The organism is Actinosynnema sp. NPDC037264, from assembly GCF_055603705.1.
Window position 1 is genome coordinate 1 of sequence record NZ_JBVJVK010000029.1, and the last position, 56,110, is coordinate 56,110.

Genomic DNA, 56,110 nt, shown 5'->3' on the forward strand with positions numbered 1-56,110 from the left:
GCGGCCGGGTCGGCGAGCGCAGAGTGCGTGGCGCCCCCCCCCCCCCCCCACGCCCCCCCCCCCCCCCCCCCCCCCCCCCCCCCCCACCCCGAGTGGTCAGTTGTTCCGGACGACGTCATGCCCTGGCTCGGGAACCGGTCACCATGCGGTAGACGCCAAGCACGATCAGCGAGCCGAGGATGGCGAGCAGCCAGGTGCTCAGGTCGAAGAACGTGTTGATGTTGGTCCCGAAAATCGCCTGGCCGACGAAACCGCCGATGATGGCGCCGACGATGCCGAGCAGCATCGTGATGATGATGCCGCCGGGGTCCCGACCTGGCATGATGGCCTTGGCGATGGCACCCGCGATGAGGCCGAGGACGATCCAACCCAAGATGCCCACGGGGGCTCTCCTTCCTGATGGCCGCGACGGGGGATCCGTCGGGGCGCTTGATCGAGGAATGCCCACGTTCGAGTGATACCACGCCCTCGTTACCGTTCCGTTATCCAAGTACCGCTGTGCGGGCTATCAGGTCGGCTCGGGAACAATGGGCGGTGATGAGCACACCACGCACGGTCCTGGTACTCGGGTCGACCGGGTCGGTCGGCACCCAGGCCCTCGACGTCATCGCCGCCAACCGCGACCGGTTCACCGTGGTCGGACTGGCCGCCGGCGGCGCGGACCCGGCCGCCCTCGCCGCGCAGGCCGTCGAGTTCGGGGTCCAGGCCGTGGCCGTGGCCCGGGCCACCGCGGTCGAGGACGTCACGCTCGCCCTCTACGCCGAGGCGCAGAAGCGCGGCTACGCGCGGGGCGCGTTCAAGCTGCCGCGCATCCTCGCCGGCCCGACCGCGATGACCGACCTGGTCGACTCCACCCCGGCCGACGTGGTGCTCAACGGCATCACCGGCTCGATCGGCCTGGCGCCCACGCTGCACGCCCTCAAGGCGGGCGCGACGCTCGCCCTGGCCAACAAGGAATCGCTGATCGCGGGCGGTCCGCTCGTGCTCAAGGCGGCCAAGCCGGGCCAGATCGTGCCGGTCGACTCCGAGCACTCCGCGCTGGCCCAGTGCCTGCGCGGCGGCCGGCCCGACGAGGTGGCCAAGCTCGTCCTCACCGCCTCCGGCGGCCCGTTCCGCGGTCGCACCCGCGCGGACCTCGCCGACGTCACCGCGCGTGAGGCCATGGCGCACCCCACGTGGTCGATGGGGCCGGTCATCACCGTCAACTCGTCCACCCTCGTCAACAAGGGGCTGGAGCTGATCGAGGCGCAGCTGCTGTTCGGCGTGCCCTACGACCGCATCGACGTGGTCGTGCACCCGCAGTCGATCGTGCACTCGATGGTCACCTTCACCGACGGCTCCACGCTCGCCCAGGCCAGCCCGCCGGACATGAAGCTGCCGATCGCGCTGGCGCTGGGCTGGCCAGACCGGATCCCCGGCGCCGCCGCCGCGTGTACCTTCGACCTGGCGACGGCGTGGACGTTCGAGCCGCTGGACGACGAGACGTTCCCGGCGGTGAGGCTCGCCAGGCAGGCCGGCTCCGGCGGTGGCTGCCTGCCTGCGGTCTACAACGCGGCGAACGAGGAAGCGGTCGCGGTCTTCCTCGGCGGCGGCACGTCGTTCACCTCCATCGTGGACACTGTGGCAGGAGTGCTCGCGGAGGCGGACGGCTGGGCGCACGAGCCGGTCGACGTCGACGAAGTCCTCGCGGCGGAGCAATGGGCCCGGGCGCGGGCGCGGGAACTCGTGGCCACTTCGGTGGGGTCTGGAAGGGACTGACGTGCTCGTTTTCCTGGGCATTCTGCTGTTCGCCCTGCTCATCGGCATCTCGATCGCGCTGCACGAGCTCGGCCACCTGGCCACCGCGAAGATGTTCGGGATGAAGGTGACCCGGTACTTCATCGGGTTCGGGCCGAAGATCTGGTCCTTCCGCCGCGGCGAGACCGAGTACGGCCTCAAGGCCATCCCGGCGGGTGGCTTCTGCGAGATCACGGGCATGACCGCGCTGGAGGAGGTCGCGCCGGAGGACCGGCACCGCGCGTTCAACCGGCAGAAGACCTGGAAGCGCGTGGTGGTCCTGTCCGCGGGCTCCATCACCCACTTCATCGTGGGCTTCATCATCTTGTACTTCATGGCCTTCACCATGGGCATCCCGAACCTGCGCGACAGCGCGATGATCGCCGAGGTCGCGCCGTGCGTGCAGAACAGCACCGACGCCGAGTGCGCGCCCGGTGCGCCGTCGCCGGCCAAGGACGCGGGCTTCCAGGCGGGCGACGAGATCGTGGCGGTGGCCGGCGCGGCCACGCCCACGTGGGCCGACGTGCTGACGAAGACCCGCGAGCGGACCGGCACCACGGAGTTCAAGGTGCTGCGCGACGGCCGTGAGCTGACCCTCACCGCCGACGTCGCCCGCGTCGAGCGCGAGATGGAGCGCAAGGACGGCACGCGCTACAAGGAAGAGGTCGGCGCGATCGGCGTCATCCAGCAGCGCAACTTCGAGTACAACGCGTTCACCGCGATCGGCGGCGCGACGCAGTTCACCGGCACGATGTTCGAGAACACCTGGCGCGGCCTGATCAACTTCCCGAAGAAGATCCCGGCCGTGATCGAGGCCATCGGCGGCGCCGAGCGCGACATCGACAGCCCGGTCAGCGTGGTCGGCGCGAGCAGGCTCGGCGGCGAGGCGGTCGACCGGGGCCTGTGGCAGCTGTTCTGGCTGATGCTGGCGGGCCTGAACTTCTTCGTGGGTGTGTTCAACCTCCTGCCGCTGCTGCCGCTTGACGGTGGTCACATCGCCGTCAACCTGTACGAACGGGTGCGAAACTGGATCCGGAAGCTCCGCGGTCTTCCGGACGGCGCACCGGTCAACTACCTGCGACTGCTGCCGCTGACCTACTTCGTGATCTTCGTCGGCGGATCGGTCACGCTGTTGACGATCACCGCGGACATCGTCAACCCGATCAAGCTCTTCCAGTGATCACAGTGAGAGGTGCGTAGTCCATGAGTGACGGCGTCATGCTCGGCCTGCCGGCGATGCCTCCTCCGGTGTTGTCGGAACGGCGCAAGACCCGCCAGCTCATGGTGGGCTCGGTGGGCGTCGGCAGTGAGTTCCCCGTGTCCGTGCAGTCCATGACGACGACGGTGACGGCGGACGTGAACGCCACGCTCCAGCAGATCGCCGAGCTGACGGCGGCGGGCTGCGACATCGTGCGCGTGGCGTGCCCGTCCCAGGACGACGCGGACGCGCTGGCGGCGATCGCGAAGAAGTCGCAGATCCCGGTGATCGCGGACATCCACTTCCAGCCGAAGTACGTGTTCGCGGCGATCGAGGCCGGGTGCGCGGCGGTCCGCGTGAACCCGGGCAACATCAAGAAGTTCGACGACAAGGTCAAGGAGATCGCGGCGGCGGCCCGCGACCACGGCACGCCGATCCGGATCGGCGTGAACGCGGGGTCGTTGGACCCGCGGCTGATGGCCAAGTACGGCAAGGCGACGCCGGAGGCGCTGGCCGAATCGGCGCTGTGGGAGGCGTCGCTGTTCGCCGAGCACGACTTCCACGACCTGAAGATCTCGGTCAAGCACAACGACCCGGTGGTGATGATCCGGGCCTACGAGCTGCTGGCCGAGCAGTGCGACTACCCGCTGCACCTGGGTGTGACGGAGGCGGGCCCGGCGTTCCAGGGCACGATCAAGTCGGCGGTGGCGTTCGGCGCGCTGCTGCGGCAGGGCATCGGGGACACGATCCGCGTCTCGCTGTCGGCTCCCCCGGTCGAGGAGGTGAAGGTCGGGCACCAGATCCTCCAGTCGCTCAACCTGCGCCCGCGCAAGCTGGAGATCGTGTCGTGCCCGTCCTGTGGCCGCGCCCAAGTCGACGTCTACACGTTGGCGGAGCAGGTCACGGCCGGTCTGGAGGGCATGGAGGTGCCGCTGCGGGTCGCCGTGATGGGCTGCGTGGTGAACGGGCCCGGTGAGGCGCGCGAGGCCGACCTCGGGGTCGCCTCCGGCAACGGCAAGGGTCAGATCTTCGTGAAGGGCAAGGTCGTCAAGACCGTGCCGGAGCACCAGATCGTGGAGACCCTGATCGAAGAGGCGATGCGGATCGCCGAGGAGATGGGCGAGACCGCCGAGGGCGGCGAACCGGTCGTCACGGTCGGCTGAGGGCAGTCGGGAGTGGGCCGGCAGTCGGCTGAGCGGGTGGCGGACGCGCGGGTAACGCGGTGGATCTGGCAGGCTTGACGGCGTGCTGAGGTTGGCTGGCGCGCGCTTGCTCGACGAGCGGGACCTGACCGAGGTCCTCGCCGTGCTCGCGGCCGACCCGGTGGCGTCCTGCATGGTCGCCGCACGGGTCGAGGTCGCGGGTCTGGACCCGTGGCGGCTCGGCGGCGAGGTGTGGGCGTACGACCACCGGTCGCTGCGCGGCGGCCGGGTCGACGCGCTGTGCTTCGCCGGCCCGAACCTCATCCCGCTGCGCGGCAACGCGCAGGCGCTGCGCGGCTTCGCCGACCGGGCCCGCCGCCGCGGCCGCATGTGCTCGTCGCTGGTCGGGCCCGCCGAGCAGGTGCTCGGCCTGTGGGAGGAGCTGTCCCCGGACTGGGGACCGGCCCGCGAGGTGCGTGCCGACCAGCCGTTGATGGCGCTGGGCGGCAGCCCGGCGATCCCGCTGGACCCGCTCGTGCGGCCGGTCCGGCCCGACGAGCTCGACCGGTACCTGCCCGCCGCGATCGCCATGTTCATCGAGGAGGTCGGCGTCGACCCGTGCGCCGAGGACGGCGGCGTGTCCTACCGGGCGCGGGTGGCCGAGCTGATCGCGAGCGGGCGGGCGTTCGCCCGGTTCGAGGGCGGCGACGTGGTGTTCAAGGCCGAGATCGGGGCCATGTCGGCGCAGGTCGGCCAGATCCAGGGCGTGTGGGTGCGGCCGGACCGCCGCGGGCACGGCATCGGCGCGGCGGGCACCGCGGCGGTGGCCGAACGCCTGGTCAGGACTCTGGGCCGGACCGCGTCGCTGTACGTGAACTCCTACAACGACGTGGCCAAGGCGGCGTACCGCAAGATCGGGTTCTCCCAGGTCGGCCAGTACGCGACCGTGCTGTTCTGAGACCGTCGCGGCGTGCGGCCGGTCACACCGGGCATACTCGGCGCCGTGATCGCGCGCAAGCCGTCCCTGTCCCGCTTGGTCCTTCCCGGGGTGGTCCTGCTGCTCGTCAGCGGCTGCGGCCTGTTCTCGTCCCGTCCCGGCCCGGACCAGGTGGCGGGCGACTTCCTGGCCAAGCTCGCCGCGGGCGACGTCGACGGCGCGGCCGGCCTGACCGACGACCCGGGCGGCGCGAAGGACGTGCTGGGCAAGGTCCACGAGGTGCTCAAGCCCAAGGGGCTGACCACCAAGGTCGAGCAGGTGCGCTCGGCGGGCGAGTCGACCACCGCCGACGCGACCGCGCAGCTGGACTGGGACCTCGGGCACGACCACGCGTGGAGCTACCAGACGAAGTTCGACCTGCGGCGCGAGGAGGACGACTGGAAGGTGCACTGGGCGCCTTCGGTCGTGCACCCGAAGCTCGCCGTGCAGCAGTCGCTCGGGGTGGCCGAGGTGAAGCCCGCGCTGGCGCCCGTGCTGGACCGCGACGGCACGCCGCTGCTCGCGCCGGAGCAGGTCGTGTCGATCCTGCTCAACGCCCAGGAGGCCGGTGACGTGGGCGCGGTGGCCGGCGCGCTGGCCGCGGCGCTGACGCCGATCGACCCGGCGATCACCCAGTTGGCGATCATGGACGGGGTGTCGAAGGTCCCCGCCGGGCAGGTCTACCAGGTGGCCGCGCTGCGTGACGCGGACTACCGGACCGTGAAGCCCGCGATCTACGAGCTGCCGGGGGTTCGGTTCACCACGCAGACGAGCCTGCTGGCGCCGTCGCGCACGTTCGGCTCGCAGGTGCTGCCCGCCGTGCGCAAGGCGGTGGAGGAGGAGATCGCGGGCAAGGCCGGGCTGCGCGTCTACACGGTGAACGCGGCCGGTGACGAGGTGGAGACGCTGCACGAGCAGGCGCCGGAGCCCGCGCAGGCGATCTCGACCGCGTTGAGCCGGGGCGTGCAGGTGGCGGCGGAGGACGCGCTGGAGCCCGTACCGCAGGCCGCGATGCTGGTGGCGTTGCAGGCGTCGACCGGCGACATCCTGGCGGTGGCGCAGAACGAGGCGGCCGACGCCGAGGGCCCGATGGCGCTGAGCGGCCGTTACCCGCCGGGGTCGACGTTCAAGATCGTGACGGCGGCGGCGGCCCTGTCGTCCGGGCAGGCGACGGCGGACAGCCCGCTGCCGTGCCCGGGCAAGGCGGTGATCGACGGTCGCCGGGTCGTGCCGAACGACCACGAGTTCGACAAGGGCACGATCCCGCTGCACTCGGCGTTCGCGTTCTCGTGCAACACGACGTTCGCGCAGCTCGCGGCGGGGATGGCGCCGGACGCGCTGACCAAGGCGGCGGACTCGTTCGGCCTCGGGGTCGACTTCGAGATCCCGGCGATCACCACGATCACCGGCTCCGTGCCGCCCGCCACCGACGTGGTGGAGCGGGCGGAGGACGGCTTCGGCCAGGGCAAGCTGCTGGCGAGCCCGTTCGGCATGGCCCTGGTGGCGGCGACGACGGCGACGGGCAAGATGCCGGTGCCCACGCTGCTGAAGGGCCGGGAGACAAAGGTGGACCACACCCCGACCCCACCGGCGCCCGCCGTGCTGGAGCCGTTGCGGGCGATGATGCGGGAAGTGGTCGAAACCGGCACCGCGCCGCAGCTCAAGCCGTACGGGGACGTGCGGGGCAAGACGGGCACGGCGCAGTTCGGCGACGGCACGAACTCGCACGGCTGGTTCGTCGGCTACCGCGGCGACATCGCGTTCGCGACCCTGCTCCTGGGCACGAACAGCTCCGCGCCGGCGGTCGACGCCTCGGCCCGCTTCCTGGCCGCGTTGGGCTGAACGGTCCAACATCAATGTGATACCGTGTTTCACATGGATCAGGTCGGACTTCGTGAACTCCGCCACCACGCGAGTGAGTACGTGCGGCGGGCCGAGGCCGGAGAACGGATCGCGGTGACCGATCACGGTCGGGTGGTCGCCGAGATCGTTCCTCCTCAGCACGGGGCATCGAGTCTGCGGGACCAGCTCGTCGCCAACGGTGAGCTGCTCCGCGGCCGAGGTGGGCGGTTGCCCGAACCGTTGCCCGCCACGTCCGGCACGCCGATCTCGGAAGTGCTGCGCCAGATGCGGGACGAGGAGCGTTGGTGATCTACCTCGACACCTCGGCACTGGCCAAACTGGTGCGAACCGAGGCCGAGACCTCCGCGCTGCGCACCTGGCTGGACGACCGAGCCGGTGCCCGGCTGGTCAGCAGCTCGCTCGCCAGGGTCGAGCTGATCCGCGCCGTGCGCGCCGAGGGCGACGAGGCGATCAGGCAAGCCACGTTGATCCTGGTCGAGCTCGACCAGATGACCATGACCATGGACCTGTTGGACGCGGCCGGCGCGTTGCCGCTGCCGCTCAAGTCGCTCGACGCGATCCACCTCGCGTCGGCCTTGCGCCTGCGCGTGGACCTGGACGCGTTCGTGGCCTACGACAAGCGACTCCTGACCGCCGCCGACGAGATGGGGCTGCCGATCGCCTCGCCCGGAACGGTTGAACCGACCGCGTAACGGACACGTGGCGCATGCCCCGTCACGCTGAGCCGTAATCTGGAGGGCATGTCCGTGCGTGCCGTCCTCCAGCCAGGTGTGCTGTCCCCGCGCCGTCCGGTGCCCGCCCAGATCGAGCGGCCCGAGTACGTCGACCGACCCGAACCCAAGCGCAACACCGATCCCTGGGTGCAGCCGCCCGAGGTGATCGAGGCGATGCGCGTCGCGGGCAGACTGGCGGCGCAGGCGTTGCAGGAGGCGGGCAAGGTGATCGTGCCCGGCGTGACCACCGACGAGATCGACGCGGTCGCGCACGAGTTCCTGTGCGACAACGGGGCGTACCCGTCCACGCTCGGCTACCGCGGCTTCCCCAAGTCCTGCTGCACCTCGCTGAACGAGGTCATCTGCCACGGCATCCCCGACACGACCGTGGTCGAGGACGGTGACATCGTCAACGTCGACGTCACCGCCTACATCGGCGGCGTGCACGGCGACACGAACGCCACCTTCCTGGCCGGCGACGTGAGCGAGGAAGCCCGCCTCCTGGTCGAGCGCACGCACGAGGCCACCATGCGCGCCATCAAGGCGGTCAAGCCGGGACGGCAGCTCAACGTGGTCGGCCGCGTCATCGAGTCCTACGCCAACCGCTTCGGCTACGGCGTGGTGCGCGACTTCACCGGCCACGGCATCGGCCGCACCTTCCACAGCGGCCTCGTCGTGCTGCACTACGACGCGCCGCACGTGCCCACGGTGATCGAAGAGGGCATGACGTTCACCATCGAGCCGATGATCACCCTCGGCGGCATCGAGCACGACCTGTGGGACGACGGCTGGACGGTCACCACCCGCGACAAGAGCTGGACCGCCCAGTTCGAGCACACGATCGTGGTCACCGCGGACGGCGCGGAGATCCTCACCGTCTGCTGAGCAGCGGCACCAGGGTTTGCGCCACCTCGTCGGGCGAGGTCACCGCGCCCAGGTGGTGGCTGTCCAGCTCCACCACGGGCCAGCCGAGCCCGCGTGCCGCCGAGGCGGCGGCGTCGTAGGCGGGGCTGAGCTTCACGTACGAGCACGGCCCGGTCCACGCCACGGTGGGCCGGGGCTCCTTCAGGAACGCCAGCGGCACCTCGGGCGCCTCGGCCACGATCTCCTCCAGCAGCCGCACGTCCGGCACCATCGCCGACAGCGCCTCGGGCGCGAACCACAGGTCCCAGCGCGGCATCAGCCCGTCCCGCGAGATGGCCTTCAGGTGCGCCATCCGCTCGGCGGGCGCGTCGTCGCGCCAGCTCCGGCCCGGCGTGGGCAGGTCGGAGTCGAGGAACACCAGCCCGCGCACGGGCGTCTCCAGGGCGTCGGCGAACGCGGGCAGCAGCGGACCGGCGCCGCTGTGCCCCACGAGCACCAGGTCGCCCTCGACCAGGGAGTCCTCCACCGCGTCGGCGAACACGCCGAGCAGCCGCTGGTGGACGGGCGCGGCGTTGACCGTCACCCGCAGGTCGAGCAGCACCACGGGGTGACCGAGTCGGGCCAGCGCGTCGGCGAGCGGGCGCATGCTCGCGGGCCCGAGGTAGGGGCTGTGCACCAGGACCGCGGTGGGGGGGACGTCGACCATGCCGTGGATGATGTCAGTCGGGACCGACACGAGGGGACATTGTGCGCAGTGCGTTGCTGGTGGCCGGCACCACGTCGGACGCGGGGAAGAGCGTGCTGGTGGCCGGTCTGTGCAGGTGGCTCGCGCGGCAAGGGGTGAAGACGGCCCCGTTCAAGGCCCAGAACATGTCCAATAACTCGGTCGTGACGGCCGACGGCGGCGAGATCGGCCGCGCGCAGGCGGTGCAGGCCGCCGCGTGCGGGCTGGCGCCGAGCGTGCGGTTCAACCCGGTGCTGCTCAAGCCGGGCGGCGACCGCAGCTCGCAGGTCGTGGTGCTGGGTCGGGCGGTCGGCGAGGTGTCCGCGCTGTCCTACCGCGAGCGCAAGGCCGAGCTGTTCGCCACGGTTCTGACCACGCTGGACGGCCTGCGCGACGATTTCGACGTGGTCGTCTGCGAGGGCGCGGGCTCGCCCGCCGAGATCAACCTCAGGGCGAACGACATCGCGAACATGGGCTTGGCGCGGGCGGCGGACCTGCCGGTGCTCGTGGTCGGCGACATCGACCGGGGCGGGGTGTTCGCGCACCTGTTCGGCACGCTGGCCCTGCTCGACCCGGCCGACCAGGCGCTGGTCGCCGGGTTCGTGGTGAACAAGTTCCGCGGCGACCCGGCGTTGCTCGAACCGGGACTGCGGCAGCTGAACGCCCTCACCGGGCGTCCGGTGCTCGGCGTGCTGCCGTGGCGGGAGGAGCTGTGGCTGGACGCGGAGGACTCCCTGTCCTACGCGGCGGACGGCGTGATCGGCCGGCCGGAGCCGCCGTGCGGCGACCAGTGGCTGCGGGTGGCCGTGGTGCGGTTGCCGCGGATCTCAAACGCCACGGACGTGGAGGCGCTGGCGTGCGAGCCGGGTGTGTCCGTGCGGTTCGTCACCGAGCCGTCCCGGCTGGCCGACGCGGACCTCGTGGTGGTGCCCGGCTCGAAGGCGACGGTGGACGATCTGCGGTGGTTGCGCACCACCGGCCTGGCCGACGCGATCGCCGCGCACGACGGTCCGGTGCTCGGCATCTGCGGCGGTTTCCAGATGCTCGGCCGGACCATCGAGGACGCGGTGGAGTCGCGCGCGGGCGCGGTGGCGGGGTTGGGCCTGCTCGACGTGGACGTGCGGTTCGAGCCGGACAAGACGCTGGGCACGCCGCGGGGCGACGCGTTCGGCGAGCCCGTCATGGGCTACGAGATCCACCACGGCGTGGTCACCCGCAACGCCGAGGAAGGGCTGGTCACCCTGCCGGACGGCACGCCGGAGGGCGCCCTGCGCGGCCGGGTCGCCGGCACGCACTGGCACGGGTTGCTGGAGAACGACGGCTTCCGCCGCGCGCTCCTGCGCTGGGCCGCCCGCCACGCGGGCCGGCAAGGATTCACCCCCGCGCCGGACGTGGACTTCGCCGGACGGCGGTCCGCGCAGCTCGACCTGCTCGGCGACCTGGTCGCCGACCACCTCGACACCGACGCGGTGTGGGCGTTGCTGGAGCAGGGCACGCCACCGGGACTTCCGGTGATCCCTCCCGCGGGTGCGCCACCCGTCGCCTGACGGCGTCCGACCGCGGTGCGCGCGACCGACAAGTCGCGCGGTTGTGCCACCGGTGGGCGGAGTCGCGTGGACGACCGGCTCGGCGACGGCGGCGGGCGGCTGCCCGACCGGCAAGCCGGGCGGACCTACCCGCGTGGACCCGTCGTGGGCCGTGCGGTCACATCGCTGCGTGAGGAATCACGTGGTCCGAGTGGACGCTCGCTTAGATGCCCGCGGTCAGGCGGGGGGACATGCGGAAGACGGCGCACACGTCACACCTCCGCTCACGGGTAGTCACACAGTGAAGGTACCGGTGGTTCGCCGGAGGATACGTCGCCCGTTCGGGTCAAGCGGGTTTGTCGACGGGCACGAGCTCGGCCCAGCCGGGCTCGGCGGCCCGCTCCACCCACCCCGCCGGCCACTTCCGCCGCACGTCACCGGTCCGCGTCCGGGCGTCGGTCAGCTTGGCCGTCGTGTGCACGCCGAAGTCCGTGCGGCCCTCGAACACCGCGCCCCGGAACACCGAGTCGCCGAACGCGACCCGCCGGAAGTCGGCCAGGTCGCGGAAGCACGTGTCGCGGAAGTCGGCCGTGCCGGAGAACTCCGTGCCGCGGAACGCCGCCGGGCCGACGAACGTGGTGCCGGCGAACGACGCGGACCTGACCCTGGCGCGGGTCAGGGTGGGCTTGACCAGCGTGGCGTTGGACAGGTCGAGCGCGATGCCCGCCCAGAACGCCTCGGGCTCGTCCGGGCGCAGGTGGGCGGCCAGCAGCGCGGTCGCGGTCTGCCGGACCTCCAGCTCCTGGAACCGGTGCGCGTCGCGCGGCCCGATCCGCGTCCTGGCCCGCACCTCCGGCGGCGGCGTGAACGGCATCCGCAGGTAGGCGCAGATCAGGTTCACGATCGTCTGCCGGTGCGCGGGGTTGCCCTGCGCCAACCGCTCCAGCGCGTACAGCCCGGCCAACCGGACCGGTGCCTTGTCGCTGCCGAGCTGGTCGGCGGCCTTGCCGTACAGCTCGGTGACGCGGCGCTCGGTCGCGTCGTGGTCCTTCTGCACGAGGTCCAGCTCCGCGTAGCGCTGGCGGCGCGCCGTGAGCAGCAACGCCGCCGCACCGCCCGTGCCGAGCACGATGCTGGACGCCGTGCGGACGACGTCCAGCCGCACACCGTCCTGCGGCTCGCCGGACCCCAACGTGACCAGCAGGAGCACCACGGACCCCACCGCCACCACCCCGAGCCCGACCGCCCAGAGCACGATCGTCCTGGCCGACAGCACGCGGTGCTCCACACCTCCAGCCCAGCGGAACGCCGGCGGGCCGTCAATCACCGATGCGGGCGGTAGAAAGGCCAGCTTCCTGCTGTACCGCCCGCATCGGGACGACCGCCGGGTGCTGTACGAGCTCGCGCCGGGTGTGGCGAACCGGATCGGCGATCGGGCGCGGAGGCGCACTACGACGAGGCGTTGGCGCCGTACCGGAAGCTCGGCGACTGGCACAACCGAGCACGACGGACCCGCACCGCACCCACCGAAGTCCACTCACCCCACCCGCCCACAACGGACCCGCAACTCACCCACCTAGGCCCGATTTGACATGGGTTCGGGTGCCATAGGCTGGTCGAAGCCGGGCAGGCTTGGCGGACGCTTTTCCCGCCAGGCCTGCCCGGCTTTGGCCTGCCTGGGGTGCCCGTAAGGGCCCCATGTCAAATCGAGCCGGACGCAACCTGCCCGGAGCCAACCCGAGCCGCACCCGAGCCGAACCTGCGTCGACCCCGAGCCTGCCCCAACCACCACCTTCACCGAGCACCCACTCCAACGAGCACCGGTTCCGACACACGCGACCCACGTCGCTTCACCGTCGTCGCCGCCATGCCGATGATCACCAGCGCCGCCGCCCCGAGCCGCACCGCCGTGATCGCCTCATCGAGCAGCAGCCACCCCGACAACATCCCCGCCACCGGCACCAGCAGCGCGAACGGCACGACGGCGCTCGCCTCGTAAGTCCGCAGCAGCAGGTTCCACAACCCGAACCCGAGCAACGTCGACACCCACGCGATGAACAGGATCGCGCCGACGCCGCTCCAATCCATCCCCCGCAACGCGGCCAGGTCCGCGGCCGGGCCCTCGAAGACGAGCGACAACCCGAGCAGGGGCAGCACCGCCAACGCGCTGACCCACACGATGAAGTTGATCGGGTCCGGCGGCCGGGCGTACCGGGTGGCGACGTTGGCCAGGCCCCACGCCACCGCGCCGAGGACCACCAGCAGGAACGCCGAGATCGGGCTGCCGACCCCGTAGTCGAACGCGATCACCACGATCCCCGCCGCCGCCACGCCCATCCCGAGCAGCTGCACGGGCCGCGGCCGTTCCCGCAGCAGCACGGCCGCGAACAGCACGGTGAAGAACACCTGGCTCTGCAGCACCAACGACGACAGCCCGGCGGGCATCCCGGCCGCCATGCCGACGAACACCAACCCGAACTTGGCCACGCCGAGCGCCAGCGCGACCGCGGCGACCCACTTCCACGCCACCTTGGGCCGGCCGACGAACCACAGCGCGGGCACGGCGGCGGCCAGGAACCGCAGCGCGGAGAAGAACAACGGCGGGAAGTCGCGCAGACCCACCTTGATGACGACGAAGTTGATCCCCCAGATGGTGGCGACGAGCACCGCGATCGCGACGTGGCGTGGTTTCACACCACCGAGTCTCAGCCGTGCCATCGTTTAGGACCAGCGACGAGTGCTGAAGGTTTCGGTTTAGCATTGCTACATGCTTGATCTCGGACGGCTCCGCGCCCTGCACGCCGTGGCGCAGCACGGCTCGGTCGGCGCGGCGGCCACGGCGTTGGGCTACACCCCGTCGGCGGTGTCGCAGCAGATCGCCAAGCTGGAACGGGAGACCCGCACCACGCTGCTGGAACGCCGTGGCCGCGGTGTCGCGCTGACCGACGCCGCGCACCTGCTGTCGGCCACCGCCGGGCAGGTGCTCGCGCTGGTCGAGCACGCCGAGGTGGCGCTGGAGGAGCAGCGCGGCGCGGCCGTCGGCGAGTTGCGGGTCGGCGCGTTCGCCACCGCCGCGCGCGGCCTGCTGCCCGCGGCGGTGGTGCGGCTGGCCGAGCGGCACCCGCAGCTGGACGTGCGCCTGGTCGAGCTCGACCCGCCGGACTGCCTGGAGGCGGTGGCGCGCGGCGAGCTGGACCTGGCCGTCACGCACGACTGGGTCAACGCGCCGCTGGCCGTGCCCGAGCCCGTGTCGCGGGTGCGGCTCGGCGAGGACGTCGCCGACGTGCTGCTGCCCGTCGCGCACCCGTTGGCGCAGCGGGAGAGCGTGGTGCCGGAGGACCTGGCGGGCGAGCGGTGGATCTGCCAGCCGGAGGGCACGATCTGCCACGACTGGCTGGTGAACACCTTCCGCGGCGCGGGCATGGAACCCGACCTGGCCTACCGGATCGCCGAGTACGAGACGCAGTTGGCGTTGCTGGCCAAGGGGATCGGCGTGGCGCTGCTGCCCCGGCTGGGCCGTGGCGCGCTGCCGGACTCGGTGCGCGCGGTGCCGTTCCGGCCGACGCCGACGCGTCGGGTGTTCGCGGTGTGGCGCACGCAGGCCGGCCGCCGTCCCGCCGTGACCGCGACCCTGGCGGCGTTGCGGGACTGCTGGGAGCAGCGGGAGACCGCTTGAGGCCGGTTCCGGGGCCGCAGATAACGATCGGGCAACCGACGGTTGCGGCGGGCGCAATTGCGACGACTATCGAAGTGGGTCGTCGGGGGTCGTGGGTCTGGACCCGGTCAAGCCATTCACCAGGAGGCCTCCTGCGGAACTCCGCCGCCGTGGGAGGTCTCCGCCCCGTCGTGAAAGCCCTTACCGCCTTGGCACGCCCGGAAGGGCGCACGCCGGTGAGACCTGCCCGCAGGTCGTGGTAGGCCTGCGGGACCTCGCCCCGCAACGGCGTGGTGCCGCGGCTGCCGCGGTCGCGGACCGCGGTTCAGTCCTTGTGCCGCTCCAGCAACTCCTCCAGGAAGCCTCCCGCCTCGGCCGCCGCACGGGCCGCGTCACGGTCGCGGACCGCGTCGAGCAGACCGGTGTGCGACACGTGGTCGTCCTCGTGGTCGGTCTCCACGGTGGCCGTGATGCTGGCCCGGACCGCCTCGGTCAGGCCCTGGTACAGCTCGGCCAGCAGGGTGTTGTGCGAGCACTGCACGAGCATCACGTGGAACGCGGTGTCCCGCTCCACCAGCCGGGCCCACTCCTTCGCGGCCAGCGCGGCGTCCCGCTCGGCCAGCAGCTCCTCGAGCTTGCGGAGCTCCTCGTCGGTGCGGTGGGTCGCGGCCAGGCGGGCGCCCTCCACCTCCAGCGTCCGGCGCACCTGGAGCACCTCGCGCAGCTCGCTGCCGCACAACCGGCGGACCGCGCCGGACAGCTCGCTGGTCGCGCGGACGAACGTGCCGTCGCCCTGGCGCACCTCCAGCAGCCCTGCGTGCGACAGGGCGCGCACGGCCTCCCGCACGGTGTTGCGACCCACGCCCAGGGCGGTGACCAGCTCCGGCTCCGGTGGGATGCGGCGGCCGACCGGCCATTCACCGGCGGCGATCGCTCCCCTCATCTGGTCGATCACCTGGTCGACGAGCCCGGCCCGCCGAGTAGTGGCCAACGGCACAGCGTCATCCTTTCATCCGAACATCCCATGTCTGCGATAGTAGCCAGGTGCCAATCCAGCAGACCCGGCCAGACTGGTCACCGTCGACTGCCCACATTGCCACCGATGGCGATGCCAATGCGACGATCGCCGACCATCCTGGCCGCACTGCCGTGGGTGAGGGGCGTCGGAGCCGTCAAGTTGCCCTGGTCGGCAGCACCCTGTTGGCGATCGGCGTAGCGCTGGCCGCCGCGAACCTCCGCCCGGCCGTGACGAGCCTGGCCTCGGTGCTCGGTGACGTGCGCACGTCGCTCGGCGTGTCGACCGCGTGGACGAGCCTGCTGACCGCCGTGCCGACGCTGTGCTTCGGGTTCGCCGCGTTCCTCGCGCCCTGGCTGGGGCGGCGGTTCGGGATGGCCCGGGCGGTCGCGCTGTCGTTGCTGGTGCTGACGGTCGGCCTGGTGCTGCGGGTGGTGGACGGGCCGGCGGCGGTGCTCGGCGGCACGTTCATCGCGTGCGCGGGCATCGCGGTGTGCAACGTGCTGATCCCCGTGGTGGTGAAGGAGTCGTTCCCGGGCCGGGTGGGCCTGGTGACCGGCGTCTATACCGCCGCGCTGGCGGCCGGGGCAGCGGTCGGCGCGGCGTTCACGCCGGGGCTGGAGTCGGCGTTCGGGTCGTGGCGGCTGGCGGTCGGCGCCTGGGCGTTCCTGTCGGCGGCGGCTCTGCTGGTGTGGCTGGCGGGTGCCCGGCACGGGTTGGCCGCACGGCCGGTGACGCGGTCGGTGAAGGCCGGCCGGTCGTTGTTCCGCAGCCCGTTGGCCTGGGTGATCACGGTGTTCTTCGGGCTCCAGTCGCTGCTCGCCTACACGGTGATGGGCTGGTTGCCGCAGATCCTGGTCGACTCCGGGGTGGACCGGACGACGGCCGGGCTGCTGCTGGCCATCACGATGGTGCTGGGCGTGCCGGTGAGCCTGGTCGTGCCCCCGCTGGCGGCGCGGTGGTCCGGGCAGTCGTGGCTGGTGCTGGTGTTGGGCGTGCTGTCGGTGCTGGGCGTGCTGGGCCTCGCCCTGGCTCCTGGCGCGGCGCCCGGGTTGTGGGTCGTGCTGATCGGCGTGGGGATGGGCATGTTCCCGCTCGCGCTGGTGATGATCTCGTTGCGCACGTCGACCGGTGCGGACACGGCGCGGCTCTCGGCGATGGCGCAGAGCATCGGCTACCTGATCTCGGCCGCCGGACCGTTCGCGTTCGGGGTGCTGCGCGGTGCCACCGGCACCTGGACGATGTCGATGCTGGTCCTGGTGGGGCTGCTGGTCGTGCTGACCGGGCTCGGGTGGGTCGCCGGTCGGCCGCGCACGGTGTAGCTGATAACGCCTCGTCTTCCCGGCACGATGTGTCGGTTACGGACAGAACGGAGACCCGGTCGCACGAGGGGTACGACCGGGTCTCCATCTTGTGGTGCTGGTGCTGGTGCTGGTGCTCGTGGCCGCGGGGCGCGGGGCGCTCAGTCCGTCAGGGGCAGGTTGAGCAGCGCGTTCTCGATGACCTCGGGCATCGCCGGGTGGATCCAGTACTGCCCGCGCGCCATCGTCCGGGCGTCCAGGCCGAAGCTCATCGCCTGGATCACCGGCTGGATCACGCTCGACGCCTGCGGCCCGATCACGTGCGCGCCCAGGATCAGGCCCGTGTCGGGGTCGGCCAGCACCTTCGCGAACCCGGTCGTGTCCTCCATCGCCCAGCCGTACGCGATCGACGCGTAGGCCTGCGCCGCCGTCACGTAGCGCACGCCGCGCTCGACGGCCTGCTCCTCGGTCAACCCGACCGACGCGATCTGCGGCGAGGAGAAGACGGCCGCCGGCACGAACCGGTGGTCGGAGGAGATCGGCTCGTCCGGGTGCAGCAGGTTGTGCTGCACGACCCGCGCCTCGTGGTTGGCCACGTGCTTGAGCTGGTACTTGGAGCTGATGTCGCCGAGCGCGTAGACGCCCTCGACGGACGTGCGCTGGTGCTCGTCGACGACCACGCGACCGTCGGGGTGCACGTCGACGCCGGTGGCGGCCAGGTCGAGCAGGTCCGAGTTCGGCGTGCGGCCGACCGCGACCAGCAGCTCCTCGGACTCCACGACCTCCGCGCCGTCCGGGCCCTCCAGGTGCAGCCGCACCACGCCGTCGACCCGTTCGGCCCGCACCGCCTTGCGCTTGAGCCGCACGTCCCACTTCTGCGCGGCGGTCTCGGTGAACCGGGTGGCGATCTCGCGGTCCTCGTGGCGCAGGAGCAGGTCGGACCGCCCGACCACGGTCACCTGCACGCCGAAGGACGAGAACACGTGCGCGAACTCGGCCGCCACGAAACCGCTGCCCAGGATGGTGAGGCGAGGGGGCAGGGCGTCGAGCCGCATGACCGTGTCGCTGGTGTGGTAGCCGACGGAGTCGAGGTCGGCGACGTCCGGGACCACCGGCCGGCTGCCCGCGGCGAGCACGAACCGGTCCGCGGTGATCACCTCGCCGGTGCCCGTGTCGAGGGTCTTGGGGCCGGTGAACCGGGCCGTGCCCTCGTAGACGGTGACGTTGGCGTTCTCCTCGGCCCGCCAGCGGCGGCCACCCTCGGAGATGGGGTCGATCCGGCCGAAGATCCGGTCGCGCACTTCCGTCCACCGCACGCCGTCCAGGTGGGCGTCGACGCCGAGCCGCGCGCCCGAGGAGGGTGCGGCGGCGACGTCCGCGGTGTGCACGAACATCTTCGTGGGGATGCACCCGACGTTCAGGCACGTGCCGCCGAACACACCCTTCTCGACGATCGCGATGTTCCAGCCGGCGAACCGCTCGTCCACGATGGAGTTGCCGGAACCGGTGCCGATGATGACCAGGTCGAAGTGCCTCACGTCGTGCTGCAACCCGCGACGTGAGGCACTTGTTCCCGGGGTCGGCGTCGATCGTTCAGTGGGCGTAGGTCGGCACGAGGATCGCCCGCGCCAGGGTGTGGAACGCCAGGTTGAAGCTGACCACGGCGGGGGAGGCGTCGCCGTCCACGTCCAGTCGGTCGACGTCGACGGCGTGCACCACGAAGTAGTACCGGTGCACCTGGTCGCCGGGCGGCGGGGCGGCCCCGCCGAACGCGCGGGTGCCGAAGTCGCTGCGCACGTGGAACGCGCCGGCGGGCAGCGTGTCGTCCGAGGCGCCGGCGCCGGTGTCGAGGGAGGTGACGGACGCCGGGAGGTTCACCGCGACCCAGTGCCAGAAGCCCGAGGGCGTCGGCGCGTCCGGGTCGAAGCAGGTGACCACGAAGCTCTTGGTCTCCTCCGGGAACCCGGTCCAGCTCAGCTGCGGCGAGGTGTTGCCGCCCTCGAAAACCTGCGCGTCCGCCAGGGGTTGGCCGTCGGACACGTCGGTCGAGCTGAGGGTGAACGACGCCACCTGCGGCAGCAGCGCGTAGGGATCGGGCGCGACGGGGCGTTCGAGGCTCATCAGGTCCTCCACACGTGATCTTGCGGGACCCGCCCGACCCTATCTCCGGGGTGGAAGTGCCGCAGCGAGGGTGCGCCGGAGGTCGCCAGGGGTGACGCTCGAATCCGTGAGCAACCTGAGTGATCCTCGTGGCGTCTCCAATCGAGTGAGCGTCACCTGGATGGGTGACGCCCGTTCGAGGGGGAAGCCCGGATGAGACCCAGGGGAGTGGCGGTCCTGGCCGCCGTCGTCGCGGTGCTGTGCGCGTGTTCGTCGCAGCCGGAACCACGGCAGGTCCCGTCGGCGGCGGCCGTCGCCGCGACGACGACCGCCACGACGACCACGACGACCACGCCGCCGACGGCCGTGCCCGGCCCCGGCGGGACCACCATTCCCGTGTTCCAGCGGCCGTACGTCTTCGGCACGCCCCAGCAGCACGTGCCGCCGATCGTGGACGGCATGGTGCCCGTGGTCCGGCGGATCGAGACCGACCGGCCGTACGTGTTCGTCACGATCGACGACGGCGCGGTCCGCCACCCGGCCGCGGCCGAGCTGATGCGCAAGAGCGGTGTCGAGCCGACCCTGTTCCTGAACTCGAAGCACGTGGACGGGCACGCCGACTACTTCAAGGGGTTCGAGGGTCTCGCGACGGTCCACGCGCACACGGCGACGCACCCCGACCTGACGGGCACGTCCTACGACTTCCAGCGCGGTGAGATCTGCGGCAACGCCGAGCTGCTCCGGGTGCAGCTCGGGGCGCGGCCGAAGCTGTTCCGCCCGCCGTTCGGCAACTTCGACCACACCACGCGCCGGGCGGCCGCCGACTGCGGGTTCACCGCGTTGGTCATGTGGACGGCGGCGGTCAACGACGGCGTCGTGCAGTTCCAGGCGGGTGGTCGGCTGAACGCGGGCGACATCGTGCTGATGCACTTCCGGCACACGTTCGTGCAGGACTTCCTGGCGTTCCTGGAGCGCTGCAAGCTGGACGGGCTGACGCCGGTCGTGCTGGGTGACTTCCTGGCCGATCCGCAGGCAACCGTGTGACGTGCGACACGTCTCTAGGGGTGTACCGGCAGTCAGCCGGGAGAGCCCTTGGAGGACGTCATGAACAGCCGTTTCAGGAAACTCGCAGTGCTCGTGTTCGCCATGGCCGCGGTCGGGGTCGCGGTTCCGGCCGCGGCGTCGGGCGTGTCCGGCGGGTCTGGTGCGTCGGTTGGGTCGGCGGTGTCCGGTGGGTCGGGTGCGTTGGGGGCGTCGGGCGTGTCGGGCGTGTCGGGTGTGTCGTCGATGACGCAAACGCCGGTGTTGATCGGGGTGCGCACGGGCAGACACGTCGGGTTCGACCGGGTCGTGCTCGACCTCGACGGTCACCGGCCGGAGTTCTTCATCCGGAGCGTCGACCAGCTCTACGAGGACGGTTCCGGCAACCCGGTCTCGTTGCCGGGCGCCTACTTCCTGGAGGTGCGGGTCGCGCCGGCCGCAGCGCACGACGACAACGGGAACCCGACCTACACCGGTCCCCGGCGGTTCGAGACGCCCGCGCTGACCAACGTCCAGGCGTTCGCGATCACGGGTGACTTCGAGGCCAACCTCACCGTCGGGCTCGGCATGCGGCGCGACTCGTGGCACCGCGTGTTCCTGCTCGACTCGCCGACCCGCGTGGTCATCGACGTCGGGCACTGATAGGTGGTTCGAAGTCGGCACTGAGTAGGTGGTTCGAACGGCCGGACTCCCTTGACGTCCAGTGAAGTCACGGTGAACTCCCGACGATGACCCGGTTCTCGGTCGGTCCGCCGACCGAGAATTCGGTGTGCAGGTGCTGCGTTCCGCGTTGGACTTCCTCGGTGGTCCCGGTCCGGTGCTGCTCGCGATCGGGCTGCTGTTCGCGACGCCGGTCATCGACCGGCTCTTCGTGCGCCGCAAGCGGCTCGGGTTCCGGGTGCTCTACAACTCCAAGATCGGTCTCGGGCCCGAGCAGTTGCACGACGGGACCGACCCGAACTCGCCCCAGCTGAGGGAACTGGTGCGGGTGCTGGACCGGATGAGCATCGTGGTGATCCGGGTGCGCAACACCGGTAGCTACGACATCGACGGCGAGGACTTCGACAAGCCGCTGACGTTCACCTTCGGCGACCGGATCGTGTGGAACGCCAGGGTGTCCGAGGCGGGCTCGGAGGAGCTGAAGGCCGAGATCCGGCGCAGCCTGCAGTTCTTCGGCTCGGAGGCGAGTCCGGCGAAGGCGTCGCTGCCGACGGTGCGCGAGCGGATGGCGCAGCGGGTGGCCAAGTGGGGTGGGCTGGCGGTGCCGGCGGACCCGCCGGGCGAGCCGGTCTGGCACGGCGTGCGGCTGGAGAAGCTCGTGCTGCGGCGCAAGCAGAAGTTCAAGCTGCTGGTGGTGCTGCGTGAGCCGGACGGCAAGCCGAAGGGCGAGCTCGGCAAGGACGTGAAGGTCGTCGGCAGCCTCGGGGGCGCGGGGATCGTGCACGACGAGCGCCCGGAGCGGCTGCTCACCCTGCCCCGGTTGACCGGTGGCCTGGCCGCGTTGCTGGCGGCGGTGCTGGTGCTCGTGCTGGCGTGGCCGCCGGGTTCGAACGACGCGACGGTGGCGTGCGCGTCGGGCAAGGTGCGTGTCGAGGGGTCGAGCGTGTTCATGCCGACCATGGCCACCATCGCCGACCAGTACGAGCGGGCCTGCCCCGGTGCGGAGATCACCACGTCCGCCACGGGGAGCATCCAAGGCGTGCGCGAGGTGGCCGGGGGTGAGGAGGGCGTGGTGGCGCTCTCGGACGGCAAGCAGGAGGTGGACGGCGTTTTCGCGCAGCAGTTGGCGATCGTGGTCTACCACGTGGTGGTGCACAGCTCGGTCGGGCTCGACAGCATCACGGTGGAGCAGCTGCGCGGGATCTACGCGGGGGTCTACACGGATTGGAGCCAGCTGCGGGGCGGTTCGCCGCTGCCGATCCGGATCGTGGGCAGGGGCGGCGAGTCGGGGACGCGGGAGCTGTTCGAGCGGCGGGTGCTGGGTACGAGTGAGAGCGCGTTGTCGTCCAACGACTGCCGGGTGAAGGACCGCGCGCCGGAGGCCCCGGTGATCCGGTGCGAGCGGGACAAGAACGCGGACGTGGTGCGGGAGATCGGCGCGGTGGAGGGTGCGATCGGGTACGCGGACGCGCCTTCGGTGGCGGAGGCCCGCAAGACGAACGCGTTGACCGCGTTGTCGTTGGGCGGGAAGGTGTTCGACGCGGCGGCGGGGGTGGAGGCGGGCTACCCGTTCTGGACGGTGGAGTACTTGTACACGCGGTCGGAGCCGGCGTCGGGGTCGTTGGTCGCGCGGTTCGTGGCGTACGTGCGGGAGCACGACGGGGCTCGGGTGCGGATGAAGGATGCCGGGTACCTGCCGTGTGTGACGGCGGATGGGGTGCCGTTGGATTTGTGCAATCTGAGGTGAATGCGGGCGGGCGGGCGGTGCGGGCGGGTGGTGCGGTGGTTGAGGGCGGCTCGGGGGTGAGTCCGGTTCGAGTTGGCGGGGCGGTGTGGGCGGTGTGGGTCCGGTCCGGCTCGATTTGACATGGGGCCCTTACGGGCACTCCAGGCAGGCCAAAGCCGGCAGGCCCGGCGGGGAAAAGCGTCCCGCCAGGCCTGCCGGCTTCGACCAGCCTAAAGCACCCGAACCCATGTCAAATCGGGCCTCTGAGGGTGCGCTGCGGGTCCGTTGTGGTGGTGGTGAGGGTTGGGGTTGGGGTTAGGCGGCTGCGGTGGTGGTGGTTGTGGTGGTTGTGGTGGTTGGTTGGAGGGCTAGGTCGAGGGCTTCGCGGACGTCGGTGACGAGGTGGACGGTCAGTTCGGCCAGGACCGAGTCCGGGACGTCGTCGAGGTCCGGTTCGTTGCGCTTGGGCAGGAGGACGGTGGTGATGCCGGCGCGGTGGGCGGCCAGCAGCTTTTGCTTGACGCCGCCGATGGGGAGGACGCGGCCCGTCAGGGAGACCTCGCCGGTCATGGCGACGTCGGAGCGGACCGGGCGGCCGGAGAGCAGGGAGGCGAGCGCCGTGGTCATGGTGACGCCTGCTGAAGGGCCGTCCTTGGGCACGGCACCGGCTGGGACGTGGATGTGGACGCCGCGGTCTGCCAGGACTTCGGCTCGTTCGTCGTTGGAGCGCAGGTAGGAGAGGGCGATCTGGGCCGACTCCTTCATCACGTCGCCCAGTTGGCCGGTCAGGGTGACGCCGGACGCGCCGGTCCCCGGGGATGCCAGTGAGGCCTCCACGAAGAGCACGTCGCCGCCGGCTCCGGTCACGGCCAGGCCCGTGGCGACGCCCGGGACGGCAGTGCGCTCGGCGGACTCCGGGGTGTGCTTGGGCGAGCCCAGGTAGGTCCGGAGGTTCGGGATGTCGACGGTGACCGGCAGGGTGGATTCGTCCAGGGCGACGCGTGCGGTCACCTTGCGGAGGATGCGTGCGAGCGCGCGTTCCAGCTGCCGGACACCTGCTTCACGGGTGTACTCGCCGGCCAGTTTGCGCAGGGTCGGCTCGGTGATCGTGACGTCCTCGGGGGTGAGGCCGGCGCGTTCGACCTGGCGCGGCAGGAGGTGGTCGCGGGCGATGGTGACCTTCTCGTCCTCCGTGTAGCCGTCGAGCTGGACCAGTTCCATGCGGTCCAGCAGGGGACCCGGGATGGATTCCAGGACGTTGGCGGTGGCCAGGAAGACGACGTCGGAGAGGTCCAGTTCGACTTCGAGGTAGTGGTCGCGGAACGTGTGGTTCTGGGCCGGGTCGAGGACTTCGAGGAGGGCGGCGGTCGGGTCGCCGCGGTAGTCGGCGCCCACCTTGTCGATCTCGTCCAGGAGGACGACCGGGTTCATCGAGCCCGCTTCGGAGATGGCCCGGACGATCCGGCCCGGCAGCGCGCCCACGTAGGTGCGGCGGTGGCCGCGGATCTCGGCTTCGTCGCGGACGCCGCCCAGGGCCACCCGGACGAACTTGCGGCCCATCGCGCGGGCGACGGATTCACCGAGGGAGGTCTTGCCGACGCCGGGAGGTCCGACCAGGGCCAGGACCGCGCCGGAACGGCGGCCGCCCACGACGCCGAGACCGCGGTCGGCGCGGCGGCGGCGGACGGCCAGGTACTCGGTGATGCGTTCCTTGACGTCGTCCAGGCCCGCGTGGTCGGCGTCCAGGACGGCGCGGGCGCCCGCGATGTCGTAGGCGTCCTCGGTGCGTTCGTTCCACGGCAGGTCGAGGACGGTGTCGAGCCAGGTGCGGATCCAGCCGACCTCGGGTGACTGCTCGGAGGTCCGTTCGAGCTTGTCGACCTCGGCCAGGGCGGCCTCGCGGACTTTCTCCGGCAGGTCGGCGCCTTCGACGCGGGCTCGGTAGTCCTGCTCCTCGGTGGCGGGCTTGCCGTCGAGCTCGGCCAGTTCCTTGCGGATCGCGGCCAGCTGTTGGCGCAGCAGGAACTCGCGCTGCTGCTTCTCGACGCCTTCCTTGACGTCCTTGCGGATGGTCTCGGCGACGTCGAGTTCGGTCAGGTACTCGCGGCCCCACTCCAGCAGCTTCTCGAGCCGCTCGGTGACGTCGCTGGTCTCCAGCAGCCAGACCTTCTGCTCGTCGCTGAGGTACGAGGCGTAGCCGGCGAGGTCGGCGAGGGCGGACGGGTCGTCCACCTGCTGCACCGAGTCGACCACCTGCCACGCGCCGCGCTGCTGGAGGATCGTGGTGACCAGCCCCCGGTACTCGCGGGCCAGTTCGTGGGTGTGGTCGTCGACCGGTGATTCGTCCGCGATGGTCGCCTCGACCCACAGCGCCGCGCCGGGGCCGGTGGTGCCGGTGCCGATGCGGACCCGCTCGGTGCCGCGCACGACGGCCGCGCGCTCGCCACCGGAGAGCCTGCCGACCTGCTCGATCAGGGCCAGCGTGCCCACCTTGGCGTACTTGCCGTCCAGCCGGGGCACCAGCAGGACCTTCGACTGACCGCCCGTCGCCGTCGCGGCCTCGATCGCGGCGCGGGCCTCGGCGGTGGCGTCCGAGCCGCTGAGGCGGATCGGCACGACCATGCCCGGCAGCACGACCACGTCGTCCAGCGGCAGCACCGGCAGCGCCAACGTCTCGCCCATGATCCCTCCAAAGTTGAGTCTGACTGGCTCAACCAAGATGAGCGTGGGTTTGTTTCCGGTAGGTGTTCGCCCAGAGCGAGCGTCCATTCGGGGGTTGTGCCCCGTGGATGGCGCCGCGACGATCACGCGGTCGGCTGACGAGGAGATGTGCGCATGGAGCAGGCGAGCTGGGTTCCGTCTTCGGTGGACCTGGACCGGCCGAGCGCGGCCCGGATGTACGACTACTTCCTGGGTGGGTCGCACAACTTCGCGGTGGACCGCGAGGCGGCGAAGTCGGTCGAGCAGATCTTCCCCGGCATGTCCGGCGCGGCCCGGGCCAACCGGTCGTTCCTGCGGCGGGCGGTGCGGTACCTGCTGTCGCAGGGCATCGACCAGTTCCTCGACCTGGGGTCGGGCATCCCGACGGTCGGCAACGTGCACGAGATCGCCCAGCAGACCAACCCGGCGGCACGGGTGGTGTACGCGGACGTCGAGCCGGTGGCCGTGGCGCACAGCACGGCGTTGCTGGCGGACAACCCGCTGGCCAGCGCGATCCAGGCGGACCTGCGCGACCCGGACTCCGTGCTGGAGAACGAGGAGGTGCGGTCGGTGCTCGACTTCGACCGGCCGATCGGGCTGCTGATGGTCGCCGTGCTGCACTTCGTGCCGGACGAGGCCGAGCCGGCCGCGGCCATCGCCCGGTACCGGGACGTGCTGGCGCCGGGCAGCTTCGTGGCAATCTCGCACGCGAGCTGGGACGGCGTGTCGCAGGAGGGGCGGGAGAGCGGCGAGCAGGTCAACGCCATCTACCGCCGCACGGACAGCCCGCTGGTGCTGCGGACCGGTGCGGAGGTCGCCACCTTCTTCGACGGGCTGGAGGTCGTGGAGCCCGGCGTGGTGCCGTTGAGCGAGTGGTGGCCGGATTCGGACGACGCCTACATCAACGCGTACGCGGGGGTCGGGAAGAAGGTCTGACGGCGTCCGTCACTCGGGCGGGGTGAGGCGGAGGTCCGGGTCGATCGGCGGCTCGCCGTCGAACGGGCCCGCGGGCACCGCGCCCAGCGCGTCGAGGGTGAGTCCGATCTCGCGCGCGTTCGGGTCGGTGTCGGGTGGCGTGGTGAACCAGGCGTGCAGGTCCTCGGGGATCCGGTAGCGGGCGGTGAGGTCGCGGTAGAGGGCGGCGCGGTCGCCGGACTGGTCGGCCAGCTGCTGGTACTCGCGCATGGCCAGGCGCATGCGGATCCAGCGGTAGCGGTCGGTCTTGGTCGAGTCGTCCTCGGTGAACCGGGTGCGCAGCAGCCGCCCGGCCTCGGCGCCGCGTTCGGCCAGGGCGCGGATCGTCTCCGGGCGCATGAAGAGGTTCGTGCCGCCTTCCAGGGCTCCGACGCGGACGTGCGCGATCCGTCCCCGGTAGCCCGGCAGGGCGGACTGCATCGTGTCGCGCCAGTCGAGCATGGTGTTGAGGATCGCCGACGCGAAGTGCTGCACCAGCCCGATGCCGCGCCACGGCGTGCCGCCGGTGGACGCGTCCTGCTCGGGCAGCCAGACGTCCCGGTCGTCGCCGGGCGGGTAGGACTGCAGGCTCAGGCCGAACGTCGGCCAGCGCGGCAGCAGGTTGTCGAAGAAGTGGATCGGGAAGTTGCTGGTGATGCCGCCGTCGGAGAACCAGTGGACGCGGGGTTCCGGCTCGGCGCGCACCAGCGGCACCGCGGCGATCAGGCCGGGCAGCGGCATGCTCATCCGGACGGCCAGCGCGACCGGCAGGTTCTTCGGCAGCACGTGCAGGGTCTCGGCGGGGTGCAGCGGGCAGTGGTGCGGCGAGGCGTCGTGGCCGAGCTTGTCGACGGTCCGCGGCGGCAGCACGGTGGCCAGGCACGTCGGGCAGAACAGCCACGCGGCCGACGGTTCGGTGAACGGCAGGCGGTAGGGGCGGCCCTCGGACAGGTCCGTGGTCATCAGGACCAGGTTGGTGGTCAGGTCGTCGAACGTCAGGTCCGTCGTCCCGGACAGGTCGTCCAGCACGTCGGCGATCCAGTCGCTCAGCGGCGGCACGCCGGTCGACGCGGGCACACCGCACCGGCGGTCCCAGAAGTTCGGTCGGAACGCGCCGGTGCCGGGGATGAGTCCGAAGTGGATGGTGGTCGCCATCCGGTCGAGGAACCGCTTGGCGCCCAGGCCGTAGGTGAGGGCGACCGCGCTGACGAACGCGAACCCGAGCACCAGCCACCACACGGCGGCGGTGGCGGCGCTCGCCAGGCTCGGGGCCGTCCAGCGCGTGCTCAGGGCGACCGGGATCAGCGGGACGACCAGGAGCACTGCGGTGCCGATGCGGCGCAACCACGCGTCCCGGCCGTTCGGCAGGACTCTCAGCACGATGCCGGGCACGGCGACGAGGGCCGCGACGGTGAGGCCGATCAGCGCCCACGTCGGCGTGGCGCCCCAGTCGATCGAGTGGAACCACAGGGTCGGACCGATGAGCCACAACCCCAGCGCCAAGGCGAGGAAGGCCCGTGCCCGCCAGCCGATCGCGCTGATCAGGGCCAGCAGGAGGCACGTGAGCGGGTTGCGCCCGGTGGAGTCGCGGCGCTGCATGGAGGCCGCCACGATCCGGTACAGCTTGCGGGTGTGCTCGCTGGGCTGGAAGAGCTGGGCCAGCCGCCAGCCGGGCGCGGCGAACCAGTCGACGACCTCCCCGAGCTTGCGGAACCCGTCCCGGTCCCGGCCCTTCTCCGCGGCCGCGGTGAAGGCGGCCCCGATCGCACCGGCCGACGCACCGCCCAACGACCGGAACCGGTAGTGCCCGGCCAACTCCACGACGGCCAACGGGTAGACGACGCCACTGGCCGCCCCACCCCGCATGGTCAGGTCGCAGTACCGGTTGAAGTCCTCGGCCATGGCGAACCTCCCGGCCTCCATGGTCTCGTGACGCCGGCCGGTGTGGCGCTAGACCAATCGGTTGTTCACTCGCGCGTTCACAGCTGGGATCGCGCGATCTGCTCGATCTCGGCCGGCGTGCCGGACATGATCGTGCGGACGTGCTCGGTCACCAGCTCGATCGGCCAGTCCCACCACTTGGCGCGCAGCAGCCGGGCCACGTCCTCCTCGGCGTAGCGCCGCTTCACCGGCTTGGCCGGGTTGCCGCCCACCACCGTGTACGGCGGCACGTCCGACGTCACCACGGCGCCGGTCGCGATGATCGCGCCGTCCCCGATCGTCACTCCCGGCATCACGAGCGCGTTGTAGCCGAACCAGACGTCGTTGCCGACCACCGTGTCGCCCCGCGTCTGCATGCCGGTCATCAGGTCCATCGTCTGCTCGGCCCACGTGCCACCGAAGATCGTGAACGGGAACGTCGAGACGCCGATGTTGAGGTGGTTCGCGCCGGCCATGATGAACCTGGTGCCGGTGGCCAGCGCGCAGAACCTGCCGATGACCAGCTTCTCGGCGCCGTACCCGTAGAGCACGTTGCGGGTCTCGAACTCCAGCGCGTGCTCCGGGTCGTCGTAGTACGTGTACTCGCCGACCTCGATCGTCGGCGACGTCACCAACGGCTTGAGCTGGACGACGCGGTCCGCGTGCGGCAGCGGGTGCAGGACGGTGGGGTCTGGGATCAAAGTGGAGGGCTCCTAACGCGACTCGTGTTGCGTTAGAGTGGCACAACTCGCCCACTAACGCAACTGGAGTTGCAGTTGACCTCACGACCGGGTGGACGCTCGGCACGCGTCCGCGAAGCCGTCCTGGAAGCCGTGTACGCCGAGCTGACCCGGCACGGCTACGCCGGCATGACGGTGGAAAACGTCGCCGAACGCGCGGGCGTGCACAAGACCACCGTCTACCGCCGGTGGGGGACGGTCGACGTGCTCATCGCCGACGCCCTCGACCACACCCGCGAGTCCGAGTGGCCGGTGCCCGACACCGGCACGCTGGAGGGCGACCTGATCGCCGTCGCCACCGAGATCGCGGACACCTTCGCCGACCCGGAACGCCGGCTCGTCCCGATCGCGATCGTCATCGCCGCACAGCAGTCCACCCGCGCCCAGGACGCGAAGCGCCGCTTCTACGCCGCCCGCCAAGCCGAAGCGGCCAAGGTCGTCACCCGCGCCGTCGAACGCGGCGAACTCCCACCGCAGGCCGACCCGGTCGAACTCGTCCGCCTCACCTGCGCCCCGCTGTACCACCGGATCTTCGTCACCGGCGAGCCGGTCGACCGCCCCACCGCCGAGCGCTCCGCCCGAGCCGCCCTGGCCGCCGCCCGAGCCGGCCTGCTCTAATCCGTCAAGTCGTGTTCGATCGCGTATCGGACCAACTGGATCTGGTTGGTGAGACCCAGTTTCCCGAGGATGTTGATGACGGTGTGCCGGACCGTGGTGACGCTGACACCCAGAGCCGACGCGATCGACTTGTGGCTCGTGCCCGCCGTCAGCAACCGGATCAGTTCCGTCTCCCGAGAGGTGAGACCCAGGTCGGCGCGCCCGGCCCGGTGCAGACCCGCCATGGCCGCGGTCGCGGCGCGGGGTGCCAGCACGGCCTCGCCGAGCAGGACCCTGCGCACGGCGTCGACCACGACCTCCGGCTCCGCGTTCTTCAGCAGGTAACCGCGGACACCGGCGCTGAGCGCCCGGACGATGGTCTTGGTGTCGTCCAAGGCCGTGAGCACGAGCACGCCGAGTCGCGGGTTCTCCGCCGACAGCCGAGCGATCACGTCCAGGCCGATCGGCATGGCGATGTCCGACACCACCAGGTCGGGCCGGTTCGCCGAGCACGCGCGCACCGCGGCCTCGCCGTCCCCAGCTTCGGCGACCACGGTGACCCCGGCGTTCCTCAGCACGGTCACCAAACCGAACCGGAACACGGGGTGGCCGTCGACGACCACGATCCGCACCTGTGCCCCGTCCGGTGCGGGGATGGGATCGTCGACGCTCACCGCGGGCGGGTCGTGCTCTGCGATGGCCGGCCCGGCAGCCGGTCGGGCGGGCTCTTCGGCCGCACGGGCGGCCAGCCACCGTGCGCGGTAGGCCTCGACGTCCCCGTCGAGCGCGTGCACCACCAGTTCGACGTTCGTCCAGCGCGGCAGCGCCGGGCCGGTGAGCGTGCGGTGGACCGTGTCGTGGCTGATCCCGGCTTGGCGGGCGATGTGCCGGCTGCTCGGCTCACCGGCTTCGATGTGCAGGCGTCGCAATTGGTCGAAGAGGGTCGCCAGTGGTCCGCCGGGAAGTTCCGGTCGGCGCAACCGTCCCATGCGCACCCGCCCAGTGTCAGAAGGTGTCAGAAACTCTAGCGGATCTACCTAGCTTCCGGCACCATCGAGTTCACTGCTTCCGAGCCGGGGAGGCGCGGGTGAACGGCGGCGAGTTGTTGCACCTGGCCGTGGCCGGGGTGCCAGGTGTCGTCGTGATCACCTACGCCGCCTTCCGCCTGGTCGACCACCTGGTGTTCCTGCTCGGCCTGTGGCTGGTGCTGCGGTCGACGCGGGACGTGGACCGGGTCAAGGCGATCACCGCCTACAAGCAGACCGCCCGCCGTCGATAGCTACAGCTCGTACCAGCGCAGGATTTCCGGGTCCAGCACCCGGGCCGCGAGGCCGATCCGCCGCGCCGTCTCCGCCAACTCCGCCGCCGCCGCGGGGTTGCCGCGCGGCGGCAGGGCGGGGTCGTCCAACTGGGTCACCATGTCGTCGTGGTGGCTCGGGACGAGCAACTTGGGCCGGGTCGCCCGCAGCGCCCGCGCGGTGTAGTCGTGCACGTTCGCGTGGCCGCTCATGCCCAGCACGAGGACGTCCGGCCGCAGCCCCGCGATCTCCCGCTCGACGTAGTTCGCCGTGCCCGACAGGAACAGCACCGAGAACCCGCCCACGGTGATCAGGTACGCCAGCGAGCCGCCTTCCACGAGGTCGCTGATCGTCGTGGGCGCCTCCGGCGGCGCGGTCAGGCTGCCCGGCGCGAAGTACCCGTACGAGCCGAACTGGCTGTGCAGGCTCCGGAACACCTGGACGGTGAAGCCGTGGAAGTCCAGGTACTCCCCACCGGACGCCACGACCACGTCGTCACCCGGCACGCCCTGCGCCGTCAGCAGGTGCCGGTGCGTCTCGGTGCCGATCACCCGCGAACCGTGCTTCTCCACCACGTACGGGATCTCCAACAAGTGGTCGTAGTGCCCGTGCGTGGCCAGCACCAGCTCCGGCCGCTCACCGAGGTGCCGGTCGACCAACTCCTTCCGCACCGCCAACGGGTGGTCGGGGATGAACTCGCCGTCCCGGTCGAACACCGGCAACCGGCTCAGGTACGGGTCGATCAGCACCCGCCGGCCGTCGAACAGCAACTCCCACCCGGCGACGCCCAACCAGCGCAAGCCCACCCCGCTGCGCCCCGCCGCGAACGCCACCCCCGGCAACCCCGCACCCGCCACCGCGACCGCCGCCGAACCGATCAACACCTGCCGCCTGTTCACGCACATGCCACAACAACACCAGCGCCCAGCCGCACGTGTCCAAGTCCGATATCACCACGCCTGCGATATCCGAACAGCTATCATCCCTGCTCGTGGACCTCCTCCGGCACCTGCGGCACTTCCTCGCCGTGGCCGAGGAACTGCACTTCGGCCGAGCCGCGGCCCGCCTGCACATGTCCCAGCCGCCGCTGTCGCAGAGCATCCAACGCCTGGAACGCGAACTCGGCGTCCGCCTCCTCGACCGCGACGCCCGGCACGTCGCCCTCACCGATGCGGGCCGCCAGATCCTCACCGAGGCCCGAGGCCTCCTCGCAGGCGAAGACCGACTCCGCGCGCTCGCCGAACGTTTCCGCCATGGCGAGGCCGGCTCACTGCGCGCGGGCGTCCCACCGGACCTGGGCGGACGAGCCGTGGCCGCACTCCTCCCGGCCTTCCGCCACCGCAGCCCCGTCGACCTGAAACTCCGCGAGATCGGCACCGCCGAACAACTCCGCGCCCTGGCCGACCGGAGCCTGGACGTCGGCGTCCTGCGCTTCCCGTTCGACGTCTCCTGGCTGAGCCTCGGCCCGGTCCTGACCAGCCCGCTGGGCGTCCTGCTGCCCCGCGACCACCCCCTGGCCACCGCCCCGGACGTCCGCTTGGCCGACCTGAACGGCCTGGCCCTCGTCCTCTTCCCCCGCACCACCGCACCCGCCCTGCACGACGAGGTGCTGACCACGTGCGCCCGACACGGCTACACACCCACCGACGTCCACCAAGCCGGCAACCCGGAGTTCGCGTTGGGGCTCGTCCTGGCCGGCGGCGCGGTCGCCCTGCACGACGGCATCACCCCACCACCGGACGCCGCCTGGCGACCACTGCGCGGCAACCCGATCCTGTGGCGCACCTCGGCCGCCTGGCCACGCGGCCGGCGAACCCCCGCCGTCACCGCGTTCGCCGACGCCGTCACCGAAGTCCTCACCGCACAAGGGATGCGCCACGCGGAGGGCACCCTGCCCCGCTACCCCCGCCCGGCCGCGGAGTACCTGTCATGACCGCCGCCAGGGTGCGCGCCGCGTTCGCCGACGCCGGCGTCACCGGCAAGCTCCACGCCGTCGACCTCGACCACCCCGACCGCGAACTGTCGGTCGGCGCGGACGACCCGGTCGTCCTCGCCAGCGTCTTCAAAGTCCCACTGCTCGTCGCCCTGCACCACAGCACCCACGACCTGACCGCCCGGATCACCCTCGACCACGACCGCAGCACCGGCCCCACCGGCGTGGGCGGCATGCTCGACCCGGTCACGATGTCCCTGCGCGACTTGGCCTACCTGGCCATCACCGTCTCCGACAACGCCGCCGCCGACGCCCTCGTCGACCTCATCGGCCTGGACGACATCAACCACACCCTGGACGAACTGCACCTCAGCCACACCCGGATCGTCCACCGGGCACGGGACTTCATGCGCACCATGGCCGAAGACGCCGCTCCCGCCGAACCACCGGCCGCCCTCACCGACCCCGTCGTCCTGTCCCGACTGCGCGCCCTGGACCCCACCCGAACCAACCGCGGCACCGCACGCGACCTGACCACCCTGCTGCGGCACGTCTGGCAGCACGAAGCCTGCGCCCCGATCCGCCGCAACATGGCCCTTCAAGTCTGGCCACACCGCCTGGCCTCCGGCTTCCCCTTCGACGACGTCCGCGTAGCCGGCAAAACCGGCACCCTCCCGACCATCCGCAACGAGATCGGCGTCGTCGAGTACCCGGACGGCGGCCGCTACGCCGTCGCCGTCTTCACCCGCAGCGCGAGCACCGCCTTCACCCTGCCACCAGCAGACGCCGTCATCGGCACAGCCGCCAGACTCGCCATCGAACACCTCCGCTGAAGCCGTGCAACAGAAGGGCTTCGTGTCATCCCGCCGACCTGGCTCCGCCCTACCGCGCGTGTCAAGGGGGCTGTGCGTCCCTTGCCCGCCCCTCCACCTATACCTGCCCCCTTGATACGTGTGGTAGCCCGTAGGGAGGTCGGTGGGATGACACGAAACCCGACCAACAACGGACCCGGCGCGTACCCACCCACCCCGCCGTCATCCTGCTGATCTGCCCGTCCGGCGAGGACTCTTTCAATCTTTTGATCTTTCAGCCCTTGCCGCAGACACCCCACACCGCACCCACATCAAATCTCGTCCAAGAACTCGTCCACCTCGGCCAACGCCCTCAACCGCACGGGCTCCGCGGACAGGAACAGGTCGTGCATACCGCCCTCCACCTGCACCACCCTGACCTGCCTGCCGATCTTCGGCCCCCACACCCGCATGTGCTCCACGTCCAGCACGGTGTCCGCCGTCATCGCCTCGGGCGTCCACCGCTTCGCGTGGAGGTGGCTGCGCCCCGACCGCAGCAGCAGCACCGGCGCCCCCACCTCCAACCCCCGGTGCAGCCGGGCCTGACCGCGACGGATCGCGCGCAACCACCCCGCGTGCACCGGGAAAGCCTCGATCGGCTTCCACGTCGTGTCGAAGTCCCACTCCCCGTGGTGGTCGCGGTGGATGCTCTCGCCGTACACCGGCCCCAGCCCGGGCTTGAGCACCAGCTTCGGCGCCACCCGACCCACACCCCGGATCAACGCCGTCCCCACCGTCCGCACCAGCCACGGCTCGGCCAGGTCCAACCAAGGGCTGTTGAGCACCAACGCGTCCAGCACGTCGTCCGAACGCCGCTCGTGCGCCCACAAACTCGTGATGAGCCCTCCGGTCGAATGGCCCATCACCACCAGGTGCCGGTGCCCGTCCTCTTCACGGATCACCCGTGCCGCGGCGTCGATCTCCTCGAAGTGCTCGGCCAGGTCGGTCACGTAGTTCGCCACCTGCCCCGGCCGCAACGACCGCCCGTACGCGCGCAGGTCGATGGCGTAGAAGTCGAAGCCGCGCGCGGTGAAGTGCTCGGCGACGTGCCGCTGGAAGAAGTAGTCCGCGAAACCGTGCACGTACAGCACCGCGCCGCGGACGGCCGGCTGCGCGCGACGGCGGACCAGGGTCGCGGTCGTGTCACCGCCGCCCAAGGGCAGCGCGCGGGTCTCGTAGTCGGTGCCGAGCACGTCTGCGTTCACCAGGCCAGTGTGCACGTCGATTCGTCCGATCGGGGAGATGTGGGGCACGGGTCGTGGCACTGTGGGAACCATGAGCAGCGAGGAGATCGAACGGTCGAGCGCGCGTGTCCGGTTCCCGGGCATCAGCCCGCGTGCGTACGAGCACCCGGTCGACCGGGGGGCGTTGGCGGTCTTGCGCGCGGTGCCGGGCATCGGCCCGGTGCTGCAGGCGGTGGCGGGCGCGTTCACGGAACGCGGTGAGAGGTTGGGCTACCTGGCGTCGAGCATCCGGGTGGGCCCCAGGCAGTACCCGGAGCTGGACCGGCTCCGGCTCGAGGCGGCGGCGACGCTGGACGTCGACCCGGTGCCGGAGCTGTTCGTCAAGCGCGACCCGGTGCCCAACGCCATGACGCTGGGCATCGACAAGCCGTTCATCGTGCTCACCACGGGCCTGATCGAGCTGCTGGACGCGGAGGGCCTGCGGTTCGCCATCGGGCACGAGATGGGGCACGTGCTGTCCGGGCACGCGCTGTACCAGACGATCCTGCAGCGGCTGATGCAGCTGCAGCACGGTCTGGGCTGGATGCCGGGCGGCTACTGGGCGATCACCGCGATCATCGCCGCGCTGCGCGAGTGGTACCGCAAGACCGAGCTGTCCTGCGACCGCGCCGGCCTGCTCTGCGGGCAGGACCCGGCCGCCGCGCTGCGCGTGCACGTGGCCATGGCGGGCGGCATGGACCTCAGCCAGGTCGACACGGCCGAGTTCCTCAAGCAGGCCAAGGAGTACGAGCAGGTCGAGGACGTGCGCGACAGCGTGCTCAAGCTGATCCGCACGTGGCCGCTGACCCACCCGATGGCCGTGGTCCGCGCCGCCGAGCTGCAGAAGTGGGCGGCGGGCGAGGAGTACCGCGCCATCCTGACCGGCTCGTACCAGCGGCGCGAGGACGACCGGCCGACGAGCTCGTTCACCGAGGACATCAAGTCCGCGGCCAGGTCGTACAAGGAGTCGGCGGCCGAGTCCGAGGACCCGCTGATGAAGGTCTTCAACGAGGTCGGCGACGTGCTCGCGGGCGCGGCGGGCCGGGTGCGCAGCAAGTTCACCGGAGCGGACTAGTCCGCTTGGCCCAGCGGAACCGGCCATTCTGGCTAACCTCCTCCTGACGCCTTTGATCAGGAGGAGGGGCCGATGCGGCTTGCCGCGTTGTTGATGACGTTGTCGATGGCTCTCGCGGGCACTGCCACGGCGGACGTGGACGAGCGCGTAGTGGGCGGTGAACGGGTGTCGATCGCGGACCACCCGTGGGTGGTGTACGTGGCCGACGCCACCGGGAACCAGTTCTGCGGCGGCACGCTGGTGGCGCCGACCAAGGTGGTCACCGCCGCCCACTGCGCCACCACCCGGACGCCCCGCAACACGCGGGTCGTGCTGGGCCGCGAGGATCGCAAGGGTGACGAGGGCGTGGTCGCCCGGCTGTCCGAGATCTGGGTCCACCCGGAGTACGTGTCCGCGGACCAGGGTGCGGACGTCGCCGTGCTGACCTTGCGCTCGCCGGTGGACTACACGCCCCTGCCGCTGGCGCAGCCGTCCGACGGCGCGCTGTACGAGCCGGGCACGAGCGGTCGGGTGTTCGGCTGGGGCCGGACCAGCGAGCAGGGCTCGGGCTCGCGCTACCTGCTCGGCGCGACCGTGCCGGTGACGGACCACGAGTACTGCCGCACCGCTTACCCCCAGTTCGACCCGGACGAGATGACGTGCGCCGGTTACCCGGAGGGTGGCGTCGACACGTGCCAGGGCGACTCGGGCGGCCCGTTCGTGGCCGGCGGGAAGCTGATCGGCGTCACCTCTTGGGGTGAAGGTTGCGCGCGGGAGGGCAAGCCGGGCGTCTACAGCAACATCGCCGCCTACTCCCAGGCGATCGAGGAACAACTGGCGGCGTGACCAACCGGCGTGCGGACCTTTCAGACGGGTCCGCACGCCGGTCGGGCCTCGCCCTGCACCGGACCTGCACCCGGAACCGACCTGCACCCGGAACTGGCCTACACCCGGAACTCGACCTGCGCCGGGGCTGTCGACCTACAGCACGAGCCCGATCGACATCGTCACGAACACCGCCGCGCAGACCGCGTCCAACGCCGTCGTCACACCGGGTCGCCGCAACGAGCCGGCCACCCGCGCCGCCGCCACCACGATCGTCAGCTCCCACAACGCCGCGAGCCCGAGGAACACGGCCGCGAGCAGGCCGAGCTGCCACGTCGGGTCGCCCGTTCCGATGAACTGCGGCAGGAACGCCAGCGAGAACAGCAGCATCTTCGGGTTGGTGATGTTGGTCAGGAACCCCTGCCGGAACGGCCGGGGCGGCGCGACCCCCACCACCTCGCCGCCCGAACGCCGCAGCAGCCCGCGGGTGATCGTCACGGCCAGGTAGAGCAGGTACGCCGCGCCGATCCAGCGCAGCCCGGTCAGCACGGCCGGGTAGCGGGCGATCACCACGCCCAGGCCCGAGATCACCAGGGCCACCTGCACGAAGGCCGCGGTGTGGATGCCCGCCAGCGCCAGCAGCCCGGCCCGCGTGCCGGACCTCATCGAGGTGCGCAGCAGGAGGAAGGCGTCCACGCCGGGCGTCAGCACGACCACCGCGCAGGCGATCAGGAACGCCGGCAGCTGGGTGAAGTCCAGGTGCATGGAAAACCTCCCTCAGGTTCCGGACAGATCGCCGTGATCTGCCTCACTGGCCGTTAAATCTTCGGCACCACCGCACTCTAACAACAGATTTTCCGGATCTCATACCCGGATCCCGTCCGCTCGGACCTTCCGCTACCGTCGGTGCCCGTTCCGCCACTTGACGTAGAGAGGTGCTCCATGCGCATCAGCGCGCCGGTCTTCGCCGTTCTCGTTCTGATCCTCTCGGCGCTGCCCGCGGACGCGATCGTCGGCGGTCGGGAGGCGCCCGCGACGCCGTGGGCGGTGGCGTTGTTCGACGGGGGCACCTTCTTCTGCGGCGGCGCGCTGATCGCATCGGACAAGGTGGTCACCGCCGCGCACTGCACGGTCGCGCGCACCGCACTCGGCGTCCGCGACCGGGTGCCCGCCGACCTGACCGTCGTCGCCGGCCGGGCCGACCTCGACACCACCGAGGGACGGGCCGCGGGTGTCACCGCGCTCTGGCGCCACCCCGCGTTCACCGAGGTGTCCGCGGGCGACGACGTGGCCACCCTCACCCTCGCCACCCCGCTGCCGTACCGGCCGGTCCGGATCGCGGACGCCGCGCCGGGCCGGGCCACCGTCTACGGCTGGGGCCGCACCGCCGAGCTGAGCGCACCGAGCCGCCGCCTGCGCGAGGTCGACGTGCCGATCCGCGCGGACGCCGAGTGCGCCGCCGAGGTGCCCGACTACCGGCCGGGCGGGATGCTGTGCGCGGGCTACCCCGAGGGCGGCAAGGACGCCTGCGAGGGTGATTCCGGCGGACCGCTCACCGTGGCCGGCGAACTGGTGGGCCTCGTGTCCTACGGCCGCGGCTGCGCCCGACCGGGCCAACCCGGCGTCTACACGCGCTTGAGCCGGTACCGGGCGGAGCTCTAAGAATCGGGACGCCGCCGCACAGAACCACAGGAAGCTCTTCCCAAGACGCGGCCCGACCACAGACCCGACCGGGCCCGACCACAGGACCCACCAGGCTCGACCACAGGAACCACCACACAACCCACCCCAGGACCCGTGTGATACCACGGTGGGGTGCGCTCACACCCGTACCCGGCGACGCTGCGCCGGCAGTGGTCGGCCGACCTGACCCCCGACCAGCTCTACGCCGTGCTCAAACTGCGTTCCGACGTCTTCGTCGTGGAGCAGAACTGCGTCTACCCCGAACTGGACGGGCGTGACCTCGAACCGGGCACCCGCCACTTCTGGCTGGAAGCCGACGACCTGCCCGGCCCGCAGGCCTACCTGCGCCTGCTGGAGGAACCCGGCGGCACGTTCCGCGTCGGCCGGGTCTGCACGGCCCGCGCCGCCCGCGGTCGCGGCTACAGCCGTCGGCTGATGGAGGCGGTGCTGGCCGAGATTGGCCAGGTGGAGTGCGTGCTGGACGCCCAGACCTACGTGGCCGACTTCTACGCGTCGTTCGGCTTCGAGCCGCAGGGCGCGGAGTTCATCGAGGACGGGATACCGCACCTGCGGATGCGCCGGTCTCCGTGATCACCCGCACGGCGCGCTCGATCTCGCCCTCGGACAGGTCGGCGCGGGCGGTCAGGCGCAGCCGGGAGATCCGGTCGGGCACCGACGGCGGCCGGAAGCAGCCGACGACCACGCCCTGCGCCCGGCACGCCTCGGCCCAGTCGAACGCCGCCTCCGGCGACGGCGCCTGCACGGACACGACGGCCGCGGTCGGCGTGCTGACCCGCAACCCCGCCTCCTTCAGCCGGAACGCCAGGTCCTGAGCCACTTCCAGGGCCCGGGCGGGCCGTTCCGGCTCGTCCCGCAACACCTTCAACGCGGCCAACGACGCCGCCGCGCTGGCCGGTGCGAGCCCGGTGTCGAAGATGAACGTGCGCGCGGTGTCGACGAGGTGCTTGATCACCCGGCTCGGCCCGAGCACCGCGCCGCCCTGCGCGCCGAGCGACTTGGACAGCGTCACCGTGGTGACCACGTCGGGCGCCTTTGCCAGGCCCGCCGCGTGCACCGCGCCCCGTCCGCCCTCGCCGATCACGCCGAGGCCGTGCGCGTCGTCCACGACCAGCGCCGCGTCGTGCTCGCGGCACGCGGCGGCCAGCCGGGCCAGCGGCGCGAGGTCGCCGTCGACGGAGAACACCGAGTCCGTCACCACCAGCGCCCGCCGCTTGCCGCGCGTGGCCAGGGCGTGCGTGACCTGGTCGACGTCGCAGTGCCCGGCGACCACGACGTCCGCTTTGGACAGCCGGGTGCCGTCGATCAGGGAGGCGTGGATGTGCTGGTCGGCGACGATCGCGGTGCCGGGGCCGGACAACGCGGTCAGCGCGCCCAGGTTCGCCGCGTAGCCCGAGGAGAACACCAGCGCGGACTGCGCGCCGCAGAAGTTCGCGAGCTCGTACTCCAGCTCGGTGTGCAGCTCGGTCGAGCCGGTGACCAGCCGCGACCCGGTCGAGCCCGCGCCCCAGCGCAACGCGGCCGCCGCGGCGGCGCCCGTGACCCGCTTGTCGCGGGCCAGGCCGAGGTAGTCGTTCGAGGCCAGGTCGAGGTTCGTCGAGTCCGCCGGCCGTGGCCGGACCCGGCGGGCGAGACCGGCTTTCGCGCGCGCCTCGGCACGCGTGTCGATCCAGTCGAACACCGAGTCACCTGTGCGCACGCTCACGCCGGCAGTGTCGCATCCGACGGCTACGGTGCCGGCGTGGACCTCTTCCAGCCGGAGCCTGCCGACCTGCGCTCGTTGCGGGAGAACGCGCCGGTCCACCGCGACGAGCGCACCGGGATGTGGCTGGTCAGCCGCTACGACGACGTGCGCGCGGTGCTGGCCGACCCACGTCGCTTCCACCCGGACAACGCGTTGACCGCGGTGACCCCGATCCCGCGGCCGGTGCTGCGGGTGCTGGCCCGCGCCGGGTTCTCGCTGCCGCCGACGTTGGCCAACAACGGCACCGAGACGCACGCCGACCTGCGCCGACTGGTGTCCCGGTTCCTCACCCCGGCCCGCGTGGCGGCGATGGGGCCGCGGATCGCGGAGCTGACCGGTGAGCGCCTGGACCGGCTCGACCTCCGCGCCGGACGTGCCGACCTGCACCCGGTGCTGGCCCGCGACCTGCCCGCGATCGTGCTGCTGGAGGTCCTGGGCATCCGGGACGTCGACGTCGAGGCGCTCAAGGCCTGGAGCACGGCGTCGTTGGAGCTGTTCTGGGGCGACGTCACGGCGGAGCGGCAGCACGAGCTGGCCCGTCCCGCCGCCGCGTTCCACCAGTGGCTCACCTCGCGGATCAAGGCCGCCGACCCGGAGGGCGACGACCTGTTCGGCGCGCTGCGGGCGCAGGACGTGCCGATCCGGGACGCGGCCGGGCTCTGCTACTTCCTGCTGATCGCGGGCCAGGAGACGACGACCCAGCTGCTGTGCGCGGCGTTCCACGCGGTCCTGGGGCAGGACGACCTGTGGTCGCGGCTGGACGAGCCCGGGGTGGCCGGCGCGTGCGTGGAAGAGGTGCTGCGCCGTGATCCGCCGGTGAGCACGTGGCGGCGGATCACGGCCGAGCCCGTCACCCTTTCAGGGGTGGAGGTGCCGGCGGGCGAACCGCTGCTGCTCATGCTCGCGGGCAGCGGCTCGGACCCGGACGTCTTCGGCGAGCCCGAGCGCTTCTGCCCGGCCAGGCCGAACGCCCGCAAGCACCTGGCGTTCGGCTTCGGCAGGCACTTCTGCCTCGGCGCCGGCCTGGCGAGGCTGGAGGCGGAGGTCGTGCTGCGGGAGACCGCACGGCGGTTCCCGGACCTGCGCCTCGCCTCGACCGGGCCGCCGCCGATGCTGGGCCTGCTGTCGTTCCGCGCGCCGTTGAGCGTGGAGGTCGAGCTAGGGGACCAGCACGACCTTGCCGGTCGAGGCCCGGGTCTCCAGCAGTTCGTGGGCGCGGGCGGCGTCTGCCAGCGGTAGCGCCTCGCCCAGCACCGGGCGCAGGCCCGAGGTGAACGCCCGCCGCACCGTGTCGGGGTTGACGGGGTTGCCGAACCCGAGGACCGCGACGCCCTTGCGGAACACGTCGGACGCGGTCACGTCCAGCGGCTCGCCGCTCGCGAAGCCGAACACGGCCAGCCGGCCGACCCCGTCGCGCAGCAGCTCGAACGACTGCCGCGCCACCGTGCCGCCGACCGAGGAGAACACCACGTCGACCGGCTCGACCCCGGTCGGCCAGTCCGGCTCGCCGTAGTCCACGACCTCGTGCGCGCCCAGCTCACGGGCCAGCGCCAGCTTCCGCTCGCCCCGCGCGGCGGCCACGACCGTCGCGCCCGCCCGTGCCGCGACCTGCACGAGCAGGCTGCCGACACCGCCCGCCGCCGCCTCGACCAGCACCCGCTCGCCCGCGGCGAGCCGGACCGCGTCCGCGGCGGCCACCGCCGTCGTGCCCTGGAGGTACAGGGCCAGCGCCTCGTGGTCGGACACGTCGTCGGGCACCTCGGTCGCGTCCTCGGGCAGCAGGGCCAGTTCGGCGTAGCCCTCGCCGAGCGCGAAGCCGATCAGCCGCCTGCCGTCGGGGCCCACGCCGACCACCTCGCCGCCCAGCGCGCCGGGCGCGAGGTCGTACCAGGGCACCACCCGCGCGCCCGTGCCCGACCGGATGATCGTCTCGCCGTAGTTCACGCCGATCGCCGTGACGCGGACCAGGACCTGGCCCGGCCCGGCGACCGGATCGGGCACCTCCTCCACGCCGAGCACGTCCGCCGGACCGAACTCGTGGAACCGCACCGCTCGCACAACGCCTCCAGAATTTCAAACGGACCGCCGGTCCGTTTCCTGTCCGCTACCATACGGACTGCTGGTCCGCTTTTGTCAAGCGAGTCGATCGAGCCGCGGGTCGGAGGAGGTCCACGATGCGGAAGGACGCCGAGCGCAACCGCGCCGCGGTCCTGGCCACCGCCGCGCGCCTGATCGCCGAACGCGGGCCGGACGGGTTCTCCATGGACGACGTCGCCGCCGCCGCGGGCGTGGGCAAGGGCACCGTGTTCCGCCGCTTCGGCGACCGCGACGGCCTCGTGCAGGCGGTGGTCGACGAGACCTCCGAGTCGTGGCGGGCGGAGGCGGAGGCGTTGCTGGAAGCCGGCGACGTGCCGCCGGAGGAGCGGGTGATCACGTTCGTGGCGACCCTGTTCGACCACGTGATCGCCGCCCTGCCGCTGGTGATCGCCTTCGAGCGGGTGTCCACGCGCAGCATCGCGTGCGACGCGGACGCCAAGCTCACGCACCAGCGCCTCGTCGCGTTGATCTCGCAGGTCAAGCCCGGTGCGGACGCCGAGTACCTGGCGCACGCCCTGATCGCGCAGGTGCGTGCCGACACGCTGCGGCACATGGTCGAGCGGTGCGGTCTGGACGTGGCACGGGTGCGCGCCGGCGTGATCTCGCTCGCCCGGGGCGTGCTGTCGGGTGACCTGGCGCCTGCCGTGAGCTGATCGACCAACACCCGCACCAACACCCGGACCCGCACTCGGGCCCGCACCTGCACCTGCGCTCAGGCCCGCACCAACACCCGCACCGGCACCGGGCCCGCACCCGCGCCGGCCCGCATCGGCGCTGTCCGGGATTCGCCGGTGTGATCGTCCTCGCCCGCCCGGGACTTGGAGCGCGCCGGGGGAAGTGCGACGATGCCCAGGCTTGAGGGGGTGCGCGAGGAAGCCGGTGTGAATCCGGCACGGTCCCGCCACTGTGACCGGACCGAGGAGCCCGGGAGTCAGGAACTCGACCCCCGACTCATCGACCGGACACGGGCGTGGACACCCGAGGAAGGACACCGCCGCATGGGCGCGCGTTTCCCCTTTTCCGCTGTCGTCGGCCACGACGACCTCCGCACGGCTCTGCTGCTCAACGCCGTGCACCCCGGTATCGGCGGGGTGCTCGTCCGAGGCGAGAAGGGGACCGCGAAGTCGACCGTGGTCCGCGCCCTCGCCGCGCTGCTCCCCGAGCTGGACGTGGTGCCGGGCTGCCGCTTCGGCTGCGACCCGGCGACACCGACCGACTGCCCCGACGGGCCGCACGACCACGGCGCCCAACGGCGGCCCGCACGGCTGGTCGAGCTGCCGGTCGGCGCGACCGAGGACCGGCTGATCGGCTCGCTCGACCTGGAACGCGCGTTGACCGAGGGGGTCCGCGCCTACCAGCCCGGTCTGCTGGCCGCCGCGCACCGGGGCGTGCTGTACGTGGACGAGGTGAACCTCCTGCACGACCACCTCGTGGACCTGCTGCTCGACGCCGCCGCCATGGGCCGCGCGCACGTCGAGCGCGAAGGCGTGTCCGTGTCGCACGCCGCGTCGTTCCTCCTGGTGGGCACCATGAACCCGGAGGAGGGCGAGCTGCGCCCGCAGCTGCTGGACCGCTTCGGCCTCACGGTCGCGGTCCGCGCCTCGCGGGACGTGCCGACGCGCACCGAGGTGGTGCGGCGGCGGTTGGCGTACGAGGCGGACCCCGAGGGCTTCGCCGCCCGCTGGGCCGAGGCCGACCGGGAGCTGGCCCGGCGGATCGTCGCCGCCCGCGAGCGGCTCGGGGACGTGGTGCTGCCGGACGCGGAACTGCGCCGCATCTCCGGCATCTGCGCCGCGTTCGAGGTGGACGGCATGCGCGCGGACCTCGTGGTGGCCCGCACCGCGACCGCGCACGCCGCCTGGCGGGGCGCCGACGAGGTGGCCGAGCAGGACGTGGAGGCGGCCGTGCGGCTGGCGTTGCCGCACCGCAAGCGCCGGGACCCGTTCGACGAGCCGGGGCTGGAGGAAGAGCAGCTCGACGACGCCCTCCAGCAGGGCGCGGAAGCCGCCCGAGAACCCGAGGACGACCCCGACGACGACCCCGAAGGCCCCGGAACCGACCCCGGCGGCCCGGACGGCGGCGGCGACGGCTCGGAGCTGCCCGGCGAGCCGCCGGAGTCCACTTCGGACGGTCAGGGCAACGGCCGGTCCGACCGGTCGCACGCACCGGCCCCGGCGTTCCGCGCCCGCCTGTTGCAGGTGCCGGGGGTCGGCGAGGGCGCGCCCGGCAAGCGGTCGCGCGCCCGTGCCCGCACCGGCCGCGTGGTCCGTTCGTCCACAGTGGATGGTGCAGGGCTGCACCTGGTCGGCACGCTCGGCGCGGCGGCGCCCCACCAGTCCGCCCGGGGCCGCACCGGTCCCGGCCTGGAACTGCGCGGCGCGGACCTGCGGCTCTCGGTGCGCGAGGGCAGAGAGGGCAACCTCGTGCTGTTCGTCGTCGACGCCTCCGGCTCGATGGCGGCCCGGCAGCGGATGTCGGCGGTCACCGGCGCGGTGATCTCCCTGCTCCGCGACGCCTACCAGCGGCGGGACAAGGTCGGCGTGGTGACCTTCCGCGGCCGGGAGGCCCAGGTCGCCCTGCCGCCGACGAACTCGGTCGACGCGGCGGCGGCCCGGCTGCGCGCCCTGCGCACCGGCGGCCGGACCCCGTTGGCCGACGGCCTGCTGCGCGCCCGCCGCGTGCTGGACGCCGAACGCGTCCGCGACCCGCGCCGCCGACCGCTGCTGGTGCTGCTCACCGACGGCCGCGCGACGGCCACCGGCACGGGCGGCGACCCGATGCGCGACGCCCTGCGCGCGGCCGGCCTGCTGGCGGCCGACCGGGTGGCGTCGGTCGTCGTGGACTGCGAGCACGGCCCGGTCAGGCTCGGCCTGGCGGCACGGGTGGCGGGCGCGCTGGCCGCGGCGTGCGTGCGCTTGGAGGAACTGTCCGCAGACCAGGTGGCGGGCGTCGTCCGCGCCGCCCGAGCCGCTTAGGAGCGTCGAAAGTGCCTCAAGGTCAACCGTCCGTCGTCCCGAACGACGGCCTCAGCACCCGCCAGCGCCGCAACCGGCCGTTGGTCGTGTTGCACACCGGCGAGATGAAGGGCAAGTCGACCGCCGCCTTCGGGCTCGCGCTGCGCGGGTGGAACCAGGGCTGGTCCATCGGCGTCTTCCAGTTCGTGAAGTCAGCGAAGTGGAAGGTCGGCGAGGAGTCGGCGTTCCGCGCGCTCGGCCGCCTGCACGAGCAGACCGGCGAGGGCGGCCCCGTCGAGTGGCACAAGATGGGCGAGGGCTGGTCCTGGACCCGCAAGCAGGGCACCGAGGACGACCACGCCGCCGCCGCGCGCGAGGGCTGGCAGGAGATCGCCCGCCGCCTCGCCGCCGGGCAGCACGGCCTCTACGTGCTCGACGAGTTCACCTACCCCCTGCACTGGGGCTGGATCGACGTGGACGAGGTGGTCGAGGCGCTGATCAACCGACCCGGCCACCAGCACGTCGTCATCACCGGCCGGTACGCGCCCGACAAGCTGGTCGAGGCCGCCGACCTGGTGGTGGAGATGACCAAGGTCAAGCACCCGATGGACGCGGGCCAGAAGGGCCAGAAGGGGATCGAGTGGTGAACCGGCTGGTGGTCGCCGCGCCCGCGTCGGGCAGCGGCAAGACCACCGTGGCCACCGGCCTGATGGCGGCGCTGCGCCGCGCGGGCGACAAGGTCGCGCCGTTCAAGGTCGGCCCGGACTACATCGACCCCGGCTACCACTCGGTGGCCACCGGCAGGCCGGGCCGCAACCTCGACCCCGTCATGGTCGGCGAGCACCGGGTGGCGTCGCTGTTCGCGCACGGCGCGCGCGGCTGCGACCTGGCCGTGGTGGAAGGCGTGATGGGCCTGTTCGACGGGCGGGTGGACACCGAGGGCATCGGGTCCACCGCGCACGTCGCCAAGCTGCTGTCCGCGCCGGTGCTGTTCGTGGTCGACGCCCGGGGCCAGAGCCGCAGCCTCGCCGCCCTGCTGCACGGGTTCCGCGGCTACGACCCGACCGTGCGGCTCGGCGGCGTGGTGCTCAACCAGGTCGGCTCGGCCCGGCACGAGCAGGTGCTGCGCGGCGCCTGCGCCGAGGTCGGCCTGGAAGTGCTCGGCGTGCTGCCGCGCGACCCCGAGTTCGCGCTGCCGTCACGCCACCTCGGCCTGGTCACCGCCGCCGAGCACGGACCGGCCGCCACCGCCGCCGTGGACGCCATCGCCGCCGCCGTCGCACGGCACGTCGACCTGGACGCCGTGCGGCGGCTCGCCGCCGAGGTGCCCGCGATGGCGGTGCCGACGTGGGACCCGCGGGCGGAGGTCGAGCAGGTGGACGGCAGGCCGACGGTCGCGGTCGCGGGCGGCGCGGCGTTCACGTTCGGCTACGCCGAGCAGGTCGAGCTGCTCGGCGCGGCCGGCGCGGACGTCGTCGTGGTCGACCCGCTGCGCGACGAGGCGCTGCCCGAGGGCACGGCCGGCCTGGTGCTGCCCGGCGGGTTCCCCGAGCAGCACGCGGCCGAGCTGTCGGCCAACGAGAAGCTGCGCGCCGCCGTCGCCGCCCTGGCCCGCGGCGGCGCGCCCGTGCACGCCGAGTGCGGCGGCCTGCTGTACCTGGCGAACTCGTTGGACGGCGCGCCGATGTGCGGCGTGATCGACGCGGACGGCTCGATGACGTCCCGGCTCACCCTCGGCTACCGCGACGCCGTCGCGCCGCAGGACTCCGTGCTGGCCCGCGCGGGCTCCCGGATCACCGGGCACGAGTTCCACCGCACCGCGCTGAGCGTCCCGCACGGGGCGAAGCCCGCCTGGCAGTGGCGCGGCCACGACCTGCGCCCGGTGGCCGAGGGATTCGTCCTCGGCGGGGTGCACGCGTCGTACCTGCACACCCACCCGGCGTCCGCGCCGGAGGCCGTGACGCGCTTCGTCCGGGCCTGCGCGAACGAGTCCGTGCGCTTCGAGGCCACTCGTTAGTGGATCGCGCTCGCGCGGTACGGTCCTTGCCCACCAGCCGAACACGTCGTGGGGAGCAGTTGTGATGACTGGTCGGGTCTCCTTCGTGGGCGCCGGTCCCGGCGCCGCCGATCTCATCACCGTGCGCGGCGCGAAGCGGATAGCCGAGGCCGACGTCGTGCTGTGGGCCCCGAGCGTGATCGAGGTGGAGTGCGTGCGCGAGCACGCCCGCGCCGACGCCGAGCTGGTCGACTTCTCCCGCGTCACCGAGGCCGAGGTGGTCGAGGTGTACCGGCGCGCGTCGGCGGGCAGGCTCAAGGTGGTGCGGCTGCACGCGGGCGACCCGTCGCTGTGGGGCGGCTTGCGCGACCAGCAGGACGCGTGCCAGCGGCTCGGCTTGGTGACCGACGTCGTGCCGGGCGTGTCGCAGGTGTCCGCCGCGGCGGCGGCCGTCGGCCGCGAGCTGACCACTTCGGACGTCGCGCAGTCGTTGCTGCTGGTCGGGCCCGACACCGCCGAGCACGTCGCGGAGCTCGCCGCGCACGGCACCACGATGGCGATCTCCGCGTCCGGCTCCCGGGCCGGCCTGCTGGTCGAGCGGCTGCGCGCGGGCGGTTACGCCGACGACACGCCGGTCGTGGTGGCGTACAAGGTTTCCCTGCCCGACGAAACGGTCGCGCAGACGACGGTGGGCGAGCTGGAGGCGTGCGTCAAGGAGCACAAGCTCTACCGCACCACGCTGTTCCTGGTCGGCAAGGTGCTCGCGCAGCCCTCGTCGCGCCGCCGGTCACCGGTGGTCGAGGGCGACGAGCCGGTGCGCAGGCCGCGGGCGTCGAAGTGGGCCGCGCGCGCGAACCGGCCGGTGGTGAAGTCGGTCGGTGACTCGCCGTCGGCGGCGGCGTGGTCGGCGGTGCACGACTGGCAGGAGACCGCGCGCACCAAGCGCTCCGCGCCCGCGAGGCCGAAGGCCGTGCCGGTCGGCGAGCCGCTGCTGGAGCTGGTCGTCGACGTGCCCGAGAACGCGCCCGACAACGCACTGGGCAACGCGCCGGAGAGCGCACCGGTGGAGACCTCGGTGGAGCACGAAGCCAAGCCGAAGCCCAAGCCCGTGGTCGCCGCCGCCGCGAAGCGCAAGCCCACCACCGTGCAGGCGAGCACCACGCCGCGCAAGCCGTCCGGGTCGCGGGCCAAGAAGAACAAGCGCGTGAACTGACGTGGACGTCGTCGCGCTGCACCGCTTCGTCACGGACGCCGGCCGTTCGTGGGATGACGTGACCGTCGTGGACGCGGAGGCCGTCGGCACCCGGCACGCGCTGAACGTGTGCCGGGCCAAGCCCGCCGTCGTCGTGTCCGGCGCCGATCCGGCGGAACTGGCCCGCGGCCTGACCGGGTGGCGGCGCGCGCTGGTCGTCGAGTCGGCCGCCGGTCTGTCCACTGTGGACCCGGCGGACGCGGTCGCGCGCCAGTGGTCCGAGCCCGGCGCGATCCTGTGCCTGGCCGAGCAGAACTTCGCGCCCGTCGGCGAGGGCTGGGCGCTGCCCGACGGCGACTTCGCGCAACGCGACGGCATGATCGCGGTCGCCGAGGTGCGGGCGCTGGTGCTGGCCCGGCTCGCGCCGCGCCCCGGCGTGCTGGTCTGGGACGTCGGCGCGGGCCCCGGCGCGATCGGCGTCGAGTGCGGCCGGCTCGGCGCGGCCGTCGTCGCGGTGGAGCGCGATCCGGTGCAGTGCGTGCGGATCATCGCCAACGCCTCCGCGCACGGCGTGGACGTGCGCGTGGTCGAGGCCGAGCTGGGTGACGCGGGCGAGCTGCCCCGGCCGGACGCGGTGTTCGTCGGCGGCGGTGGCGCGGACGTGGTGCGGCGGTGCGTGCGGTCGGGCGCCCGGCGGGTCGTGGTGGCGACCCCGGACCTGGACCGCGTGCTGCCCGCGCGTGACGCGTTGCTGGAGGCCGGGTACGAGGTCGAGGGCAGCCAGGTGGCCGCCGCCCGGCTCGCCGGCGGCACGTTGCTGGCCACCAACCCGGTGACCGTGCTGTGGGGAGTGAAGAAGGCGTGATCGGTGTGTTCGCCGCCGGCGAGCGCGGGCGGCGGGCCGCGGTCGAGCTGGCCGGGTTCCTCGGGCCCGACGCGGTGGTGCCGGACGGTCCGATCGGGCCCGCGCTGCGCGCGTTGTGGCCCCGGCTGGGTTCGGCGGTGTTCTTCCTCGGCACGGAGGCGACCGTGCGCCTGGTGGCGCCGTTGCTGCGCGACGAGCGGGCCGACCCGGGCGTGGTGTGCGTGGACGGCGGGTTCGCCGTGTCGCTGCTCGGCGGCGCGGACGCGGTGGCCGAACGGGTCGCCGACGTGCTCGGCGCGCAGGCCGTGACCACCGCGGCGTCGGCCGATTCGCCGCTGGACGAGCTGGTCGAGCTGCTGGACGCCACCGTCGAGGGCGACCTGGCGGCGTGCGGCGAAGCGGTCCGGTCGGGCGAGCCCGTGCTGCTGGCCAACCCGCTCGGCTTCCCGCTGCCCGCGCTGCCGGACAACGTCGTCGCCCACGGCCACGGCGCGGCGTGGAGCGTGCTGGTGGACGACCGCGTGCCCAAGGGCCCCGTCGACGACCGCGTGGTGCGGGTGGTGCCGCGCACGCTCGTCGTGGGCGTCGGGTCGAGCACGGGTGTGTCGGCGGCGGCGGTGTCGGCCGCGCTGGCGGCGTTGGAGGAGGAGCGCGGGCTGGACCTGCGCGCCGTCCGGGCGTTCGCCACGCTGGACCGCAAGGTCGCCGAGCAGGGCATCGCGGACGCGTTGGAGGACTGGGGTTTCTGGCACGACTCGACCACCGCGCCGCTGCTGTCCTACCCGGGCGAGGAGCTGGCGGTGATCCCGGTGCCGAACCCGGCGGAGCTGGCCATCGGCATCCCGAGCGTGGCCGAGGCGGCGGCGTTGCGCGGCGCGATGGAGCTCTCCGCCGGCGGCCGGGTGGAGATCGCGGCCGAGAAGGTGAAGGGCGTCGGGGTGACGGTCGCCGCCGCACGGGTGCTGCCGCGCGGCCGGTTGGCGCTGGTGGGGCTGGGCCCGGGTGACGCGGACGAGCGCACGCCGCGCGCCGAGGCCGAGCTGCGCCGGGCGTCGGTCGTGGTGGGCAGCGCCGAGTGCGTGGCGCAGGTGCGGCACCTGCTGCGGCCGGGCACCAGGGTGGTGGCGGACGGCGCGGTGCGGCTGGCCGAGGACGGCGCGGCGGTGGCGTTCGTCGAGGCGGGCGCCGGGCCGGACGTTTCCGGGCCGATTCACGCCGATGTCGTGCGCGTGACGGGTGTCACTCGTCAACTGTGAAGTGCCGACGAGCCGTCTAAAGGCGGTTGTCGGCTCCGTCGTCTTGGTCCTAGCTGGAGGTGCGCCCGCACAGGGCGTCCCTGCACCGGAAGGATCGACATGGCGAAAACCCTGCGTCGCCTGCTCACCGTCCTGGCCGCGACGGTGGCCGCGATCGGTCTGATGACCACCGCGCCCGCCTCGGCCGAGACCTCCTCCGACACCGGCGTGTCGCCGTTCATCGTCGGCGGCACCCGCGTGTCCACCAGCACCTACCCGTGGGTCGTCTACCTGGCCACCAGCACCGGCGGCCAGTTCTGCGGCGGCACGCTGGTCAAGGCCAACAAGGTCGTCACGGCCGCGCACTGCGTCAGCGGCCGGAGCGCGTCGAGCACCCGCGTGGTGCACGGCCGCGACGACAAGCAGAGCACGGCGGGCACCGTGGCCACGGTGAGCCGGATCTGGGTGCACCCCAGCTACCGGACCGCGAGCTCGGGCTACGACGTGGCGGTGCTGACCCTGGGCACCAACATCAACTCGACCTACCTGCCGCTGGCCACCCCGTCCGACACCGCGCTGTACGCGGCGGGCACGAGCGCCCGGATCTACGGCTGGGGCACCACGTCCTCCGGCGGCTCGGCCTCGCGGTACCTGCTCGGCGCGACCGTGCCGGTGACGTCCGACGCGACCTGCCGCACGGCCTACTCCAACTACAGCCCGACCTCGATGGTGTGCGCCGGCTACCCGAACGGCGGCACCGACACCTGCCAGGGTGACTCGGGCGGCCCGCTGGTCGCGGGTGGCAAGCTGATCGGCGCCACCTCGTTCGGCCGCGGCTGCGCGCTCGCCGGCTACCCCGGCGTGTACGCGCGGATCGCCTCGTACTACTCGGTGATCACCGCGCAGCTGTAATCACCCCGCGACGGGCCCACGACCGGGTGCTTGCCGGTCGTGGGCCCGTCCGGCGTGTTCGATCCGGTGCCATGCGCCGACTACTACTGCTCGTGATGCTGGTCGTGGTGTCCGCCGTGCCGGGTGTGGCCTCCGCGGCGGAAGGTCTGCACTCGTGCGCCACGTCGATCGACGGCAAGGCCGCCTCGGGGCGGTGCGAGGGCCGCGGGTCGTTCCGCCTGGTCGCCTCCTGCGCGGACGGCACGACCGTCACCAGTTCGTGGCTCACCGTCCTCAACGGCGTCGCCAGGACCAAGGTGCACTGCCGGTCGAACGCCGTGCACGCCGGGATCGAGCAGCGCGAGCCGACGTTCCCATGATGTGAAGCACCCGGGTTGGACAGGACATGTCCGGTGTGGATGCTTCTACCCATGCACGGTGAACAGCACTACCTCGTGGGCCTGGACCTGACCGGTCGGCGGGTCGTCGTCGTCGGCGGTGGCACGGTCGCGCAGCGCAGGCTGCCCAGGCTGGTCGCGGCGGGCGCCAGGGTGGAGGTGATCTCGCCCGAGGTGACCCCGGCGGTCCAGGGCCTCGTCGACGGCGGCGAGGCCGTCTGGCACGCCCGCGAGTACGCCGACGGCGACCTCGACGGCGCCTGGTACGTGCTGGCCTGCACGTCCTCGCCCGAGGTGAACGCGCGGATCACGGCGGACGCCGAGGAGCGCCGCGTGTTCTGCGTGCGCGCCGACGTCGCCGTGAAGGGCACCGCCGTGACGCCGGCGGTCGGCGAGCACGACGGCCTGCTGGTGGGCGTCCTCGCGGGCGGGCAGCACCGCCGGTCCGCCGGGGTGCGCGACGGCCTGCTCTCGGCGTTGCGCGACGGCTCCATCGCCGACCACCACGACCAGCCGGCGGGCGTGGCGCTGGTCGGCGGCGGCCCCGGCGACCCCGAGCTGATCACCGTGCGCGGTCGCAGGCTCCTGGCCAGGGCGGACGTCGTGGTGGCCGATCGGCTCGCGCCGCGCGAGCTGCTGGACGAGCTGCCGCCGCACGTCGAGGTGGTGGACGCGGCGAAGATCCCGTACGGCCGCGCGGCGACGCAGGACTTCATCAACACCACGCTGGTCGAGCACGCCAAGGCCGGCCGGTTCGTGGTCCGCCTCAAGGGCGGTGACCCGTACGTGTTCGGCCGGGGCTTCGAGGAGCTGATCGCGTGCGCCGAGGCGGGCGTGCCGGTCACCGTCGTGCCCGGCGTGACCAGCGCGTTCGGCGTGCCCGCGCTGGCGGACGTGCCGGTGACCCACCGGGGTGTGTCGCACGAGGTGGTGGTCGTGTCCGGGCACGTGGCGCCGGACGACGAGCGGTCGCTGGTCGACTGGTCGGCGTTGGCGCGGCTGAGCGGCACGGTCGTGATCCTGATGGGGGTCGAGCGGGCGGCGGCGTTCGCGGACGCCCTCATGGCGGGCCGTCCGGGCGACACCCCGGTGTCGGTGATCCAGGAGGGCGGCACCCGCACGCAGAAGGTCGTCCGGTCCACGCTGGCGTCCCTGGCCTCGGACATCGCCGAGCACGGCATCCGCCCGCCCGCGATCATCGTTGCGGGACCGGTTGCCGCGCTGGCGGACGAACTGCCGTTCCGCTCCTGAGCGCCAACCCCGCCCCGGCGGCCACGACCACCGCCAGCCCGCCCAGGGCTGCCCACGTCGTGGCGCCGGGGTGGACCGCCGGCTCACCGCGCAGCGCCTGCCAGACCAGCACCGCGAACAACCCGGCGTACCCGAGGGCGGCCACCACGACCAGCCGGGTGCGGACCCGTTCGGCCAGGCCCAGCGCGGCCAGGCCGAGCGCCAGCAGGATCATCACCTGCAACCCGTGCATGCCGACGAAGTGCGGCACGCGCAGGTCGCCGCCCGTCGTGCTCCAGCCCGTGATCGGCATGCCCGCCCCGCCGTCGAGCACGCCGACGCTGTGCCCGCCCACCAGCTCGACCTCCCGGCCACCGGCGTCCACCGCCGTGACGGGCTCGCGCTTGCCCACCATCAGGTAGCCCGACGCCATGCCGAGGATGGCCAGGTAGAGCCCACCGCGCACGGCCCACCGCACGTCCGGCCGCGCGAAGCGCTGGAACGACAGCACCAGCGCCAGCACCACGTTCGCCAGGAACATCGCCGGGATCAACGTCGCGAAGGTCGCCTGCACGAACCGGTTGAGCGGGTCGTCGGAGACGTTGTAGTGGGTGAACATGCCCCGACCCGCCTGGACGCTGATCAACCCGACTTCGAGGAACATGATCCCCGCGATCACCGTCGCGGTCCCGGACGTCCACCTCCGCCCCCGGTGGGGCAGGGAGAGCATCCACGAGAGCGTCGCCGAGTAGACCGCCAGCGACACCGTGAACTTGAAGGGCTTCGACCACAGCGGCACGTCCTGCAACAACCGCCCGTCGACCACCACCGCCACCGCGCACCCCAGCGCACCCACCGCCATCACCACGGCCAACCACAGGGTGGGCCGGTGCCACGTCTTCGTCATGCCGACCAGCCTCGGGCGTCGACCCGTCAAGATCACTGGTGCTGACCGGGCAGTGCGAGGTAGGGCTGTCCATGCCCCCGGTGGGACAATGGCCGCGAGCGGAACGGGGACGTCGTGGCGGTGTGGGTGCGGCTCGCCGGGGTGGGGCTGGCCAAGGTGCGGTTCGCCTACTCCCCGGTGTTCGAGACCGTGATGGCGGTCGACGGCCTCCGGACGCCGGGCGCGCACGCCGTGCACCTGCCGTGGGTGCGGTGGGCGCGGGAGAGGGTCGAGGGGATCGCCGGCCTGGACGCGTTGCTGGCCCGGCTGGAGGGCCCGGCGAAACCGGCCGACCTGATGCCCGTGCCGGACGTGCGGATGCCGGACCTGGACGCCGAGCTGCGCCACGTCGCGCCGCCCGAGGCCGACGTGATCCGGCGCTGCCACGACCGCCTCATCGCGCCGCACTGGAAGCGCATCACCGCCGTCCTCGAAGCGGACATCGCGGCACGTGCGGCGACCCTGGCCGACCAGGGCGTGGAGGCGGTGTTCCACGACCTGCACCCGGAGGTCACGTGGGCCGACGGCGAACTGGTCCTGCACCGCAAGCCCGAGCACCGCGTCGACCTGGCCGAGCGCGGTCTCGTCCTGTGCCCGAGCGTGTTCTGCTGGCCGAAGGCGTGGATCGCGATCGACCCGGTGGGCCAGGGCGTGCTGCGCTACCCCGCGCGGGGCATCGGCACGCTGTGGGAGGACCGGGGCACACCGGACGACCTGGCGGCCCTCATCGGCCGGACCCGCGCCCACCTGCTCACGTTGCTGGAGGCGCCGAAGAGCACGACGGACCTGGCGGCGGCGGTCGGCGTCACGGCGGGCGCGGTGTCGCAGCACATCGGCGTGCTGCGGGCCGCCCGCCTGGTCACCACGCGCCGCGAAGGCCGGCACGTGCTGCACATGCGCACCGCCCGGGCCGACGCGCTCATGAGCTGAGCCCGGACCAGGGCGGGGCCGAACCGAGCCGGAGCCCGAGCTCCCGCGAGGGCTCCACCACGTGCCCGTGCTCGCAGACCGGCACGAGCGACACCTTCCCGCCGCACCCGACGTGCTCGGGCTCGACCGGCGGCGGCCCGTCGACCAGGTGCCGGTCACCCCACGCCATCAACGCCGTCAACACCGGCCACAGCTCCCGCCCCGACGGCGTCAACGCGTACTCGAACCGCTGCCGCGAGCCGGACTCCCGGTACGGCACGCGTTCCAGCAACCCGGCCGCCACCAGCGAGGACAGTCGGTTGCTCAGCACGTTCCTGGCGACGCCGAGGTGATCGCGCAGCTCCTCGAACCGGCGGACGCCGTTGGAGACGTCCCGCACGATCTGCAACGACCACCGCTCACCGAGCAGCGCCAGCGCCCGCGCGATCGAACACCGGTCGTTGTCGATGACGACTCCCATGACCCCGACCCTACCGCAGGGTTGCCGATCGAAACTCAGCCAGGCTACGTTGCGCAGAAGGACTCAGCTTGAGGGGACGCCATGCGACTCGAAGACCACCCGACCGTGCGCCACGTCCGGGACAACCCGCCGCCACCACCGCCCTCGCCCGTGAGCACGGCGTGGTTGCGGGAGTTGGCGGCGGAGGCGGGGGCCGACGACGTCGGTTTCGTGGCCGTGGACTCGCCGGACGTCGAGGTGGACCGGGAGCACGCGCGGACGGCGTTGCCGGGCGCCCGCACCTACATCGCGTTCTGCGTGCGGATGAACCGGGACAACGTGCGCAGCCCGCTGCGCAGCATCGCCAACACCGAGTTCCACCAGACCCTGGACGACGCCGACGCGGTGGGGCACCGGCTGACCAAGGCCCTCCAGCGGGCCGGGTACCGGGCCGTCCACCCGGCCGCCGCGTTCCCCCAGGAGATGGACGACTTCCCGGGACGCGGGTGGGTCGTCTCGCACAAGCTGGTGGCGCAGGCGGCGGGCCTGGGCCGGATCGGCATCCACCGCAACGTGATCCACCCGAGGTTCGGCAACTTCATCCTGCTCGGCACGGTCGTGGCGGCCTTCGACGTGGACGAGCACTCCCGGCCGACGGACTTCAACCCGTGCCTGGAGTGCAAGCTGTGCGTGGCGGCGTGCCCGGTCGGCGCGATCTCGAAGGACGGCGCCTTCAACTTCCGCGACTGCTACACCCACAACTACCGGGAGTTCATGAGCGGCTTCACCGACTGGGTGGAGAACGTCGCCGACAGCGCGGACCGCGACGACTACCGCAGCCGCGTGACGCCGGCGGAATCGGCGTCGATGTGGCAGAGCCTGGCGTTCCGCCCGAACTACAAGGCGGCGTACTGCATGGCGGCGTGCCCGGCGGGGGAGGACGTCATCGGCCCGTTCCTGGACGACCGCAAGGCCTTCCTCACCTCGGTGGTGAAACCCTTGCAGGACAAGGAAGAGCCGGTCTACGTGGTGCCGGGCTCAGCGGCCGAGACCCACGTCCGCAAGCGCTTCCCCCACAAGACCGTCCGCCGGGTCTCGAACGGCCTGTAGCCCGCGC

At 72.3% G+C, this 56,110-nt stretch carries 55 protein-coding genes and 1 riboswitch; of the genes, 36 read left to right on the forward strand and 19 right to left on the reverse strand.

The window, feature by feature from the left end; genetic code table 11:
* Positions 1-115 precede the first annotated feature (115 nt).
* Positions 116-382, reverse strand: a complete 267-nt coding sequence (locus ACZ7GX_RS27050; protein WP_498780590.1) for a GlsB/YeaQ/YmgE family stress response membrane protein — start codon at positions 380-382, stop codon at positions 116-118.
* Between the two features lie 155 nt (positions 383-537).
* On the opposite strand from ACZ7GX_RS27050, the gene dxr reads away from it, so the two are divergent.
* The 8 genes from dxr to map all read left to right on the forward strand — a co-directional run bounded on the left by dxr (position 538) and on the right by map (position 8,553).
* Positions 538-1,758 carry a 1-deoxy-D-xylulose-5-phosphate reductoisomerase gene (gene dxr / locus ACZ7GX_RS27055; RefSeq protein WP_498780592.1) on the forward strand — a complete coding sequence of 407 codons (1,221 nt, stop codon included), beginning with the start codon at positions 538-540 and terminating at the stop codon, positions 1,756-1,758.
* A gap of 1 nt (position 1,759) precedes the next feature.
* Positions 1,760-2,956: a M50 family metallopeptidase gene (locus ACZ7GX_RS27060; RefSeq protein ID WP_498780593.1), complete on the forward strand. Its 1,197-nt coding sequence runs from the start codon at positions 1,760-1,762 to the stop codon at positions 2,954-2,956.
* 23 nt (positions 2,957-2,979) lie between these two features.
* Positions 2,980-4,137: a flavodoxin-dependent (E)-4-hydroxy-3-methylbut-2-enyl-diphosphate synthase gene (ispG, locus tag ACZ7GX_RS27065; protein WP_230567648.1), complete on the forward strand. Its 1,158-nt coding sequence runs from the start codon at positions 2,980-2,982 to the stop codon at positions 4,135-4,137.
* A gap of 82 nt (positions 4,138-4,219) precedes the next feature.
* Positions 4,220-5,074: a GNAT family N-acetyltransferase gene (locus ACZ7GX_RS27070; protein ID WP_498780595.1), complete on the forward strand. Its 855-nt coding sequence runs from the start codon at positions 4,220-4,222 to the stop codon at positions 5,072-5,074.
* 45 nt (positions 5,075-5,119) lie between these two features.
* Positions 5,120-6,934 carry a penicillin-binding transpeptidase domain-containing protein gene (locus ACZ7GX_RS27075; protein WP_498780597.1) on the forward strand — a complete coding sequence of 605 codons (1,815 nt, stop codon included), beginning with the start codon at positions 5,120-5,122 and terminating at the stop codon, positions 6,932-6,934.
* A gap of 33 nt (positions 6,935-6,967) precedes the next feature.
* Positions 6,968-7,243 (forward strand): type II toxin-antitoxin system Phd/YefM family antitoxin, encoded by a 276-nt coding sequence (locus ACZ7GX_RS27080; protein WP_498780598.1) that lies wholly within the window; start codon positions 6,968-6,970, stop codon positions 7,241-7,243.
* Positions 7,240-7,647, forward strand: a complete 408-nt coding sequence (locus ACZ7GX_RS27085; protein ID WP_498780599.1) for a type II toxin-antitoxin system VapC family toxin — start codon at positions 7,240-7,242, stop codon at positions 7,645-7,647. The genes ACZ7GX_RS27080 and ACZ7GX_RS27085 overlap by 4 nt, the downstream gene beginning before the upstream one ends.
* 48 nt (positions 7,648-7,695) lie before the next feature.
* The gene (gene map, locus ACZ7GX_RS27090) at positions 7,696-8,553 is read left to right on the forward strand and encodes a type I methionyl aminopeptidase (protein WP_498780601.1); all 858 of its coding nucleotides are present in this window, start codon (positions 7,696-7,698) and stop codon (positions 8,551-8,553) included.
* Here map and ACZ7GX_RS27095 read toward each other — a convergent pair.
* The gene (locus ACZ7GX_RS27095; RefSeq protein ID WP_498780603.1) at positions 8,540-9,268 is read right to left on the reverse strand and encodes an alpha/beta fold hydrolase; all 729 of its coding nucleotides are present in this window, start codon (positions 9,266-9,268) and stop codon (positions 8,540-8,542) included. The two genes, map and ACZ7GX_RS27095, sit on opposite strands and share 14 nt — an antisense overlap.
* A gap of 11 nt (positions 9,269-9,279) precedes the next feature.
* Between ACZ7GX_RS27095 and ACZ7GX_RS27100 the strand changes: the two genes are divergently transcribed.
* Entirely contained in the window at positions 9,280-10,803 is a 1,524-nt protein-coding gene (locus tag ACZ7GX_RS27100) for a cobyric acid synthase (RefSeq protein ID WP_498780605.1), read from the forward strand.
* A 325-nt stretch (positions 10,804-11,128) separates the two neighbouring features.
* On the opposite strand, the gene ACZ7GX_RS27105 is transcribed toward ACZ7GX_RS27100, so the two are convergent.
* Positions 11,129-12,109 (reverse strand): pentapeptide repeat-containing protein, encoded by a 981-nt coding sequence (locus ACZ7GX_RS27105; protein WP_498780606.1) that lies wholly within the window; start codon positions 12,107-12,109, stop codon positions 11,129-11,131.
* Positions 12,110-12,576: 467 nt separating this feature from the next.
* On the reverse strand, positions 12,577-13,476 hold the full coding sequence (locus tag ACZ7GX_RS27110; RefSeq protein ID WP_498780608.1) for an EamA family transporter: 900 nt from the start codon (positions 13,474-13,476) through the stop codon (positions 12,577-12,579).
* A 73-nt stretch (positions 13,477-13,549) separates the two neighbouring features.
* Between ACZ7GX_RS27110 and ACZ7GX_RS27115 the strand changes: the two genes are divergently transcribed.
* Complete coding sequence (locus ACZ7GX_RS27115) at positions 13,550-14,458, forward strand: LysR family transcriptional regulator (RefSeq protein ID WP_498780610.1); 909 nt, start codon at positions 13,550-13,552, stop codon at positions 14,456-14,458.
* A 304-nt stretch (positions 14,459-14,762) separates the two neighbouring features.
* Here ACZ7GX_RS27115 and ACZ7GX_RS27120 read toward each other — a convergent pair whose 3' ends face one another.
* Positions 14,763-15,434 carry a FadR/GntR family transcriptional regulator gene (locus ACZ7GX_RS27120; protein ID WP_498780612.1) on the reverse strand — a complete coding sequence of 224 codons (672 nt, stop codon included), beginning with the start codon at positions 15,432-15,434 and terminating at the stop codon, positions 14,763-14,765.
* 125 nt (positions 15,435-15,559) lie between these two features.
* Between ACZ7GX_RS27120 and ACZ7GX_RS27125 the strand changes: the two genes are divergently transcribed.
* Positions 15,560-16,774 carry an MFS transporter gene (locus tag ACZ7GX_RS27125; RefSeq protein ID WP_498780760.1) on the forward strand — a complete coding sequence of 405 codons (1,215 nt, stop codon included), beginning with the start codon at positions 15,560-15,562 and terminating at the stop codon, positions 16,772-16,774.
* 140 nt (positions 16,775-16,914) lie between these two features.
* Here ACZ7GX_RS27125 and ACZ7GX_RS27130 read toward each other — a convergent pair whose 3' ends face one another.
* Positions 16,915-18,291 carry a mycothione reductase gene (locus ACZ7GX_RS27130; RefSeq protein WP_498780613.1) on the reverse strand — a complete coding sequence of 459 codons (1,377 nt, stop codon included), beginning with the start codon at positions 18,289-18,291 and terminating at the stop codon, positions 16,915-16,917.
* 55 nt (positions 18,292-18,346) lie between these two features.
* Positions 18,347-18,874: a YbhB/YbcL family Raf kinase inhibitor-like protein gene (locus tag ACZ7GX_RS27135; RefSeq protein WP_498780614.1), complete on the reverse strand. Its 528-nt coding sequence runs from the start codon at positions 18,872-18,874 to the stop codon at positions 18,347-18,349.
* Positions 18,875-19,066: 192 nt separating this feature from the next.
* Between ACZ7GX_RS27135 and ACZ7GX_RS27140 the strand changes: the two genes are divergently transcribed.
* On the forward strand, positions 19,067-19,897 hold the full coding sequence (locus tag ACZ7GX_RS27140; protein WP_498780616.1) for a polysaccharide deacetylase family protein: 831 nt from the start codon (positions 19,067-19,069) through the stop codon (positions 19,895-19,897).
* A gap of 32 nt (positions 19,898-19,929) precedes the next feature.
* Here ACZ7GX_RS27140 and ACZ7GX_RS27145 read toward each other — a convergent pair whose 3' ends face one another.
* Positions 19,930-20,175, reverse strand: a complete 246-nt coding sequence (locus ACZ7GX_RS27145; RefSeq protein WP_498780617.1) for a hypothetical protein — start codon at positions 20,173-20,175, stop codon at positions 19,930-19,932.
* On the opposite strand from ACZ7GX_RS27145, the gene ACZ7GX_RS27150 reads away from it, so the two are divergent.
* Positions 20,168-20,536 carry an AMIN-like domain-containing (lipo)protein gene (locus ACZ7GX_RS27150; protein WP_498780619.1) on the forward strand — a complete coding sequence of 123 codons (369 nt, stop codon included), beginning with the start codon at positions 20,168-20,170 and terminating at the stop codon, positions 20,534-20,536. The genes ACZ7GX_RS27145 and ACZ7GX_RS27150 overlap by 8 nt on opposite strands.
* Before the next feature lie 127 nt (positions 20,537-20,663).
* The gene (locus ACZ7GX_RS27155; protein WP_498780620.1) at positions 20,664-22,301 is read left to right on the forward strand and encodes a PstS family phosphate ABC transporter substrate-binding protein; all 1,638 of its coding nucleotides are present in this window, start codon (positions 20,664-20,666) and stop codon (positions 22,299-22,301) included.
* Positions 22,302-22,595: 294 nt separating this feature from the next.
* Here the strand turns inward: ACZ7GX_RS27155 and lon are convergent, their stop codons facing one another.
* The gene (gene lon, locus ACZ7GX_RS27160; RefSeq protein ID WP_498780621.1) at positions 22,596-24,962 is read right to left on the reverse strand and encodes an endopeptidase La; all 2,367 of its coding nucleotides are present in this window, start codon (positions 24,960-24,962) and stop codon (positions 22,596-22,598) included.
* Between the two features lie 153 nt (positions 24,963-25,115).
* On the opposite strand from lon, the gene ACZ7GX_RS27165 reads away from it, so the two are divergent.
* Entirely contained in the window at positions 25,116-25,916 is an 801-nt protein-coding gene (locus ACZ7GX_RS27165) for an SAM-dependent methyltransferase (protein WP_498780622.1), read from the forward strand.
* Positions 25,917-25,925: 9 nt separating this feature from the next.
* On the opposite strand, the gene ACZ7GX_RS27170 is transcribed toward ACZ7GX_RS27165, so the two are convergent.
* Positions 25,926-27,836 (reverse strand): patatin-like phospholipase domain-containing protein, encoded by a 1,911-nt coding sequence (locus ACZ7GX_RS27170; RefSeq protein ID WP_498780624.1) that lies wholly within the window; start codon positions 27,834-27,836, stop codon positions 25,926-25,928.
* Between the two features lie 77 nt (positions 27,837-27,913).
* The gene (locus tag ACZ7GX_RS27175) at positions 27,914-28,555 is read right to left on the reverse strand and encodes a CatB-related O-acetyltransferase (protein ID WP_498780625.1); all 642 of its coding nucleotides are present in this window, start codon (positions 28,553-28,555) and stop codon (positions 27,914-27,916) included.
* 75 nt (positions 28,556-28,630) lie between these two features.
* Between ACZ7GX_RS27175 and ACZ7GX_RS27180 the strand changes: the two genes are divergently transcribed.
* The gene (locus ACZ7GX_RS27180) at positions 28,631-29,212 is read left to right on the forward strand and encodes a TetR/AcrR family transcriptional regulator (RefSeq protein ID WP_498780627.1); all 582 of its coding nucleotides are present in this window, start codon (positions 28,631-28,633) and stop codon (positions 29,210-29,212) included.
* On the opposite strand, the gene ACZ7GX_RS27185 is transcribed toward ACZ7GX_RS27180, so the two are convergent.
* Entirely contained in the window at positions 29,209-30,180 is a 972-nt protein-coding gene (locus tag ACZ7GX_RS27185; RefSeq protein ID WP_498780762.1) for a response regulator, read from the reverse strand. The genes ACZ7GX_RS27180 and ACZ7GX_RS27185 overlap by 4 nt on opposite strands.
* A 98-nt stretch (positions 30,181-30,278) precedes the next feature.
* Here ACZ7GX_RS27185 and ACZ7GX_RS27190 point away from each other — a divergent pair, with 98 nt between their 5' ends.
* Positions 30,279-30,470, forward strand: coding sequence for a hypothetical protein (locus ACZ7GX_RS27190; RefSeq protein WP_498780629.1), 192 nt, complete (start codon positions 30,279-30,281; stop codon positions 30,468-30,470).
* Here the strand turns inward: ACZ7GX_RS27190 and ACZ7GX_RS27195 are convergent, their stop codons facing one another.
* Entirely contained in the window at positions 30,471-31,394 is a 924-nt protein-coding gene (locus ACZ7GX_RS27195; RefSeq protein ID WP_498780631.1) for an MBL fold metallo-hydrolase, read from the reverse strand. It abuts the gene before it with no gap.
* 86 nt (positions 31,395-31,480) lie between these two features.
* On the opposite strand from ACZ7GX_RS27195, the gene ACZ7GX_RS27200 reads away from it, so the two are divergent.
* Both ACZ7GX_RS27200 and ACZ7GX_RS27205 read left to right on the forward strand, forming a co-directional pair.
* Entirely contained in the window at positions 31,481-32,422 is a 942-nt protein-coding gene (locus tag ACZ7GX_RS27200) for a LysR family transcriptional regulator (protein ID WP_498780632.1), read from the forward strand.
* Complete coding sequence (locus tag ACZ7GX_RS27205) at positions 32,419-33,255, forward strand: serine hydrolase (RefSeq protein ID WP_498780633.1); 837 nt, start codon at positions 32,419-32,421, stop codon at positions 33,253-33,255. The genes ACZ7GX_RS27200 and ACZ7GX_RS27205 overlap by 4 nt, the downstream gene beginning before the upstream one ends.
* A 290-nt stretch (positions 33,256-33,545) precedes the next feature.
* Here the strand turns inward: ACZ7GX_RS27205 and ACZ7GX_RS27210 are convergent, their stop codons facing one another.
* Positions 33,546-34,478, reverse strand: a complete 933-nt coding sequence (locus ACZ7GX_RS27210; RefSeq protein ID WP_498780634.1) for an alpha/beta hydrolase — start codon at positions 34,476-34,478, stop codon at positions 33,546-33,548.
* Positions 34,479-34,548: 70 nt separating this feature from the next.
* Between ACZ7GX_RS27210 and ACZ7GX_RS27215 the strand changes: the two genes are divergently transcribed.
* A complete protein-coding gene (locus ACZ7GX_RS27215; protein ID WP_498780636.1) occupies positions 34,549-35,571 on the forward strand; it encodes a M48 family metallopeptidase in 1,023 nt (340 codons plus the stop codon).
* A gap of 72 nt (positions 35,572-35,643) precedes the next feature.
* The gene (locus ACZ7GX_RS27220; RefSeq protein WP_498780638.1) at positions 35,644-36,396 is read left to right on the forward strand and encodes a S1 family peptidase; all 753 of its coding nucleotides are present in this window, start codon (positions 35,644-35,646) and stop codon (positions 36,394-36,396) included.
* 135 nt (positions 36,397-36,531) lie between these two features.
* On the opposite strand, the gene ACZ7GX_RS27225 is transcribed toward ACZ7GX_RS27220, so the two are convergent.
* Positions 36,532-37,140, reverse strand: coding sequence for a LysE family translocator (locus ACZ7GX_RS27225; RefSeq protein ID WP_498780640.1), 609 nt, complete (start codon positions 37,138-37,140; stop codon positions 36,532-36,534).
* A 177-nt stretch (positions 37,141-37,317) separates the two neighbouring features.
* On the opposite strand from ACZ7GX_RS27225, the gene ACZ7GX_RS27230 reads away from it, so the two are divergent.
* Together ACZ7GX_RS27230 and ACZ7GX_RS27235 are read left to right on the forward strand one after the other, a co-directional pair.
* A complete protein-coding gene (locus tag ACZ7GX_RS27230) occupies positions 37,318-38,037 on the forward strand; it encodes a serine protease (RefSeq protein ID WP_498780641.1) in 720 nt (239 codons plus the stop codon).
* 153 nt (positions 38,038-38,190) lie between these two features.
* Positions 38,191-38,649 carry a GNAT family N-acetyltransferase gene (locus ACZ7GX_RS27235; RefSeq protein ID WP_498780643.1) on the forward strand — a complete coding sequence of 153 codons (459 nt, stop codon included), beginning with the start codon at positions 38,191-38,193 and terminating at the stop codon, positions 38,647-38,649.
* Here ACZ7GX_RS27235 and ACZ7GX_RS27240 read toward each other — a convergent pair.
* Positions 38,603-39,781 carry an 8-amino-7-oxononanoate synthase gene (locus ACZ7GX_RS27240; RefSeq protein WP_498780645.1) on the reverse strand — a complete coding sequence of 393 codons (1,179 nt, stop codon included), beginning with the start codon at positions 39,779-39,781 and terminating at the stop codon, positions 38,603-38,605. The two genes, ACZ7GX_RS27235 and ACZ7GX_RS27240, sit on opposite strands and share 47 nt — an antisense overlap.
* A 36-nt stretch (positions 39,782-39,817) precedes the next feature.
* On the opposite strand from ACZ7GX_RS27240, the gene ACZ7GX_RS27245 reads away from it, so the two are divergent.
* Positions 39,818-41,059, forward strand: coding sequence for a cytochrome P450 (locus tag ACZ7GX_RS27245; protein ID WP_498780647.1), 1,242 nt, complete (start codon positions 39,818-39,820; stop codon positions 41,057-41,059).
* Here the strand turns inward: ACZ7GX_RS27245 and ACZ7GX_RS27250 are convergent.
* Positions 40,979-41,878 (reverse strand): quinone oxidoreductase family protein, encoded by a 900-nt coding sequence (locus ACZ7GX_RS27250; protein WP_498780649.1) that lies wholly within the window; start codon positions 41,876-41,878, stop codon positions 40,979-40,981. The two genes, ACZ7GX_RS27245 and ACZ7GX_RS27250, sit on opposite strands and share 81 nt — an antisense overlap.
* 116 nt (positions 41,879-41,994) lie before the next feature.
* Here ACZ7GX_RS27250 and ACZ7GX_RS27255 point away from each other — a divergent pair, with 116 nt between their 5' ends.
* The 10 genes from ACZ7GX_RS27255 to cobA all read left to right on the forward strand — a co-directional run bounded on the left by ACZ7GX_RS27255 (position 41,995) and on the right by cobA (position 52,699).
* A complete protein-coding gene (locus ACZ7GX_RS27255) occupies positions 41,995-42,570 on the forward strand; it encodes a TetR/AcrR family transcriptional regulator (protein WP_498780650.1) in 576 nt (191 codons plus the stop codon).
* 216 nt (positions 42,571-42,786) lie between these two features.
* Positions 42,787-42,858: riboswitch (cobalamin riboswitch) on the forward strand.
* Positions 42,859-42,915: 57 nt separating this feature from the next.
* Entirely contained in the window at positions 42,916-44,892 is a 1,977-nt protein-coding gene (locus ACZ7GX_RS27260; RefSeq protein WP_498780651.1) for a putative cobaltochelatase, read from the forward strand.
* An 11-nt stretch (positions 44,893-44,903) separates the two neighbouring features.
* On the forward strand, positions 44,904-45,518 hold the full coding sequence (gene cobO / locus ACZ7GX_RS27265; protein ID WP_498780652.1) for a cob(I)yrinic acid a,c-diamide adenosyltransferase: 615 nt from the start codon (positions 44,904-44,906) through the stop codon (positions 45,516-45,518).
* Entirely contained in the window at positions 45,515-46,888 is a 1,374-nt protein-coding gene (locus ACZ7GX_RS27270) for a cobyrinic acid a,c-diamide synthase CobB (protein ID WP_498780653.1), read from the forward strand. The genes cobO and ACZ7GX_RS27270 overlap by 4 nt, the downstream gene beginning before the upstream one ends.
* 64 nt (positions 46,889-46,952) lie before the next feature.
* Positions 46,953-48,080 carry a cobalt-precorrin-4/precorrin-4 C(11)-methyltransferase gene (locus ACZ7GX_RS27275; RefSeq protein ID WP_498780654.1) on the forward strand — a complete coding sequence of 376 codons (1,128 nt, stop codon included), beginning with the start codon at positions 46,953-46,955 and terminating at the stop codon, positions 48,078-48,080.
* A 1-nt stretch (position 48,081) separates the two neighbouring features.
* Positions 48,082-48,924, forward strand: a complete 843-nt coding sequence (locus ACZ7GX_RS27280) for a bifunctional cobalt-precorrin-7 (C(5))-methyltransferase/cobalt-precorrin-6B (C(15))-methyltransferase (RefSeq protein ID WP_498780655.1) — start codon at positions 48,082-48,084, stop codon at positions 48,922-48,924.
* Positions 48,921-50,180, forward strand: a complete 1,260-nt coding sequence (locus ACZ7GX_RS27285; RefSeq protein ID WP_498780656.1) for a cobalamin biosynthesis protein — start codon at positions 48,921-48,923, stop codon at positions 50,178-50,180. The genes ACZ7GX_RS27280 and ACZ7GX_RS27285 overlap by 4 nt, the downstream gene beginning before the upstream one ends.
* Before the next feature lie 99 nt (positions 50,181-50,279).
* The gene (locus ACZ7GX_RS27290) at positions 50,280-51,071 is read left to right on the forward strand and encodes a S1 family peptidase (protein ID WP_498780658.1); all 792 of its coding nucleotides are present in this window, start codon (positions 50,280-50,282) and stop codon (positions 51,069-51,071) included.
* Positions 51,072-51,142: 71 nt separating this feature from the next.
* A complete protein-coding gene (locus tag ACZ7GX_RS27295; RefSeq protein WP_498780659.1) occupies positions 51,143-51,430 on the forward strand; it encodes a hypothetical protein in 288 nt (95 codons plus the stop codon).
* Between the two features lie 51 nt (positions 51,431-51,481).
* Positions 51,482-52,699, forward strand: coding sequence for a uroporphyrinogen-III C-methyltransferase (gene cobA / locus ACZ7GX_RS27300; RefSeq protein ID WP_498780661.1), 1,218 nt, complete (start codon positions 51,482-51,484; stop codon positions 52,697-52,699).
* Here cobA and ACZ7GX_RS27305 read toward each other — a convergent pair.
* Positions 52,644-53,585 carry a hypothetical protein gene (locus tag ACZ7GX_RS27305; protein WP_498780663.1) on the reverse strand — a complete coding sequence of 314 codons (942 nt, stop codon included), beginning with the start codon at positions 53,583-53,585 and terminating at the stop codon, positions 52,644-52,646. The two genes, cobA and ACZ7GX_RS27305, sit on opposite strands and share 56 nt — an antisense overlap.
* Before the next feature lie 114 nt (positions 53,586-53,699).
* Between ACZ7GX_RS27305 and ACZ7GX_RS27310 the strand changes: the two genes are divergently transcribed.
* Positions 53,700-54,554 carry an ArsR/SmtB family transcription factor gene (locus tag ACZ7GX_RS27310; protein ID WP_498780664.1) on the forward strand — a complete coding sequence of 285 codons (855 nt, stop codon included), beginning with the start codon at positions 53,700-53,702 and terminating at the stop codon, positions 54,552-54,554.
* Here the strand turns inward: ACZ7GX_RS27310 and ACZ7GX_RS27315 are convergent.
* Entirely contained in the window at positions 54,544-55,014 is a 471-nt protein-coding gene (locus tag ACZ7GX_RS27315) for a winged helix-turn-helix transcriptional regulator (protein ID WP_498780666.1), read from the reverse strand. The two genes, ACZ7GX_RS27310 and ACZ7GX_RS27315, sit on opposite strands and share 11 nt — an antisense overlap.
* Before the next feature lie 81 nt (positions 55,015-55,095).
* On the opposite strand from ACZ7GX_RS27315, the gene ACZ7GX_RS27320 reads away from it, so the two are divergent.
* A complete protein-coding gene (locus ACZ7GX_RS27320) occupies positions 55,096-56,103 on the forward strand; it encodes an epoxyqueuosine reductase (protein ID WP_498780667.1) in 1,008 nt (335 codons plus the stop codon).
* Positions 56,104-56,110: the final 7 nt, after the last annotated feature.

Excerpts from the sequence above, each read along its gene's own strand:
- dxr (WP_498780592.1), top strand. The coding sequence starts at position 538 with ATGAGCACACCACGCACGGTCCTGGTACTCGGGTCGACCGGGTCGGTC.
- ispG (WP_230567648.1), top strand. The coding sequence starts at position 2,980 with ATGAGTGACGGCGTCATGCTCGGCCTGCCGGCGATGCCTCCTCCGGTG.
- ACZ7GX_RS27080 (WP_498780598.1), top strand. The coding sequence starts at position 6,968 with ATGGATCAGGTCGGACTTCGTGAACTCCGCCACCACGCGAGTGAGTAC.
- map (WP_498780601.1), top strand. The coding sequence starts at position 7,696 with ATGTCCGTGCGTGCCGTCCTCCAGCCAGGTGTGCTGTCCCCGCGCCGT.
- ACZ7GX_RS27115 (WP_498780610.1), top strand. The coding sequence starts at position 13,550 with ATGCTTGATCTCGGACGGCTCCGCGCCCTGCACGCCGTGGCGCAGCAC.
- ACZ7GX_RS27135 (WP_498780614.1), bottom strand. The coding sequence starts at position 18,874 with ATGAGCCTCGAACGCCCCGTCGCGCCCGATCCCTACGCGCTGCTGCCG.
- ACZ7GX_RS27140 (WP_498780616.1), top strand. The coding sequence starts at position 19,067 with ATGAGACCCAGGGGAGTGGCGGTCCTGGCCGCCGTCGTCGCGGTGCTG.
- lon (WP_498780621.1), bottom strand. The coding sequence starts at position 24,962 with ATGGGCGAGACGTTGGCGCTGCCGGTGCTGCCGCTGGACGACGTGGTC.
- ACZ7GX_RS27165 (WP_498780622.1), top strand. The coding sequence starts at position 25,116 with ATGGAGCAGGCGAGCTGGGTTCCGTCTTCGGTGGACCTGGACCGGCCG.
- ACZ7GX_RS27170 (WP_498780624.1), bottom strand. The coding sequence starts at position 27,836 with ATGGCCGAGGACTTCAACCGGTACTGCGACCTGACCATGCGGGGTGGG.
- ACZ7GX_RS27185 (WP_498780762.1), bottom strand. The coding sequence starts at position 30,180 with ATGGGACGGTTGCGCCGACCGGAACTTCCCGGCGGACCACTGGCGACC.
- ACZ7GX_RS27195 (WP_498780631.1), bottom strand. The coding sequence starts at position 31,394 with ATGTGCGTGAACAGGCGGCAGGTGTTGATCGGTTCGGCGGCGGTCGCG.
- ACZ7GX_RS27205 (WP_498780633.1), top strand. The coding sequence starts at position 32,419 with ATGACCGCCGCCAGGGTGCGCGCCGCGTTCGCCGACGCCGGCGTCACC.
- ACZ7GX_RS27215 (WP_498780636.1), top strand. The coding sequence starts at position 34,549 with ATGAGCAGCGAGGAGATCGAACGGTCGAGCGCGCGTGTCCGGTTCCCG.
- ACZ7GX_RS27220 (WP_498780638.1), top strand. The coding sequence starts at position 35,644 with ATGCGGCTTGCCGCGTTGTTGATGACGTTGTCGATGGCTCTCGCGGGC.
- ACZ7GX_RS27225 (WP_498780640.1), bottom strand. The coding sequence starts at position 37,140 with ATGCACCTGGACTTCACCCAGCTGCCGGCGTTCCTGATCGCCTGCGCG.
- ACZ7GX_RS27230 (WP_498780641.1), top strand. The coding sequence starts at position 37,318 with ATGCGCATCAGCGCGCCGGTCTTCGCCGTTCTCGTTCTGATCCTCTCG.
- ACZ7GX_RS27255 (WP_498780650.1), top strand. The coding sequence starts at position 41,995 with ATGCGGAAGGACGCCGAGCGCAACCGCGCCGCGGTCCTGGCCACCGCC.
- ACZ7GX_RS27260 (WP_498780651.1), top strand. The coding sequence starts at position 42,916 with ATGGGCGCGCGTTTCCCCTTTTCCGCTGTCGTCGGCCACGACGACCTC.
- ACZ7GX_RS27275 (WP_498780654.1), top strand. The coding sequence starts at position 46,953 with ATGACTGGTCGGGTCTCCTTCGTGGGCGCCGGTCCCGGCGCCGCCGAT.
- ACZ7GX_RS27290 (WP_498780658.1), top strand. The coding sequence starts at position 50,280 with ATGGCGAAAACCCTGCGTCGCCTGCTCACCGTCCTGGCCGCGACGGTG.
- ACZ7GX_RS27295 (WP_498780659.1), top strand. The coding sequence starts at position 51,143 with ATGCGCCGACTACTACTGCTCGTGATGCTGGTCGTGGTGTCCGCCGTG.
- cobA (WP_498780661.1), top strand. The coding sequence starts at position 51,482 with ATGCACGGTGAACAGCACTACCTCGTGGGCCTGGACCTGACCGGTCGG.
- ACZ7GX_RS27305 (WP_498780663.1), bottom strand. The coding sequence starts at position 53,585 with ATGACGAAGACGTGGCACCGGCCCACCCTGTGGTTGGCCGTGGTGATG.
- ACZ7GX_RS27315 (WP_498780666.1), bottom strand. The coding sequence starts at position 55,014 with ATGGGAGTCGTCATCGACAACGACCGGTGTTCGATCGCGCGGGCGCTG.
- ACZ7GX_RS27320 (WP_498780667.1), top strand. The coding sequence starts at position 55,096 with ATGCGACTCGAAGACCACCCGACCGTGCGCCACGTCCGGGACAACCCG.